The 57671-nt window shown below is 36.8% G+C and carries 54 protein-coding genes and 2 tRNA genes (1 of these 56 running past the window's edge); 29 read left to right on the plus strand and 27 right to left on the minus strand.

Annotated features, from left to right (window positions below):
- The first annotated feature begins 255 nt into the window (after nt 1-255).
- Complete coding sequence (locus H624_RS12605; protein WP_169515939.1) at nt 256-405, plus strand: hypothetical protein; 150 nt, start codon at nt 256-258, stop codon at nt 403-405.
- Nucleotides 406-537: 132 nt separating this feature from the next.
- Here the strand turns inward: H624_RS12605 and H624_RS0107660 are convergent, their stop codons facing one another.
- Together H624_RS0107660 and H624_RS11880 are read right to left on the minus strand one after the other, a co-directional pair.
- Nucleotides 538-1959, minus strand: a complete 1422-nt coding sequence (locus H624_RS0107660; protein ID WP_026867059.1) for a sodium:solute symporter family protein — start codon at nt 1957-1959, stop codon at nt 538-540.
- A gap of 235 nt (nt 1960-2194) precedes the next feature.
- The gene (locus H624_RS11880; protein WP_051220536.1) at nt 2195-2758 is read right to left on the minus strand and encodes a TetR family transcriptional regulator; all 564 of its coding nucleotides are present in this window, start codon (nt 2756-2758) and stop codon (nt 2195-2197) included.
- 117 nt (nt 2759-2875) lie between these two features.
- Here H624_RS11880 and H624_RS0107670 point away from each other — a divergent pair, with 117 nt between their 5' ends.
- The gene (locus tag H624_RS0107670) at nt 2876-3382 is read left to right on the plus strand and encodes a carboxymuconolactone decarboxylase family protein (RefSeq protein WP_051220537.1); all 507 of its coding nucleotides are present in this window, start codon (nt 2876-2878) and stop codon (nt 3380-3382) included.
- A 689-nt stretch (nt 3383-4071) separates the two neighbouring features.
- On the opposite strand, the gene H624_RS0107675 is transcribed toward H624_RS0107670, so the two are convergent.
- Nucleotides 4072-4365, minus strand: coding sequence for a SemiSWEET family sugar transporter (locus tag H624_RS0107675; RefSeq protein WP_026867061.1), 294 nt, complete (start codon nt 4363-4365; stop codon nt 4072-4074).
- Between the two features lie 291 nt (nt 4366-4656).
- Between H624_RS0107675 and H624_RS11885 the strand changes: the two genes are divergently transcribed.
- From H624_RS11885 to H624_RS0107715, 8 genes are all read left to right on the plus strand, one after another.
- The gene (locus H624_RS11885; protein ID WP_051220538.1) at nt 4657-5985 is read left to right on the plus strand and encodes an ABC transporter substrate-binding protein; all 1329 of its coding nucleotides are present in this window, start codon (nt 4657-4659) and stop codon (nt 5983-5985) included.
- 78 nt (nt 5986-6063) lie between these two features.
- A complete protein-coding gene (locus H624_RS0107685) occupies nt 6064-6954 on the plus strand; it encodes a carbohydrate ABC transporter permease (protein ID WP_026867062.1) in 891 nt (296 codons plus the stop codon).
- 45 nt (nt 6955-6999) lie between these two features.
- Nucleotides 7000-7836 carry a carbohydrate ABC transporter permease gene (locus H624_RS0107690; RefSeq protein ID WP_026867063.1) on the plus strand — a complete coding sequence of 279 codons (837 nt, stop codon included), beginning with the start codon at nt 7000-7002 and terminating at the stop codon, nt 7834-7836.
- A gap of 29 nt (nt 7837-7865) precedes the next feature.
- Complete coding sequence (locus H624_RS0107695; protein WP_026867064.1) at nt 7866-8978, plus strand: ABC transporter ATP-binding protein; 1113 nt, start codon at nt 7866-7868, stop codon at nt 8976-8978.
- The gene (locus H624_RS0107700) at nt 8968-10845 is read left to right on the plus strand and encodes a glycoside hydrolase family 97 protein (RefSeq protein WP_026867065.1); all 1878 of its coding nucleotides are present in this window, start codon (nt 8968-8970) and stop codon (nt 10843-10845) included. Before H624_RS0107695 ends, H624_RS0107700 begins: the two co-directional genes overlap by 11 nt.
- 23 nt (nt 10846-10868) lie before the next feature.
- Nucleotides 10869-11915, plus strand: coding sequence for a hypothetical protein (locus tag H624_RS0107705; RefSeq protein WP_051220539.1), 1047 nt, complete (start codon nt 10869-10871; stop codon nt 11913-11915).
- Nucleotides 11912-12865 carry a metallophosphoesterase family protein gene (locus H624_RS0107710; protein WP_026867067.1) on the plus strand — a complete coding sequence of 318 codons (954 nt, stop codon included), beginning with the start codon at nt 11912-11914 and terminating at the stop codon, nt 12863-12865. The genes H624_RS0107705 and H624_RS0107710 overlap by 4 nt, the downstream gene beginning before the upstream one ends.
- 51 nt (nt 12866-12916) lie before the next feature.
- On the plus strand, nt 12917-13909 hold the full coding sequence (locus tag H624_RS0107715) for a LacI family DNA-binding transcriptional regulator (protein WP_026867068.1): 993 nt from the start codon (nt 12917-12919) through the stop codon (nt 13907-13909).
- A gap of 192 nt (nt 13910-14101) precedes the next feature.
- Here H624_RS0107715 and rlmH read toward each other — a convergent pair whose 3' ends face one another.
- The 18 genes from rlmH to hutP all read right to left on the minus strand — a co-directional run bounded on the left by rlmH (nt 14102) and on the right by hutP (nt 33544).
- Nucleotides 14102-14581 (minus strand): 23S rRNA (pseudouridine(1915)-N(3))-methyltransferase RlmH, encoded by a 480-nt coding sequence (gene rlmH, locus H624_RS0107720; protein WP_026867069.1) that lies wholly within the window; start codon nt 14579-14581, stop codon nt 14102-14104.
- A gap of 305 nt (nt 14582-14886) precedes the next feature.
- Nucleotides 14887-15675 (minus strand): MBL fold metallo-hydrolase, encoded by a 789-nt coding sequence (locus H624_RS0107725; protein WP_156889168.1) that lies wholly within the window; start codon nt 15673-15675, stop codon nt 14887-14889.
- Nucleotides 15676-15680: 5 nt separating this feature from the next.
- Nucleotides 15681-16427, minus strand: a complete 747-nt coding sequence (yycI, locus tag H624_RS0107730; RefSeq protein ID WP_026867071.1) for a two-component system regulatory protein YycI — start codon at nt 16425-16427, stop codon at nt 15681-15683.
- Nucleotides 16427-17740 (minus strand): YycH family regulatory protein, encoded by a 1314-nt coding sequence (locus H624_RS0107735; RefSeq protein ID WP_026867072.1) that lies wholly within the window; start codon nt 17738-17740, stop codon nt 16427-16429. Before H624_RS0107735 ends, yycI begins: the two co-directional genes overlap by 1 nt.
- Entirely contained in the window at nt 17733-19583 is a 1851-nt protein-coding gene (gene walK / locus H624_RS0107740; protein ID WP_026867073.1) for a cell wall metabolism sensor histidine kinase WalK, read from the minus strand. The genes H624_RS0107735 and walK overlap by 8 nt, the downstream gene beginning before the upstream one ends.
- Nucleotides 19584-20285 (minus strand): response regulator YycF, encoded by a 702-nt coding sequence (gene yycF / locus H624_RS0107745; protein ID WP_026867074.1) that lies wholly within the window; start codon nt 20283-20285, stop codon nt 19584-19586.
- A 119-nt stretch (nt 20286-20404) separates the two neighbouring features.
- Nucleotides 20405-20477: transfer RNA gene (locus tag H624_RS0107750), tRNA-Asp, on the minus strand.
- A gap of 34 nt (nt 20478-20511) precedes the next feature.
- Nucleotides 20512-20583 (minus strand) — tRNA-Glu (locus H624_RS0107755).
- 217 nt (nt 20584-20800) lie between these two features.
- A complete protein-coding gene (locus H624_RS0107760) occupies nt 20801-22087 on the minus strand; it encodes an adenylosuccinate synthase (RefSeq protein ID WP_026867075.1) in 1287 nt (428 codons plus the stop codon).
- A 114-nt stretch (nt 22088-22201) separates the two neighbouring features.
- Nucleotides 22202-23590 (minus strand): replicative DNA helicase, encoded by a 1389-nt coding sequence (gene dnaB / locus H624_RS0107765; RefSeq protein WP_026867076.1) that lies wholly within the window; start codon nt 23588-23590, stop codon nt 22202-22204.
- A 23-nt stretch (nt 23591-23613) separates the two neighbouring features.
- The gene (gene rplI / locus H624_RS0107770) at nt 23614-24060 is read right to left on the minus strand and encodes a 50S ribosomal protein L9 (protein WP_026867077.1); all 447 of its coding nucleotides are present in this window, start codon (nt 24058-24060) and stop codon (nt 23614-23616) included.
- Complete coding sequence (locus H624_RS0107775) at nt 24057-26033, minus strand: DHH family phosphoesterase (protein ID WP_026867078.1); 1977 nt, start codon at nt 26031-26033, stop codon at nt 24057-24059. Before H624_RS0107775 ends, rplI begins: the two co-directional genes overlap by 4 nt.
- Nucleotides 26034-26035: 2 nt before the next feature.
- A complete protein-coding gene (locus tag H624_RS0107780) occupies nt 26036-26956 on the minus strand; it encodes a DUF2232 domain-containing protein (protein ID WP_026867079.1) in 921 nt (306 codons plus the stop codon).
- 66 nt (nt 26957-27022) lie between these two features.
- Nucleotides 27023-28300 (minus strand): serine--tRNA ligase, encoded by a 1278-nt coding sequence (gene serS, locus H624_RS0107785; protein ID WP_026867080.1) that lies wholly within the window; start codon nt 28298-28300, stop codon nt 27023-27025.
- 304 nt (nt 28301-28604) lie between these two features.
- Nucleotides 28605-29837: an imidazolonepropionase gene (gene hutI / locus H624_RS0107790; RefSeq protein WP_026867081.1), complete on the minus strand. Its 1233-nt coding sequence runs from the start codon at nt 29835-29837 to the stop codon at nt 28605-28607.
- Complete coding sequence (gene hutU, locus H624_RS0107795) at nt 29837-31495, minus strand: urocanate hydratase (protein ID WP_026867082.1); 1659 nt, start codon at nt 31493-31495, stop codon at nt 29837-29839. Before hutU ends, hutI begins: the two co-directional genes overlap by 1 nt.
- A 21-nt stretch (nt 31496-31516) precedes the next feature.
- On the minus strand, nt 31517-33007 hold the full coding sequence (gene hutH / locus H624_RS0107800) for a histidine ammonia-lyase (RefSeq protein ID WP_026867083.1): 1491 nt from the start codon (nt 33005-33007) through the stop codon (nt 31517-31519).
- 93 nt (nt 33008-33100) lie between these two features.
- Entirely contained in the window at nt 33101-33544 is a 444-nt protein-coding gene (hutP, locus tag H624_RS0107805) for a histidine utilization transcription antiterminator HutP (protein ID WP_026867084.1), read from the minus strand.
- A gap of 135 nt (nt 33545-33679) precedes the next feature.
- Between hutP and H624_RS0107810 the strand changes: the two genes are divergently transcribed.
- Complete coding sequence (locus H624_RS0107810) at nt 33680-34135, plus strand: DUF2975 domain-containing protein (RefSeq protein WP_026867085.1); 456 nt, start codon at nt 33680-33682, stop codon at nt 34133-34135.
- A 106-nt stretch (nt 34136-34241) separates the two neighbouring features.
- Here H624_RS0107810 and gyrA read toward each other — a convergent pair whose 3' ends face one another.
- The 6 genes from gyrA to dnaA form a co-directional block, all read right to left on the minus strand.
- Nucleotides 34242-36785: a DNA gyrase subunit A gene (gyrA, locus tag H624_RS0107815; RefSeq protein WP_026867086.1), complete on the minus strand. Its 2544-nt coding sequence runs from the start codon at nt 36783-36785 to the stop codon at nt 34242-34244.
- A gap of 16 nt (nt 36786-36801) precedes the next feature.
- Nucleotides 36802-38721, minus strand: a complete 1920-nt coding sequence (gene gyrB, locus H624_RS0107820; protein WP_026867087.1) for a DNA topoisomerase (ATP-hydrolyzing) subunit B — start codon at nt 38719-38721, stop codon at nt 36802-36804.
- Between the two features lie 14 nt (nt 38722-38735).
- Nucleotides 38736-39839, minus strand: coding sequence for a DNA replication/repair protein RecF (recF, locus tag H624_RS0107825; protein ID WP_026867088.1), 1104 nt, complete (start codon nt 39837-39839; stop codon nt 38736-38738).
- Entirely contained in the window at nt 39836-40054 is a 219-nt protein-coding gene (gene yaaA / locus H624_RS0107830) for a S4 domain-containing protein YaaA (RefSeq protein WP_370545354.1), read from the minus strand. Before yaaA ends, recF begins: the two co-directional genes overlap by 4 nt.
- Nucleotides 40055-40247: 193 nt before the next feature.
- Nucleotides 40248-41381 carry a DNA polymerase III subunit beta gene (dnaN, locus tag H624_RS0107835; RefSeq protein WP_026867090.1) on the minus strand — a complete coding sequence of 378 codons (1134 nt, stop codon included), beginning with the start codon at nt 41379-41381 and terminating at the stop codon, nt 40248-40250.
- A 167-nt stretch (nt 41382-41548) separates the two neighbouring features.
- Entirely contained in the window at nt 41549-42889 is a 1341-nt protein-coding gene (gene dnaA / locus H624_RS0107840; protein ID WP_026867091.1) for a chromosomal replication initiator protein DnaA, read from the minus strand.
- A gap of 435 nt (nt 42890-43324) precedes the next feature.
- Here dnaA and rpmH point away from each other — a divergent pair, with 435 nt between their 5' ends.
- The 18 genes from rpmH to H624_RS0107930 form a co-directional block, all read left to right on the plus strand.
- Complete coding sequence (gene rpmH / locus H624_RS0107845; protein ID WP_026867092.1) at nt 43325-43462, plus strand: 50S ribosomal protein L34; 138 nt, start codon at nt 43325-43327, stop codon at nt 43460-43462.
- Between the two features lie 115 nt (nt 43463-43577).
- Nucleotides 43578-43913, plus strand: coding sequence for a ribonuclease P protein component (gene rnpA / locus H624_RS0107850; protein WP_026867093.1), 336 nt, complete (start codon nt 43578-43580; stop codon nt 43911-43913).
- 15 nt (nt 43914-43928) lie between these two features.
- Nucleotides 43929-44783, plus strand: coding sequence for an RNA-binding cell elongation regulator Jag/EloR (gene jag / locus H624_RS0107855; protein ID WP_026867094.1), 855 nt, complete (start codon nt 43929-43931; stop codon nt 44781-44783).
- A gap of 13 nt (nt 44784-44796) precedes the next feature.
- On the plus strand, nt 44797-46173 hold the full coding sequence (gene mnmE, locus H624_RS0107860) for a tRNA uridine-5-carboxymethylaminomethyl(34) synthesis GTPase MnmE (protein ID WP_026867095.1): 1377 nt from the start codon (nt 44797-44799) through the stop codon (nt 46171-46173).
- Between the two features lie 21 nt (nt 46174-46194).
- Nucleotides 46195-48078 (plus strand): tRNA uridine-5-carboxymethylaminomethyl(34) synthesis enzyme MnmG, encoded by a 1884-nt coding sequence (gene mnmG / locus H624_RS0107865; protein WP_026867096.1) that lies wholly within the window; start codon nt 46195-46197, stop codon nt 48076-48078.
- Nucleotides 48075-48788, plus strand: coding sequence for a 16S rRNA (guanine(527)-N(7))-methyltransferase RsmG (gene rsmG / locus H624_RS0107870; RefSeq protein ID WP_026867097.1), 714 nt, complete (start codon nt 48075-48077; stop codon nt 48786-48788). Before mnmG ends, rsmG begins: the two co-directional genes overlap by 4 nt.
- A 15-nt stretch (nt 48789-48803) precedes the next feature.
- Entirely contained in the window at nt 48804-49616 is an 813-nt protein-coding gene (locus tag H624_RS0107875) for a ParB/RepB/Spo0J family partition protein (protein ID WP_026867098.1), read from the plus strand.
- Nucleotides 49617-49716: 100 nt separating this feature from the next.
- Nucleotides 49717-50490 carry a ParB/RepB/Spo0J family partition protein gene (locus H624_RS11890; RefSeq protein WP_051220540.1) on the plus strand — a complete coding sequence of 258 codons (774 nt, stop codon included), beginning with the start codon at nt 49717-49719 and terminating at the stop codon, nt 50488-50490.
- A gap of 21 nt (nt 50491-50511) precedes the next feature.
- Nucleotides 50512-51444, plus strand: a complete 933-nt coding sequence (locus H624_RS0107885; RefSeq protein ID WP_235678847.1) for a mechanosensitive ion channel family protein — start codon at nt 50512-50514, stop codon at nt 51442-51444.
- 3 nt (nt 51445-51447) lie between these two features.
- Nucleotides 51448-51627, plus strand: a complete 180-nt coding sequence (locus H624_RS0107890; protein WP_026867100.1) for a DUF951 domain-containing protein — start codon at nt 51448-51450, stop codon at nt 51625-51627.
- A gap of 18 nt (nt 51628-51645) precedes the next feature.
- On the plus strand, nt 51646-52746 hold the full coding sequence (ychF, locus tag H624_RS0107895) for a redox-regulated ATPase YchF (RefSeq protein WP_026867101.1): 1101 nt from the start codon (nt 51646-51648) through the stop codon (nt 52744-52746).
- Between the two features lie 168 nt (nt 52747-52914).
- Nucleotides 52915-53217 carry a 30S ribosomal protein S6 gene (rpsF, locus tag H624_RS0107900; RefSeq protein WP_026867102.1) on the plus strand — a complete coding sequence of 101 codons (303 nt, stop codon included), beginning with the start codon at nt 52915-52917 and terminating at the stop codon, nt 53215-53217.
- 26 nt (nt 53218-53243) lie between these two features.
- Complete coding sequence (ssb, locus tag H624_RS0107905) at nt 53244-53744, plus strand: single-stranded DNA-binding protein (RefSeq protein WP_026867103.1); 501 nt, start codon at nt 53244-53246, stop codon at nt 53742-53744.
- Between the two features lie 220 nt (nt 53745-53964).
- Complete coding sequence (modA, locus tag H624_RS0107910; RefSeq protein WP_026867104.1) at nt 53965-54894, plus strand: molybdate ABC transporter substrate-binding protein; 930 nt, start codon at nt 53965-53967, stop codon at nt 54892-54894.
- Between the two features lie 95 nt (nt 54895-54989).
- Entirely contained in the window at nt 54990-55784 is a 795-nt protein-coding gene (gene modA, locus H624_RS0107915; protein ID WP_051220541.1) for a molybdate ABC transporter substrate-binding protein, read from the plus strand.
- Nucleotides 55765-56454 carry a molybdate ABC transporter permease subunit gene (modB, locus tag H624_RS0107920; RefSeq protein WP_026867106.1) on the plus strand — a complete coding sequence of 230 codons (690 nt, stop codon included), beginning with the start codon at nt 55765-55767 and terminating at the stop codon, nt 56452-56454. Before modA (H624_RS0107915) ends, modB begins: the two co-directional genes overlap by 20 nt.
- Before the next feature lie 169 nt (nt 56455-56623).
- Nucleotides 56624-56950 (plus strand): PadR family transcriptional regulator, encoded by a 327-nt coding sequence (locus H624_RS0107925; RefSeq protein WP_026867107.1) that lies wholly within the window; start codon nt 56624-56626, stop codon nt 56948-56950.
- Nucleotide 56951: 1 nt separating this feature from the next.
- On the plus strand, nt 56952-57671 hold the 5' portion of the coding sequence (locus tag H624_RS0107930; RefSeq protein WP_026867108.1) for a hypothetical protein. Its footprint extends 54 nt past the window's final position; the window shows 720 of its 774 coding nt (coding positions 1-720); its start codon is at nt 56952-56954; the stop codon falls past the right edge of the window.

The following is a 57671-nucleotide window of genomic DNA, read 5'->3' on the forward strand; positions in this document are numbered from 1 at the left end:
ATCAACAGTATTTTCTAAACTCTTATATCCATCTTGATTTAGAATAGCTTCTTCATTTTCAAATAATTTTTCTACTGTAAGATCTTTATCCCAGTAGCCTTAGTTAGAACCAAAGAAGTTCTCAGCGACTCTTCCTGCTGCCACTTCGAAAATTTTACCATTATATTGATTATCTTTGTGAGATAACCACAAAACAGCATAAAATTTCATCTGGTCGTCATGAATATGGACGAACACGTGAAACGATTGGTCACTATGAACCGACCCAGAATGTTTTTCGCTAAAAAAGCAGCCCATCAGTCTATCTTTAACGACATCATCCTGGTTACAGCCTGGATGACGACGCTCGCAGCCATTTGGATTTCTTACGGTTACTGGCGAAGTAAACGTAAGGAGAGTAAATAACCATCTAAAAATTACAGCAAGGAACAGACACAGGTGATTAAAAACAGGGTTCAGTGTTCGAGATGATGATCTCAAACACTGAACCCTTTGTCTATCAATTAATGATATTGCTATTTTGATTGCATTTAATTTTTATGCTTTGGCTGTTTCTTTACCATTTGTGATGAATGTCACTGCAAGCAGTATAATCACAGACACCGGCAGCCCGATGAAGATGGGATGCAAACCGAAAGGATGTCCTGCAATCTGCCAGAGGACGGCGATAATCAGTCCGCTCCACATGGAAGCAAGACCAGCAGCCGTCGTCACCTTTTTCCAGAACATGCCTAAGATTACCGGTGCAAACAAACCTGAGACTGTCATCGCCGTGCCGGTCACCATCAGATTGACAATTCCAGGAATGGTAAGTGCCAGCACAAGCGCAATGACGGATATAATCAATACCGACAACCTGCTCCATAACAGCATCATTTTATCACCGTGGTGTGAAAAGTTCGGTCTGATGATATCATTGACGAGCGAAGACGACCCTGCCAGAAGGAAAGAGTCCGCACTGGATATGACGGCTGCGAGCAGCAGGACAATCATAAAGACGACCAGCGGAAAAGGGAATACTTCACCTACGACTCCGTAATAGACGAGAACTGGATCAATATTTCCAAGCTCGAGGCCGTAGCGGCTGAGTACGCCGATGGCGACAGCAACCGCACCGATCGTTACCGCGACGATCATGGAAATAATATATCCGCTGCCTGCTATTTTTATACTGTCGGCTGCCCAGACCCGCTGCCAGAGATCCTGCCTGACAAATTGGAAGACTGCAAGCGTGAGAAGATAAATCATTATCTCACCCGGTGTAATATTCATCACGCTGAGCATATCGCCTTCACCGGCAGATGCGGCCCGGTCCGCAATCGAACCCCAGCCTCCTGCAGCTATCAATACTGATGCAAACAGCAGGACAACACCGAGCACAAGAATAATTCCATGGAAAGTATCCTGCCATATGACGGTCTTCAGTCCGCCGAAATAAGTTTTAAGCGTGAGCAGTACCCAGCCGATGATAATTCCAAGCGTAACATCCAGGTCGAGAGTCACGTTCAATATCGTCGCGATGGCGACAAACTGCATACCGGTCATCGCACAATATGAAAATAGTATACTGATGACTGTCGGTATGCGCGTCTTCTCACCATAACGCAGTGCGGTATAGTCACCGATTGTGACCATCTTATAAGTCTCTCCAAGACTTCGGACACGATTGAGGACAAACAATGCAAAAATGATGACGCACATAAACATAGTAATATGTATCCACTGCTGGCCCATCCCGAGGCTGTAACCATTCTCCATGTAGCCGAGCAAGGTCGATCCCCCGACGCCGGTGCCGATAAATGTCAGGATTAAAGGGAAGAATGAAACAGTTCTGCCGGCAACATTATAATCCTCATATGTTTTCGTCTTTCGGTTGATATACAGAGCCAGCAAAATCAATAATATGAAGTACACAAAAACAATGACTGATAAGATGACTCTCTCATTTTCATCAAACAAATAACCACTCTCTTCCTTAATTTTGAATTGTCATGGGTGTGATGAATTATGCTGCTAAAGCATCTTTTTAATAATATCATATCTTAACCTGAATCATCCATACTGCCACAGGAAACATTAAATGACTGAAAAGTTTAAGCAAGTAAGAACTCACTAAAATCATTCAAATTGAGACTGATGAATAACAATTTCTCAGGAGTACCAGTCCCTGATATGGTTTTACTTATGATATCACTCAATCTGATATATTAAATCTACAAATTTCTAAGAAGCTTGCGACTAGTTCGTCAATAGATGCATCACAACCATCTTCAATCCACTTCATTAAAATATTTAAAAATCCTCCTGTATTGTAATATAAAGCATATACCATATGAGTATCTTCTATTCGAAAATTAAACTTTTCTTTAACTTCTAAATGTATATCAGGTAATAACTGATTGAATTGAAGTAATAAGAATGGGGTTAAGTTATGTAGGTTAATTAATTTCAGAAACTCAATTTCTTCTAAACAAATTGAAAAGAATTCCCTAGATAAATATTTCATATTTAACTTATTTGCATACTTCAATCTATTTACATACTTTGTTTTTATTAAATTTATTCCGTAATTGAGAATATCTAGTTTTGAATTATAATTTCTGTAGAATGTTGTTCTATCTAGATCTGCGTTTTTTGTTATTTCAGAAATTGTTATTTTCTCAAAAGATTGATCTTTCATAAGTTCAATTAAACTTTCATAAAGCCATAGCTGAGAGTTTTTAACTGATGGATTGTTAGAATACTTTATTTTATTCATCTCCTAGCAACAAAAATCAAATTATGTTGAACTTCAAGGCAAAGTATTGAAATACAATTAATTTAAATATACTCTATAGTCAAAAGTTCAACAAGTGTTGCAGTTAGGAGTGGGAGAATGGGGAAGATTTTATCCAAAGGTACTATAAAAGTCGGTAGTTTAATGAACTTAAAGAATAGAATTAATTACTTTAAGGTAGCCCCTGACGGTATGGAGAATGTCATCCAACAGGAAAGATATGTAAATAAAATTAAGTTAGATAGAAAATTTATACCATTAGTAAAACTGTATATTTCTCTTTTAAATGGTTGCTCATATTGTATTGAGATGCATTATAAAGAAGCTACTAAGAAGAAAATTGATCAGAATCGTATTGACTGTATTTTGAAACTAAATACGGATAATAAATTATTTAGTGAGAAAGAAAAAACACTTTTAAACTTTGCAAAAAAAGTAACTATAATTTCAGAAAATAGAATTTCTGATACAGAGTACCTAGATGTAAGAAAGTACTTGTCAGAAAAAGAATATATTGATTTTGTTTTGCTCATAAATCAAGTGAATACCTGGAATCGTATTTCGATTAGTTCAGGTAATACAGGCAAAGATATACCAACTGACTAAACTTAGTACTTATACAAATCTTTTTATTTATTATGATTGTTCAAGTAATGAATACTCACCTAAACTTTAAAAAATTACAGTGGATAATGTAGTCGAACAAGCAGAATTAATGGCTAATAAATTGTAAATATAAAAAAAGACCTAATATCAATCAGATATTAGGTCTATATTCATTAACCATAAATTATAATTAACACGCATCAACGGTGATAAGCTTCGGCGTATCGTTTTTCTATGCGGCCTTTTTGTAAATATTATTAATTTCTCACTTCATCCCTTCCTCAACTTATTATGGAAGATACAATCACTAGCAGTAGTTTATGTATTCAGTGAGTACATTAATTATTAAATAAGTCTAGAAACGAGACAAAATTAATAGGCATGTCCCCCTTTGAGCATTTCAGGAAACACACCTTAAAATCAGACTAAATCTAAAAGTTCACTTTTTGGTAGTGCATCACATTTTTTCGTGTTGCTTATCGCAATCTCAGATCGTCTCTTATTATTACACATACTCAGGTTATGGTATATTAAGATCTTCCCAGCCAAGTATGATATTATCTCTTTTTATTGTAGCTGTTTTCTTTATTTAAGGCATAATCGTTTAGTTATTTTTTGACGACTTTTTTGGATGAGCTTTTTTAACCAATAAGATGCAATACAAAAAGAATATCAAACAGTTTATATAACTATAAATTTTCTACAACTATCTTCTTCTCACTTTTTTCTACACGGTAATTTCTTATAGATACAATTAAAATGATAACTGCGGGAATAAAAGTAACAACATTTGTCAAGAATATCGCTAAATCACCTATTAATATTCCGTAAATAACCCATACAAGCACACCAGTCGTTGAAAGACTATACATAGGTATAGAGATATCCTGTGTTCTTTGGGTTTTAATAACTTTAAATGCTTGTGGGATAAATGCAGAGCTAGTTAAAACGCCCGCTAGTATACCCAAAAGTGTAATTGACATTTTTCCTCTCCTTTTTATTTTTATAATTATTCTATAATAAGATAATACAAATAAATATTTTAGTAAAGTTTTTACTATAAAAATCATAAATATATAGTTTTTTTACATTATATTGTTATTTTTCTATTTAAATTTATCTATTAACCGTTTAAATTGAGCTAAATTACTATTTAAAAATTATATTTTACTAATTTTTTTACTTATTTTTACTTGAAGTTAACTATTGCTTAATAAAAGGATTTTATAATGACACTGTCACATAAGAGTGATAAAAATTTCAGGAGGAATAAAATGAATAAAAAAAGCAGTAATTTATTATTATTTAGTTCATTGATGTTAATGATTTTTGTTCTCGTAGCCTGTAGTAATGATTCATCAACTGATGAAGAAACGGCAAGTGGTGACGGGGCAGGCTCAGAAAGTGATTTATCAGCGGACCTACAATATTGGTCTAGCTATAATGAAAGTGAGCCACAAGCTAGAGTATTGCTTGATGCAGCAGATGCGTTTATGGAAGAAAACCCAGGTGTTTCAATAGAATTTACTTTCAATGGTAGAGACAACTCTGAATTATTACCAACAGCCATTCAAAGTGGAAGAGACATACATATGTATGATGCCAATGCAGTTAATATTATCAATCGCTTTTCAAACTCGAACATGAACTTAAATGAATTTTTTGAAGAGTCATATCCAACTACAGAAGATACACCTCTAAAGGATTACATTTCACAGCCAATGATCGATCTCGCTAGAGATTTAGGAGAAGACGAATTATTCTATGTACCTATGAATCCACAAGCTTTTGTATTCATGTATAACAAGTCAATTTTTGATGAGGCTGGTGTTAATGAAGTTCCACAAACATGGGAAGAGTTTGTTGCAGCCGGCGAAAAAATTATTGAAGCAGGATATACGCCTTTAACAACAGACCCTAATTACTCTACAGGGATTTTCGGGTATTACCTATCAAGTCTCAAGGGAGAAGATTGGGTATTCGATTTAGTTGAGGACGAAACTTATGAAATGTGGAGCGATCCAGCGGTTTTAGAAGCAGCCAAAGCTATTGAAGAATTAGCAGATAAAGGTTTCTATGCGGATAATGTTTCAACAGTACAATTCCCACAAGCTCAACAAGAATTTGTTATTGATGAAAATATAGCTATGTATCTTAATGGAACATGGATGCCTGGGGAGGTACAAGATACAGTGAGCGAAGACTTCGAGTGGGGGCAATTCCAATTCCCTACAGTTGAAGGCGGAGTTAATGATAATACACATACTGCGTATAGTTCATATGGTATAGGTGTAAATCAAGATAATACAAATGAAGAAGCTGAAGCAGCCTTCAATTTTGCTGTTTTTGTCAACACAGGTGAATGGGACCAACAAATGGTAGATCAAGCTAAAGCATTACCAATTGATACAAATAACGAAAACCCAGAAGCTTTAACAGATATGGCTGAGATTTTTGAAAATACAGAAGGTAACTATGTTTCTCAAACAGCAATCGCAACTAACTCAGATAATTCACAAATAATTCGCTCAGCTTTCATCAACTTAATTTCAGGAGAATCAACTGCTGAAGAATTTATTGCAGAAATCCAGGATTCAAATTAGTTAATATACTTTTTGAAAATCACACAAGGGGTTGCCTAGATCAGGCAATCCCTTGATTAAAATTGAAGGTGTTAAATTATGGTAATGAAGAAGAAAACGATATTCATGTTTTTAGCCCCAGCATTAATATTGTTTGGTTTGTTTATACTTTATCCAGTAGTGAGAACTGTAATAATGAGCTTTTTCAATGTAAATACAATAACTTCTCCAACAAATGAATGGAGCTTTGTTGGTATGCAAAACTACATAGATTTATTTAGTAATCCAACATTTAGAATATCAATGGTAAATATAATAAAGATTTGGGCTATAACTGGTTTCTTTACACTAGGTATTGCGCTTGTTTTTGCAGCAATTTTAAGCACTAAAATTTTTGGACGTAAATTCTTCACTTCTATTATATATTTACCAGAAGTTATATCCGTAATTGCTATTGGATACGCTTGGTTACTTTATGTATTTAATAGTCAATTTGGTTTAATAAACTCATTCTTCTCGGTAATAGGATTAGAGAGTCTTTCTAATATTGAATGGACCTCACCTGATATGTTGTTAATTTCTATGATCATTGCTGCTGTATTTGGGGCTATAGGTCAGTACACATTAATGTACTTATCCGCAATGACTCGAATTCCTGAAGACTTTTATAATGTAGCAAGAATTGAAGGTCAAAATAGTATCTATCAGTTCTTTAAAATTACGTTACCTTTAATAAAGGATGTTATTCGAACTACTGCAGTATTATTTACGACATCAACAATTGGGTTCTTTGCTTTCGCACGTGTATTTAGTCATATTTCTACAATTACGCCGATGCTTTTTACTTACAATCAAATATTCGGTACAGAAATAAATCCTGAAACTAATGTTGGTATGGGTGCGGCTTCAGGTGTAATGATGTCACTAGTTGGAATATTCTTCTTTATTCTATCGAATTATATTATTAAAAAGTCAGATTACGAATATTAAATGCTGAGGGATTTTATGAAAAATATAAAAGCAAGATTATCAAGAATGTCGTTTAATAAAAACCAACTCAAATTGACTCCTGCTTATATTATACTGATTGCTTTTACAGTATTTATGGCATACATGTTGGGTTGGATACTATTCGCTTCCTTTTCTTCAACTCGTGGTATTTTCACAGGTAACCTATTTCAAGATGGACTTAATTTAGATAGTTATCGTCAAATATTCTTTAACAGTAATGGACTTTTAACAATCTTTAACACTTTAATTTATACAGTACCTAGTTCATTATTACTTATTATTATCTGCGCACCAGCAGCTTACGTTTTAGCAAGATTTGAATTTAAAGGTAATAAGTTGACTCAACAATTAATGGTCATAGCACTTTCAGTACCTGGAATAATGATTACGATGCCATTATTTTTCCATTTTAGTTCTCTAGGTGTTCATGACTCTAGACTGGTTATCATTCTATTGTTTACAGCAAACTCAATACCATTTGATGTATATTTCTTAACCGCATATTATAAAAATTTATCATATAGTTATGAAGAATCAGCAGCTATAGATGGTGCAGGTCCGCTAAGAACTTTTTGGGAAATCATGTTTCCCATGGCTAAGCCAGCAATAATTACAATTACAATTTTTAATTTAATAGGAAAATGGAATGCGTATTTTTTACCATTAATTTTTGCAAATACTCCAGGTATGCGACCGGTCGGGGTCTGGTTAGAAACGACTATTACTTCAATGATAACTACTGGAAATTACAGTGGAATGTTTGCGGCTGTTGTACTAGCAGCTTCACCAACTATTATTCTGTACTTCTTCTTAGCCAATAGGCTATTGCAAGGTGTAGAACAAAATGGCGTTAAAGGATAATTACTTGTATTTACTAAGGAGAAATAAGAATGACAAATATTAAATTAGAAAATATTTTTAAAACATATGGAGATGCTTATGCTGTACAGAAATTTAATTTAGATATAAACAGTGAAGAATTTATCGCTTTAGTTGGCCCCTCTGGGTGTGGTAAATCTACAACATTGAGAATGATTGCTGGATTAGAGGAAATAAGCAGTGGAGATTTACTTTTTAACGATAAAAAAGTCAATAAACTTGAACCTAAAGACAGAAACATTGCAATGGTATTTCAAAACTATGCACTTTATCCTCACCTGACTGTTGAAGAAAACATTAGTTATGGGTTAAAGGTAAGAAAAATACCTAAGAAAGATAGAGAGAGTAAAGTCACAGAAGCAGCGTCTATATTAGGATTATCTAATTATTTAGATAAAAAACCGGGTGAACTTTCCGGTGGACAAAGACAAAGAGTAGCCTTAGGTAGAGCCATTGTCAGGGATTCAGATATATTTCTTATGGATGAGCCACTATCTAATCTTGATGCCAAGTTAAGAGTAGTCATGCGAGCAGAAATCATAGAATTACATAAAAGACTAAAGACCACAACAATTTATGTTACTCATGACCAAGTAGAGGCAATGACTATGGCAGACAGAATTGTAATAATGAACAAAGGTGAGATTCAACAGATTGGATCGCCTAGGGAAGTGTATCACAAACCCGCTAACACATTTGTAGCAGATTTCATCGGTTCGCCTCCAATGAATATTGTTGATGCAGAGTATATCAGCGGTAAATTATTTATAGAGGATACAGAATTTGAAATAGTACTGAATGACAAACAACGAGAAATATTCAGTAATAGTAGAATTGAACATGTAAAAATCGGTGTCCGACCAGAAAAATTAAATATTATAACTAATAATGAAGATGAATATGAAACAGTTATAGACTCTAATATAAGATTAAATGAATTTCATGGCTCAGATCAAATCTTATACTGTAACTGTGGTGTAGAATTAATTGTTAAAGTATCAGAAAATGTAAAAATTAATATCGATGAAAAAATTTCTCTAGGATTGCAAGCTGATAACTTACACTTTTTTGATTATGAAAATGGTGAAAGATTGGAGAGTTTTGATTTCGGAGATGAAAAATAAAAAATACATTTTTGTCACTTTAATATTGATAACTGTGTTTACATTAATCTTAGCGATTTGGTTGTTTAATAAGAATCGAATAGATATGAGCTTAACTAGTCCAGAAGAAAAAATTCAAGTTAATATTTTTAAAAACAAAGATGACCAATTACAGTATTCAATTTCAATGAATGACAAAGAAGTAATACTACCTTCCGACCTAGGCGTGGATATCGAGGGAATTGGAGATATCGGTCATGGTGCTAGTTTAATTGAATACGATATTGAAGAAGTAAATGAGGAATATTTGAACCATGGAAACACAAATGTCGAACATAATCATCATAATCATTTGAAGTTGAAGCTTAAGAAAAATAACTATGAATATTTTCTACACTGGAAAATATGGGATAACGGTATAGCCTTTAAATATGAATATCCTAATACTCAGAATAAATCGATTAATGAAGAAAATTCAACATTTAAATTTGACCCTGAGACTTTAGCTTGGTATCAAATGAACAATAATACAATGCAAGACATCTATAATAGTAAAAAAGTGAAGGATCTAAATGGTAATGAGATTATGACAGCTTTATCGACTTTTGAATTACCAGATAATCAAGGTTATGTATCTTTATCAGAAGCGAACTTAAAAGATTATGCAGGAATTGCTTATAGAGTAACAGATGAGAAATCATTAAAGGCTCATTTTTGGAATGAAAGAAATGGGTTTGATACCAATTCAAAAGAATCACCATGGCGAATAGCAGTAATTTCAGATGATCTTAATGGTTTGGTTAACAATAACATTGCAGAAAATGTATCTGATCCTCCAAATAGAAAATTAAGTAAGTACGATTGGATTGAACCAGGAAAAGCGACATGGTTTCATGCAGTTGATGATAGTGGAAATTTAAATGAAGAAGACGGAAAAGAAGTACTTGAAAATGCTAGTGAACTTGGAATTAAATACATGGTTATAGGTAACGATTGGATTAACTGGGGAGAGACTCTAGATGATTCCTTACTAAAAGTAGAACAGATTGTAAATATGGCTAATCATTATGATATCGGTATATTTATCGGTAAGGATGTTCCAGATTTGGAATACAATTTATATGAAAAAGATACAAGGGATAAATTCTTAAAAAAAGTAAAAGAGACTGGGATTTCAGGGGTTAAATTTGGTCATATAGAGCAAGAACATGCAGAAGCAGTTAACATATATCATGAATTACTCCAAACAAGTATGGATTTAGAACTTTTAGCAATTTTCCATAATTCCAATAAACCTACAGGATTATCAAGAACATATCCAAATCTTTTGTCACAAGAAGCAGTTCGTGGAATGCAATATAATTTAAGTACGAATAATACTAATATCATACCATACACACGTTTAATCTCAGGTGGTGCAGATTTTACACCTATAAACTTTACCGATCCAGTCAGATTAGGTGATGGAACATGGACACATATGTTAGCTAACACGGTTATTATTCAATCTAATTTACTTACCTTCATGGATAGTCCAAATACTATAATGAAGAATGACGGAGCTGAGTTTGTGAAAAATGTACCGGCAATTTGGGATGAGACTATTGTACTACCGGAAAGTGGAATAGGAAAATTATCTGTGTTCGCTAAAAGAAAAGGTGATGACTGGTTCCTTGCAGTTCAAAACTCTTCCGACAATAAAGAATCGTTAAATCTTAGATTAGATTTTCTCGATGAAGATATCGAATATTCCTCATTAGAGTATTCAGACATTAAAAATGAAAATAATAAATATGAAATTAATGAAGAAAAACGTAATAATTCCAGTGAAATAAGTATTTCTCTTAATGAAGGTGGCGGCTTTGTTGCACACTTCAAAGCAAAATAAAACTTAGTGAGAAGGTGAGTATTTTGAGTTTTGACCGACAAATAAAGACCTGTATAAAAATAATTAAAAACCAAAAGAAAATTACAGGTATGCCAAGTATAAAAGTATTAGCGGATTTTCCTTGTGAAGTTATTGACAATAAACCTTACTTTTACGAGCTTGAATCAGAGTATGTGTTCTTCATTAGCCATCCACCATTAGATGACGCTAATCTTTTAGATATAGTCGTTAGTTTGAGCGAAGAAAATTTGATAGACAAGATAATCATAGATAATCAATATCTAGACTTTATCGAGTTTGGAAAGAAAGTTAAATTTTCACTAACTATTAGTGAATTATCAGAAAGGACACATACACTGGAAATACATTCACTTTTACGTGAAGGAGGCCAAATTATGAGGATAGAACATAATCAACCCGATAGATTAATCGGTGAGTATACTGAATACCCTGAAACTGAAGTAAAGGCAGCACTCCATTATATGTCTGCTTCAAGGGAAATATTAAGACTATCCGGTGCAGCTAAGACAGTAGAAGAAAATAAATTAGGGCACTTCCTTATTTTAGGTTTCGAGACAAATAATTTCATGCATAAAGACTTCCCTCCACATTGGCATTTAATTTTGAGATGGCCATATCGTGCTGGTTCTCAAGCTCCACATATATATTTAGACAAAGAAGGAAAAAATGTTTCTAATAGAGTATCAATCGATTGTATGCCGAAATTATCTGCTACTTATAATGTCGATGAATGGTTTGGGTTTGTGGATATGTATGGAAAAAAACAACTTTTTATAAAAGTTGATGATGATGGTGGCTATAGTTTAACAAATGATAAAGTCACAGTATACAAAGTGTCACCATATAAAAGTGGCAGTGGAGTGTCAATTTCCATGAATGGACATAAAATTAAATATATTTTTGTTGATGACAACTCATCAGATGGGAAAATGACGATTATTTCTCAGTCATCTATTGATGAAACATATTTAAAAGAATCACTTCATTATGATCCACATACAGGGAAAATTTTCGAAATTGAGACTGATTATGGTAAGGGGGAAATATGACTAAATTTATAGTTTTTTCAGACCTTCACTCAGAGATTATAGATAATTACAAGGAGAGAGTTGCTAATATTATTGGTGAATCGGTGATATCTCAACCTGATTTTATAATAAATCTAGGAGATATGGGATATTTCGGACAGACTTCTAATTCACTTTGTAAAGTCGAAAATCAGCCTGTTAATTATAATATTTTTTATGAAGAAGATACGCTGAAGTATAAAGATAGAACGAATGAAATTTTAGAAAGTTTCTCAATGCTACCAATACCTCTTATTAATGTTTTAGGAAATCACGATATGGATTTTAATACAAAAAGTGATGCGATTGCATCCTATGACATTCCCAATAATTTCTACTATAAAGATTTAAAAGAGGTAAGACTAGTAATTTTGGATACAAATTATTATATTTCTGATAGTTCGAAAGAAATAGATTATGAATGTGGTAATAATTTTAATGAAAAAAAACAAGCAGTATTAAGTGATGAACAGTTACGATGGCTTGAGAATGTTGCTTTAGTTACCGATAAAAGAATAATTATACTATCTCACAATCCTCTCAAAGATGAAAAGAGAGGTATTGCGAATGCTCATAAGTTCAAAAAAATAATAAATAAAATGAGTAGCAGAGTAATATGTTTATCCGGGCATAAGCATATTGATAAAATGGAAGTTGAAGATAATATAGTCTATGTAGAAATCAATAGTGCTTCTTATTTTTGGCAAGGTAGAGATAAACTTTTACAAAATGAAATAGACGAGGAAGATTTAAAAGATCATCCTGTTCTCCCTTATATAATAAGGTATAGAAAACCGCTTTTTGCTATAGTAGAATTAAAAGAAGATTTTTTAAGTATCTACGGGAGACAACCACTTAAAATGAAAGAGGATGAATATCTTGAAAAGAAAGGTATTTCTCAGAAGATAAGTGATTACCATATAAAATTATAATTATTTATATATAGTAATTTATTAAAAACATATGTTAGTGGGGAATCTAATTTGGCTACTATAAAAGACATATCGGAGAAAACAGGTTTTTCAATTGCAACGGTTTCACGTGTGCTTAATTACGATTTTACTTTATCTGTGGGTGAGGAGACTAGACAAACAATACTTGATGCTGCAGAAGAATTATCATATAAGAAGAAAAATCTACGCAATCATAATACTATCAAGTTAGGTGTCCTGATGTGGTACACAGAAAAGGAAGAGCTTAATGATCTTTATTATAGATCAATCAGGCACGGAATAGAAAATAGAAGTAAGCTACTTAATGTACATCTAGTAAAATTTTATAATAAAATAGAAAACTTAAAATCTGAAGAACTACAGGGGATTATTGCGGTTGGAAAATTCAGTGATAACCAAATCAAAACTTTATCGAGCATTTCTTCTAATATTGTTTTTGTAGATTCAAGTCCAAATGATGAAATTTATGATTCAGTTGTAATAGACTTTAAAACTGCTACAAAAAAAGTATTAAATCATTTTATTGAAAATGGACATGTCAATATTGGATACATTGGTGGAAGAGAATCATATACAGATAATTCAGCGAGTTTAAAAGATAGGAGAGAAATTGCTTTTAAAGAATATCTAGCTGAAAAAAAATTGATGCATGAAGATAGAATGTTCATAGGTGACTATTCTGTTGAGCATGGGTATAAACTGATGAAAGAAGCAATTGAAAAACTGGGAGATAATTTACCAACTGCCTTTTTTGCAGGAAATGATCTATTAGCAATCGGTGCTTTGAGATCATTACTTGAGAAAAAAATTGATGTACCTGATCGAGTAAGTGTTATTGGTTTTAATGATATTAGTGTAACAAAGTATGTATATCCAACATTGTCCACTGTTAAAGTTTATACAGAAGTAATGGGGGAGACATCGGTTGATTTACTATTAGAGCAAATATCAGGAAGAGAAGTATCGAAAAAAACGTATATATCTACAGAATTAGTAATCAGAGAGAGTAGTAAACAAATTTAGAGAGTAAGTTAATCTTACTCTCTATTTTTTCTTTTATGAAAAATTTGTGTATAAGAACTAAAATTGTTGAAAAAGAAACTATGGAACATAAGAGACATATATTCAGCATCTAGTAAACAAGTTTAATGTTTATTTTGCTAAAGTATTATTTAGATTAAATTGTATGTACGTAACTATTTTAATAAACACGCATCAACGGTGATAAGCTTCATTCCTCAATATCTTATTCACTCTAAATATCTGTTCCATCAACATCACCTTCATCATCTGGTGAGGGTAGGTGAGGGAACCGAAGCTGATTTCTTGGTTACTTCTTTTCTTCACTGATTCACCAATCCCATTACTGCCACCGATCACAAATACAACGTCACTTTTTCCTACATTCATCCATTTTTGATATTCTTCTGCGAATCCTTCACTCGTAAATTGTTTCCCTCTAATCTCCATCGTCACGACATGTTGATTGTCTTTTATTTTCGATAAAATTCTCTCTGCTTCTTTATCTTTAATCAGCTCTATATCTTTCTCACTCGCATTATTCGGTTCTTTTTCATCTGCGACTTCAATCACATCTATTTTTGCATATTTACTTATACGTTTTTTGTATTCTTTTACCGCTTCAACCCAATATTTTTCTTTTAATTTCCCAACCGTAATCAACGTAATCTTCACGTTTTCACCTATCTTTCATCATTATTTTCTATTATACAAAACTGTGGAAAATAACGCATATACACTGTAACTTTATGAGTTATCAAGCACTTATCCACAACCTGTGCATAACTTTTCTACCAAAAACCCTTTGTTTTCGCCATTTTTTTGGGGCGAAACCCTATTTTCTTATTCATTTTTTTGAATTCCACATCTTTTTCCACATTATAAACGCATTTACCCACAGTTTTTATTATCTCTGTGGATAACTTGTTTATTCGCTAAAATAATAGCCAGATTACAGTCTCCTATAATCTGGCTATCTTCTATACTTGATACAGTTCTGTCGGTACAGCTTTATCTGTATCGCATATCATTACACCGTTATGAGTATCGATGTCATACTGATTTAAAATCTGTTCAACACTCATACGTGCGAGTTCTTTAATGTTATTATCCAAGCTCAAATGTCCTAAATAAATGCGTTTTGTACTGTCAGTAATAACGTCTTTCATAGCATGGGCAGCGTCTTCGTTTGAAACGTGACCAACGTCTGACAGGATTCTTTGTTTAGTATTCCATGGATAACGCCCCATACGAAGCATATCAACGTCATGGTTGGACTCAAAGACAAAGATATCACTTTCTTTGATAATACCTTTCATTGTGTCTGATACGTAGCCTGTATCTGTAATCAATGAGATTTTCTTGTTCTCTTTAGAGAAGGTATAGAACTGTGGATCAATCGCATCATGTGACACGTTAAACGATTGAATATTCATTCCTAAGATATCTTTTTCTTCCATTGGATTAAACAAGAATTTCTTTTCGGGATTAACAATAATATCCTTACGTTCTATGGCCTGCCATGTTTTCTCATTGGCATAGATTGGAATATCGTACTTTTTAGCAATCACTTTTAAACCTTTAATATGATCTACATGCTCATGTGTAATAAATATAGCATCAACATCTTGGAGTGATTTGCCAATTTGATGGAGCGTTTCATCCGTTTTTTTACACGATAGTCCAACGTCAACGAGTACACTGCCTTCAGTTGATTCTATGAATGTACTGTTTCCAGTTGAGCCACTTGCTAATACGCTCATCTTCATGTGCTTCACTCTCTCTCAATAATATCTTCTGTCTGATTTAGTGCATCTACATATAATATGCGTTCAATATCACCATCTGTGATTTCGAACTGCCATTTTGGTCTCATCATCACCTGATTATTTTCTTCTAGTATGATGTAGTAACCCAGTTTTGCACTTTCTATTACTGCATTACCAGTAATATCTTCGTTCATATACAATTCTTCAATAATGACATTGGGATTTCTAACAGTTTGCCTAACAGAGAAGTCACTTGGCTCTATATTCTCTATATAACCTTGTGACATTGTCATTGGTTCTTCACTAAAGTATAACCGAGCAAGTTCGTTAGAGAAAATTGGATAATCCTCATACATTTGGTTGAAGACGACTGCGTCAGATTCACTCATTACTTCATCATAATGATACGCTTCGCCTTTGTAAACCGAATTGTTTTTAAATTTTTCAAGTCCATCGCGTGTAAATGCCACATCTTCATCTACTGGTACAGTGGTTTGATTATTTGTCGAATCATCTGCTGAATTAGCGGCTTCAGTCTTAATATCCTCAGGTTCCCCGACAATCATTTGCATCTCTCTACTCTCATAATCTTCGAGTACGGATGTATCTATATTCGTTTTCGATAAAACATCTGACTGCTCTGATAGACGGCTGACTTCTTCATTTGATTCATTATATATCATATAGATTAAAACGAGGTTGATGACGATAAAGGCGGCTAGGAAAATAGATTTTGTTAATTTCCAATCCATTAGGATAAGCCTCCTTCATTAAATTTCATCCATGTACCATCGTATTTAACATACCACTGTGGTGTATAATCAATAAATTCAAAATCAGTATCATCGTTTGCATAAGTCATATCATAACCTAGGACAATTTTGGAAACCTTTTGTAAATCTAAGTTGTCATCTAATGCAATTTGATAACGGACGTTCTCTATATCGTATAGTTCAACTTCTCCACCATCTGAAACTTTAGCAGCCGTACGAATCAATGGTATGGAATATTCGTACACTGAATTATTTCCGTATTTAACCGTAGTAGATGATGAGAGTGAATTACTAAAAATCACTCGTCCATGTAGGGTAAATCGATAGGTTGCTGAATTTTCTTCTGGATTATATTCAAATAAGAGATTATTTTGAGCTAAGCCGTTATGAGAGTTTAAGAAATAATATATATCTTGAATTGTTTTATGCTCGTTATCACTCGCAGTTGTCGCTTCGTTTAAGTTTGTATAGTTATACTCAAAGGTTTCTGGATTAAACGTTGCAATGCTATTCTCACTTTCATAAATCGAAGTCTCTCCTGAAGATGGACTTTCTACAGGTTGATCCATAAACATAACCCTGTTCATAACGTCCACATTGATCTGTGAAATCATAAATCTCTCTACATTTAAGCTACCAGTGGAAGAAGGTCCATATATCGCTGTCATGTTGTTTGACGTATTTTGATTGGTAATGATTGCAGTATAATCCTCAAAGTTTTCTTCATGGTCATCTACGAGACCTTGTAAGAAGTCTGCACTAATATCCGTTTCAACAACGGCAACTCTAGAGCGACTTTCGTCTAGTAAATTGAAAACAACATTTTCTTCTTTCATATCTACAACAATACGATCAAAGGAGAATTCAGCTATCGTCTCATCATGATTTAAACCCAGCATCTGAAATAGCGACTTAGAGGGTACATCTGAAAAATAATCAATGATTAAAAACTCTTCTTTCTGTGTCTCTTCACCACGAACGCTCAGGTTATTAATAGAGTTATAGATGTTCATACTCGTCACATTGGAGCCATCTAAATGTTCTCTAACCCCAATTAAAGTCTCAGGTTCTGTGGTTCCTTTAACTTCATCACCACTAACCTTGACCATCTGATAAGTACTCATGACTTGTTCAAATGTAACACGTTCACCTTGACCAATATTTGTAGTGCCTTCAAGTGTTGTATCTATTTCTGAAAACTCTGGTTCGTAACTCCATACCCTGTAGGTCAAAACGACACTAGTTAAGACAAGTACAATGAGGAGGACTGATTTGAATATGCCTTTATACATCCCACTCATCCTCCTCTATCACTTCACAAGGTAAGTTGATAAAGATTGTTGTCCCTTCATTTTCTACACTGTTCGCCCAAATTTTACCGTTGTGTGCTTCAACAATTTCCTTAGTGATTGCGAGTCCAAGACCCGTACCACCCATTTTACGCGCACGTGCTTTATCGACACGGTAGAACCTATCAAAGATACGTTCTACTTTATTTGATGGGATACCTAGACCGTAGTCTTTAATACGTACAGTCATGCGATTATATAGGGTATTCTGTTTTAAATGAATGTCGACACGTTTCGGACTTCCATGCTGATACTTAATTGCATTGGAAAGGACGTTATCTAATACCTGACCCATCTTATCGACAGCGATATCTGTAAATAACGGTGCGTCAGGGATGTGACGATTGAAAACAACTTCATCCTTATGTGTCATCTCAAAGCGGTCGATAATACGGTTAATGAATAACTTGAAGTCGACGACTTCTGTTGATATTTCTTCTGCATCATTATCCATTCTTGAAAGCTGTAAGAGATCTTCAACCAAGCGACTCATTCGGTCAGTCTCTTCTCTCGTTACACTCAAGAATTTCGGTGCGATATTTTCATCCTGCCATGCACCTTCTTGTAACGCTTCTAAGTAACTGCTCATAGATGTCAGCGGGGTACGTAATTCGTGCGATACGTTCGCAACAAATTCACGACGTTCTGCATCGATTCTTTCTTGTTCTGTAACGTCATGCAATACAGCAATATAACCATTGATAAATCCAGTATCTGTAACGATTGTAGAGAAGTTCACTCGAATCGTTGTAACGCCATCCGTTGTATCAATGAAGATCAGATGACTCTCGTTTGCTTCCTGAATGATGTTCTCTAAGTTTAAGTCTTCACCCAGTTTAAGAATATCGAGCATATCATCGCCTTGGAGCTCATGCGGTGATTTATTTAGATTCAACATACCAATGGCCATATCGTTAACGATTCTAATACGACCTTTTCTGTCGGTCGCAATGATGCCATCAGACATGTGTGTAATTACTGAATCGAGACGTTTCTTTTCACTTTCTGTATTCGCCTGGGCTTCTTGAACACGCTTAGAAAGGATGTTAAAACTACCTGCTAATTGTCCGATTTCATCATCACTATAAATTTGTACACGTGATGTATAATCCCCTTCGGACATTAAGAGGGCTTGGTTTCTCATATCTATAATTGGCTTAGTGATGGTTCTCGCAACAAAAATACCGAGTATACTTGTAATGACAAGAGAGAAGAATGTCGCAATAATAAAGGTATTATTGATTGCTTCTAACTGCTGATACACACTTTCCATATTTGATTCAACATAAATAACACCGACAACTTGATCGTCGATGATAAGCGGTTGATTTAAAATCCAGACGCGTTGGTCGTCCTTGTCTACATTGACGAAAATCTCATCGTTAGCGATACCTGAATTCAGGGCATCTTGAGAGAGGTCATCACTTATTCTTGAGCCAACCATTGATTCATTAGAGATACGGCTTGTACCTACAAGCAGATTATCCGCATTGATATAACGAATCTCTTCGATATCGGGTCTGTTCCCATAATCAGCTAAGAGCGTTTGAATCTGGCTAAACATTTCAGCCCGATCATCTCCAGTCTCTTCCGAGATTTCCTTGATTCTAGTATCGATAATCGATACTTGAGATTCTATGCTGTTTTTAAAGTTCCCAACCAAATCCCGCTCTAAGCTGTTAGTAAAATACAATCCTATAATTTGCATACCAATAATGATCAAGAGCATATAGATCATTACAAGTTTAAATTGTAAGGATTTTAGGTTTTTCAAAAACTGCCTCATCTAGTCATCACCTTTTATAAAGTAACCAACACCACGACGTGTCATAATGTACTCTGGGTGACTCGGGTCATCTTCTATTTTTTCGCGTAAGCGACGTACGGTAACATCGACTGTACGAACGTCACCGAAGTAATCATAACCCCATACAGTTTCAAGTAAGTGTTCACGTGTCATCACTTGTGCTTTATGTTTAGCTAAATACAAGAATAACTCAAATTCACGGTGTGTTAGATCAATATCTTCACCGAACTTTTTAATCGCATAAGAATCGGGAATTACTGTAATATCTCGAATATAAATATTCTTGTCTTCTGGCACTTCTTCCTTAGCAGTTGATACACTGTTTCTTCTCAAATTAACTTTCACTCTTGCAATGAGCTCTCGAGTAGAAAAGGGTTTTGTTACATAATCATCTGCACCGAGTTCTAAACCAAGTACCTTATCGATTTCAGAATCTTTGGCAGTGAGCATAATAATCGGCATGTCATGCTTTTTACGTACCTCGCGGCAGATTTCCATACCATCCATGCCTGGGAGCATAATATCTAAAAGTACTAAATCTGGGACTGTCTCCATAATTAATTCCAAAGCATCGTTACCGTCATAGGCTGAGTAGACCTCGTAACCTTCTTTTTCTAAGTTAAATTCCAATATATCTGCAATCGGTTTTTCATCATCCACAACAACAATTTTCTTGACCATTTTAATGCCCCTCCGTTTCGCGTACATAATAGTATACGTAAACTTATCCATCTTTAAATGTATCACTTTTCAAGCAAATAAAAAAGTCTGATAGCTTAATTGCTACAGACTCTTACAGACGGTCCCGACGGGAATCGAACCCGCGATCTCCTGCGTGACAGGCAGGCATGTTAACCGCTACACCACGGGACCAACTTACTTATGCAGTTTTAATAAAAATTAAAAGTGACCCGTACGGGACTCGAACCCGTGTTACCGCCGTGAAAGGGCGGTGTCTTAACCGCTTGACCAACGGGCCATATTCTTAATAGATAAATAACACAAAATATATTATACCATGAAGAGAAATTTGAATACAATAGTTTTTTGTAGTTTTAACTAGTGGAATTGATTAATTTCTTAATTGTGTCTTGTAGTTTTGATTTCGAAGCCGAGCTAACACCAGATCACGCCTTCATAACAACTAATCAAAAAAACACCTCGATTAAAAATCGAGGTGCTTCATGATATATAACTTATGCCCAGAAGTCTTTTAGTAAGTTTGTTTGGTTACGGTCTGGACCTACTGAGAAGATAGAGATAGATACACCACTTAGCTTCTCAATTTCACGCAAGTAGTTATAAGCATTCTCAGGTAGTTCGTCTAATGACTTCACGCCCGTAATGTCTTCTGACCAACCTGGCATTTCTTTGTAGATTGGTTTTGCACGTTTTAAGTCTTCTAATGTTGCTGGGTATTCTGTAATTTCAACACCATCGATTTCATAGGCTGTACAGATTTTAACCGTTTCTAATCCACTTAATACGTCGATCGAGTTAAGTGATAGGTCCGTAATACCACTCACACGGCGTGAGTGACGTAAAACAACTGAATCGAACCAACCAATACGACGTGGACGGCCTGTTGTTGTGCCGTACTCGCGTCCGATTTCACGGATGTGATCGCCGTCTTTATCAAATAGTTCTGTTGGGAATGGACCATCTCCAACACGTGATGTATAGGCTTTACACACACCGACAACATTTTTCACGTTTGCTGTACCAACACCACAACCAACTGTCACATTACCTGCAACTGGGTTACTTGATGTAACGAATGGATAAGTACCATGATCTACATCTAACATGATACCTTGTGCACCTTCGAATAGTACATTTTCATTACCTTGGAAAGCATCATCTAGTAGCTTAGAAGTATCACATACATACGGTGCTAAACGTTCTGCAGCTGCTTTATATGGTTCGTAAATTTCTTCGTATGTGAAGCCATCGTGATCATATAAAGCTTTTAATGTATGATTTTTGATCTTAAGGTTTTCCGATAAACGACGCTCGAAAACTTCAGCATCTATTAAATCTGCCATGCGAATACCGATACGCTGAACTTTATCGACATAAGAAGGGCCAATTCCTCGTTTAGTTGTACCAATTTTATTATCTCCACGAGCTTCTTCTTCCAACTCATCCTGGAGTAGGTGATACGGTAAGATGACTTGTGCACGGTTCGAAATTCGTAAGTTATCTACACTCACACCACGTTCGATTAATCCATCAAGCTCTTTGATTAAAGAGATTGGATCGATAACAACCCCGTTACCGACGACTGCAAGCTTGTCTTCGTAGAAAATTCCTGATGGTACCAAGTGAAGTTTATATGTTTCTCCGCCAAATTGAATCGTATGACCTGCATTATTTCCGCCTGAGAAACGTGCAATAACGTGTGCATCTTCAGATAGGAAATCTGTAATCTTTCCTTTACCTTCGTCTCCCCATTGTGTTCCAACAACTACTGTTCCAGACATATGATTGCCTCCAAATGATTGATTATTTACCGTTTATTATTCTACCAATCTTCATACTAAAAATCAAGAAAGTCCGAACGTTTTTCACAATGCTCATGAAAAACATTCGGACTTTTAAGCTGGCGGTATATAATTATCGTCATAATCTCTTCGATCTTGATCGAAAAAGCTGCTATACGATTTGTTGAATATCAGTTTAACTGTCCCTGTAGGACCGTTACGGTGCTTAGCTAATATAATTTCTATTTCATCTTGAACACTCTGAGCACCTTCTTCGTCATCCTCACCATCACCACGATTATAATAATCATCACGGTATAAGAAGGCAACGATATCTGCATCTTGCTCAATTGAGCCTGACTCACGTAAGTCACTCATCATCGGTCTTTTATCCTGTCTTGCTTCAACACTACGAGAGAGCTGACTCAGTGCAATGACAGGGCACTGCATTTCACGTGCTAAGCCTTTTAGCATACGTGAAATCTCTGAGACTTCCTGCTGACGGTTTTCACCTTGACGACTTCCCGAACCTTGAATGAGTTGGAGGTAGTCAATGATGACCATATCGAGGCCATGTTCTTGTTTGAGTCTTAAGCACTTCGCTCTAATCTCATTGACACGTATACCCGCTGAATCATCGATGAAGATCTTAGAGTTCGCCAGTGTACCGATTGCCGTTGTGAAGTTATCCCAGTCCTGATGGTCGAGTGAGCCTTGACGGAGTTTCGTCGCGTCGATCATACCCTGACTCGATATCATCCTACTTACCAATTGATCCGCACCCATCTCGAGTGAAAATACAGCAACAGTGTAGCCTGCAGGTGCAGTCCCAACATGGCTCGCAATGTTTAAAGCGAAAGCCGTTTTACCCATAGAGGGGCGGGCTGCAAGTATAATCAAATCGTTACGACCAAAACCCGACGTCATGAAGTCTAAATCACGGAACCCTGTCGGGATACCCGTAATACCATTATCATTACCAGCTAGCGCTTCAATTTGTTCATAAACTTCATGCACAACGTCTTTCATAGACTTAAAGCCGTCATTACGACGACCTTCAGAAACACCCATAATACGTGCTTCAGCTTCTGAAAGTAAGTCATTTATGTCGACTTCATTTTGAAAACCATCATTCGCAATTTCATCTGCGACTGCAATCAATTTACGTCTAAGCGACTGTCTTGCAATAATATCTGCATAGAACTGCCAGTTACGACTCGTCGGTGTGACATTTGCGAGTTCCGCTAAATAACGTGGGTTAACCGTGTTATTGAGTTCATCCATCGACCTTAACTTATCTGAAATCGTTACGACATCGAGCTCAGCATTTTCTTCAGATAATAGCATCATCGCCCGGAAAATATGTTGATGCTCATGCCTAAAGAAATCTTCAGGTTCAAGGACTTCTGTCACATTTAAAAAGATAGATGAATCGATAAAGATTGCCCCGAGCACCGATTGTTCTGCATCATTATCGTGTGGCATGCGGCGATTCATTTCCATTATCGATTCCTCCTAACTTAAATTTACTGTTCAACAACGTGTACTTTTAACTCTGCTTCCACTTCACTATGAAGTTTGATATTCACTTTATGGTAGCCCAAACTCTTAAACGGTTCTGGCATATCTAACTTACGCTTATCTAATTTTATGTCATGCTGACTTTGGTATGCTTCAATAACTTGCTTAGAACTAACGGATCCAAATAGACGACCGTCTTCTCCAGCTTTAGTTTTGATTTCAACTTCTTTACCTTCAAGTTCAACTTTTAAATCTTTAGCTGCTTGAAGTTCATCAGCTTCTTGTTGACGAACCTCTTCGTTATGCGCTTCTAATTTTTTTAAATTTGTTTGATTTGCTTCTTCTGCAAGTCCTTTTTTAAACAAGAAGTTATGTGCATAACCTGTTGCTACTTCTTTTACTTCGCCTTTTTTCCCTTTGTTCTTAACATTTTGTAAAAATATTACCTTCATTCTGTGTCACTCCTATTATTAATAAAAGTATCAATGACTTCTTTTAATTCATTATACGCTTCATCCATAGTTTTGCCTTCTATACGGGTTGCAGCATTCGTTAAGTGTCCGCCGCCGTTCATTTCTTCCATGATGATTTGGACATTGACCTGGCCTAGAGAACGCGCTGAAACACCAATCGTTTCATCTTCTCTAATCGCCATAACAAATGATGCCTGAACACCTTCAATTTGTAGTAGTTGGTCTGCAGCCTGAGCTACTGTCACTGGATGATATGTCATCGTATCATCTGCCTTAACGATTGCGATACCCTTGTCGCTTATTTCGGCTGACTTAATTAAGTCACTGCGGGCAATAAACGTATCAATATCATCTTTTAAGAAGGTTTGTGCAAGTACAGGATCCGCACCGTTACTACGCAAGTAACTTGCCGCATCAAAGGTACGTGACCCCGTACGTAGTGTATAGTTTCTCGTATCAACAATAATACCAGTCAACATAATCGTTGCCTCAATACGAGAGAGTTTCTTCTGTTTATTTTGATATTCTAATAACTCTGCAACAAGCTCACTCGCACTAGAAGCATAAGGCTCCATGTAGACGAGTAGGGGACTTGATATCATATCATCTGCACGTCTGTGGTGGTCGATAACCACTTTTCTCGTCGCTTTATTAAGAATATCTTCATCAAGCACCATGGACGGACGGTGTGTATCAACGATAACAACCGTTGTTTTCGGTGACATCATATCCCATGCATGTTCGCTATTTATAAAGATATTATATAAGTCTTCTTTAGCTTCGACTTCTTTCATCAAGCGGGATAAAGTATCATCGATATCCTCATCATTTAAGATGATATTTGCTTTAATTCCATTGGAAGAGGCAATCTTTGCAACTCCAATTGAAGAACCAATTGAGTCAACGTCAGGGTTCTTGTGCCCCATAATTATGACATTGTCACCCTCTAAGAGGATATCTCTTAAAGCATGAGCCATTACGCGTGCTTTAACACGTGTACGTTTTTCCATTGGATCTGTCTTACCACCATAGAATCTAGCACTTCCATTGATGGTTTTAATAGCAACTTGGTCGCCACCGCGCCCGAGTGCTAAATCTAGTGAAGATTGTGCCAGTTCGCCAACTTCAATATAGTCACTTGAACCTTCACCAATACCGATACTTAAAGTAATTTGAGCACCATGTGCATCTGAGCTCTCACGTACCTGGTCAAGTAAAACAAATTTAGTCTCTTCAATTTTAGATAGACTTTTAGCTGACATCACCATAATAAATCGGTCATTAGAAAAACGTCTTAAATAGACATGATTTTCTGTTGCCCAATCATTAATGATGTTAGTCAGACTATTGTTTAAATCACTCTTAAGAGCCTCTGTCATGTTCTGAGTCATGTCATCATAATTATCGAGGAATAAAATTCCGATGACAGGATCCTTATCTTCTAAGGCAACTTCCATATTTTTCTCATCTGTAATATCAAGGAGTAGAAGTGAATTATGTTCATCATAATAGTGAACCTGATAATTCCTATCTCCATATGATGCATCAATAGACTGTATGTTATTCGCTTTTAAGGTTGTCATGATATTCGGGAAGACTCTGTTGATTGGTTCATGGTGATAATCTTCAGGAATCTGCTCACACATATAGTGGTTCATCCATGCGATTTCCTCATCGTCATTTAACATGATAACGCCAAGTGGTAGATTATCTACAACATATTTTCTTGCACCGGCCATATCTTTAGAAAGCTCTATTAAGCGATTCTCACTTAAGACGAGCCAACGGTGTAAATAAATATAAACCAAGATTAATATCACAATACTAACCAAGATAGCGATAATTCCAAATACCGTATAGTTCAGCACCATAGCAATGCTAAGTATTCCAATATGAAATGCCAATACGATAAAAGGTATGAGCATCAATTTTTTATCTAATACTCGAAACATTGCTACTTCCTCCTCAATTCCATAATCAACCTGATTCTAAATATCATTTCGAAAAGACCAATAAGAATTGTAAGTGGTCTAAAGATGGCAAGCGGAATCAAAATGATAATAGATAATACCTTATTTACCTTCTTGTTAATCATAAAATAATAAGCAAATGCAAGTCCATGAATGAAAATTGCTGATTCAACGATGATTGAGACATTACTATATAGTGATATTGTACTTTCTTCCCAGTTACCACTAAAGAGTGTAATTAAAAAGATAATCATGTATACATAAAGTAACATGCGTGGCATCATCCACTTATCAAAGCTTCTATAGTGCCACATTTTTGTCGTATCGTTTGGCAATATCCTAACGATAAGAATGACGTAAACTGCCAAGAAAAAGCTCCCTATGATGAGGAAGGCTGGTAGATTTTGAAAATATAAATCTAATGACTGCAAGATTGTCTCTGGATCTAGTGCTTCTGGTGTCAGTGCGCTAACTGAATTTAATTGTTCTTTATACCAGTCCCTAAATGTTGAATATATTTCCGACAAAGGTCTCAAGAAGCCCATCATTTGCATGATTAAAACCATGGCCATCACACTTAGGCCAAGTGCAAATGTCGTATAAAATATCGTGATTTCTTGAGACAATTTTTTCTTAAGTGTGTAATCTAACAGACTACTTATGATGTATAGAATGATGAAACATGCCGCTGCAAGCGGTGATAAAAAGAGCAAGGCTGGAACTAGGAAACTGAAGAATAGAATCCAGTAATTCGTTGCCGATTGCTGTTTAATTTTTATAAGTAAGTATACCGCGAATGGCATCACAACAGCACCAAATACCAAGGTGATCTCTGTGAGCATTATATAAACTGTAACAGCGAGCAGTGTAAGGGCTAAGGTACCCGTAGATATTTTGTTATTCAATGTTACACTCCTCTTTTAAAAATAAATGCTCCTATTAATTGCGAATAGGAGCATCGAGTATTTATATTATAACCTTTCAAGCTTCTCCTGACCACCCATATATGGTCGTAAAACTTCCGGAATTGTGACAGTACCATCTTCATTTTGATAGTTCTCAAGTAGTGCAGCCATCGTTCTTCCAACAGCAAGTCCACTACCATTTAAAGTGTGTAAAAGTTCCGCTTTAGAATCTTTATCACGCTTGAATTTAATATTGCCGCGACGTGCTTGGAAATCTGTCATATTTGAAATTGAACTGATTTCCTTATAATCATTGTAGCTTGGTAACCAAACTTCAACATCGTATGTCTTAGAAGAACCAAAGCCTATATCACCCGTACATAATAGCACTGTGCGGTGAGGGATTTCTAAAAGATTTAAGATGTTTTCTGCATGATTCGTCATCTCTTCTAGTGCTTTCCATGAATCTTCTGGACGTTCTAGGCGAACCATCTCAACTTTGTTGAACTGGTGTAAGCGAATTAAACCACGTGTATCTCTACCTGCTGAACCCGCTTCACTTCTAAAGCAAGCTGTTTGAGCAGTGAATTTCACTGGCAGTTGATCGTTCTTTAATGTTTCATCTTTGTGGAAGTTTGTGAGTGTCACTTCCGAAGTTGGAATCGTGTACATCTCTTCATCTTCAATTTTGAATAAGTCTTCACCGAATTTTGGTAATTGACCAGTCGCATACATTGCTTCAGCTCTAACAATCTGCGGCGTCATCATTTCACGGTAGTTGTTTTTTGCATGGACATCTAACATGAAGTTCATCAGTGCACGCTCTAGACGCGCACCGTCACCTGTATGGTAGACAAAGCGCGCACCTGATACTTTAGCAGCACGGTCAAAGTCTGCAAGTTCTAGATCGTCTAGGATATCCCAGTGTGCTTTTGGCTCAAAGTCAAAGTTTCTCGGCTCTCCCGTACGTCTAATTTCTACATTTTCACTATCATCCTTCCCTTGAGGCACATCATCATGAATTAGGTTTGGAATACGGCTCATTTTATCATGAAACTCTTCTTCAATCGTATTTAAGCGCTCATCAATATCTTTGATTTCTTCTCCGACTTCACGCATTTCTTTAATGACATCATCAGCATCTTCTTTATTTTTCTTTTTAATTGCGATTTCTTGAGAGACTTTATTACGCTGACTTTTCAATTCTTCTGTTTTTTGAATTAGTTCACGGCGTTCTATATCAAGGCCTAAAATATCATCAATGACTACAGAATCTAATCCTCTTAATTCAACTTTTTTCTTCACATTGTCCGTATCTTTTCTAAGCAGTTTAATGTCTAACATAATATGACCTCCAATTTTTATATTTATGCTCATTCAGATGATTAAAACAAAAAGACCACATCCCTGGTAAGGGACGTGGTCTACGCGTTGCCACCCTAATTAGCATCAGTGTACTGATACCATCTCTATCTGATAACGGCATAAGCCGACTACTTCTTGAATGAAAGATAGAAATTCACAATTCCGACGGTTATTTTCACCAACCATAACCTCTCTTGAGTTGACGGTCTTGCTACTGCTTCTTTCGGAAGTAGTAATTATTAATTTGATGCTATCTTAGCTTATCATACTAAAAATTGCAAGCTTATAACTTGAGCCCTGGACGTTCAAAAATAACCTGCCCATTTGCAATAACAGTATGAGCATGATTGACGCCGTAGTGATATGGAATATATTCATGATTCGGTGCATCCCAAATGACTAGGTTGGCATCATCACCTTCATCAAGCGTGCCTCTGTCCACATCGATCGCCTGTGCTGCATTGACTGTGACTGCATTCCAAATTTCATTCGGTGTCATCTTCAATTTTAAGGCTGCAATAGCCATAATCATCTGTAGATTATCTGTCACACAACTACCAGGATTGTAGTCTGTAGCAAGTGCAACAGCACCACCTTGGTCAATCATGCCACGCGCATCAGCAAATTCATTTTTGCCTAAGTAAAATGTTGTTCCTGGTAATAAGACAGCGACAGTATTTGAGTCAGCTAGTTGTTTTTTACCCGCTTCACTTGCCGCAACGAGGTGATCCGCACTAATCGCATCTTGTTCAATCGCAAGTTCTAAACCACCAAGTGGATCTATTTCATCTGCGTGGATTTTGACTCTAAATCCTTTTTCTCTAGCAGCTTCCATATATTTTCTTGATTGCTCTACAGAGAAGACGCCTGTTTCTGTAAAGATATCTGCAAAATCTGCTAAACCTTTTACATCATCGAGTAAAGCAATCATTTCATCCAGAAATTCTTCTGAGTCTCGTCCTTTAGGAACTGCATGTGGGCCTAGGAAGGTATGACGCATTTCAATCGGAAATGCTGCTTCTAAACGTTTCGATACTTCGAGTTGTTTGAGTTCTGTTTCTTTGTCTAAGCCGTATCCGCTCTTACTTTCAACGGCCAGAACCCCATGTTGAATCATGCGAGTAATATTTTTAGCAGCCTTATTAAACAAGTCGTCGGCTGATGCTTCTCTCGTTCTTTCAACGGTATTTAAAATACCACCACCTTGTTCTAGTATGGTTAAGTAGTCCACACCTTGGCGTTTCAGTGACATCTCATGTTCTCTTGAACCACCGTGAACCACATGTGTATGAGGCTCAACTAGGGCAGGGGAGACAATCATTCCTTGTGCATCAATGAATTCTTTAGCTTGAAAATCACTGGTATCTTTTCCTGCATAGACGATTTTTTTACCATTGATGACAACGACCGCATCATCAATGATTTCAAGTTCATCCATCTCTTTGCCTTTCAAAGGTCCTTCTGTTTTCTTCGGTAAAATTAAAGATTTTATATTTTTAATCATTAAGTCGTTCATTAGTGATTCTCCTTTAGCATTGGAATATTAACGCCTTTTTCCTTGGCTGTTTCAATCGCGATATCATAACCAGCATCAGCATGTCTTACAACACCCATCCCCGGATCTGATGTTAATACACGTTCGAGACGGCGAGCTGCACGGTCGGTCCCATCAGCTACGACAACCATACCAGCGTGCAGCGAGTAGCCCATACCCACACCGCCACCGTGGTGAACACTAATCCATGATCCACCCGCAGCAGTGTTAACTAAGGCATTGAGGATTGCCCAGTCTCCGACTGCATCACTACCGTCTTTCATACTTTCAGTTTCACGGTTCGGACTGGCAACGGAGCCTGAGTCCAAGTGATCTCGTCCGATAACAACAGGTGCTGAAAGTTCACCTGATTTCACCATGTCATTTAAGGCTAGTCCCATTTTGGCGCGTTCGCCGTAGCCTAACCATGCAATTCTTGATGGTAGTCCCTGAAAAGCAATCTTCTCTTCTGCCATATCTAACCAGCGTAATAGTTTTTCATTGTCTGGGAACAGTTCACGCATCTTTTTATCAGCTGCTTCTATGTCTTTTGGATCTCCACTTAAGGCTGCAAACCTAAATGGTCCTTTACCTTCACAGAATAAAGGTCGAATATAAGCTGGTACAAAGCCAGGGAAATCAAAGGCATTGTCTACACCTGTATCATAGGCAACTTGGCGAATATTGTTACCATAATCAAAGACGACTGAGCCATTTTTTTGAAAAGCTAACATTGCTTGAACGTGTTTGGCCATTGATCCACTTGATAATTTCACATATTTAACTGGGTCAGCTTCTCTTAAGAGTTTTGCTTCTTCTAAAGAATACCCTTCAGGCACATAACCGTTTAAAGGATCATGAGCAGATGTTTGGTCAGTTACGACATCAATTTTAAAACCACGACTTAGAATTTCATGGTGGACTTCAGCTGCATTACCTATGAGACCAATGGATAGGGGACGTCCTTCATTTCTTGCCTTGTCCGCTAAGTCTAATGCCTCATCCAGTGATGCTGTTTTCACATCTAGATAACGTGTTTCGATGCGTTTATCGATTCTAGTTTCGTCAACATCCACACAAAGCGCGACCCCTTCATTCATAGTGACTGCAAGTGGTTGTGCCCCGCCCATACCGCCTAAACCAGCAGTTAAGGTTACCGTTCCACGTAAACTACCACCGTAGTTTTGATTGGCAAGTTCTGCAAAGGTTTCATAAGTACCTTGGACAATGCCTTGTGATCCGATGTAAATCCATGAACCTGCTGTCATTTGTCCGTACATCATGAGCCCTTTCTTATCTAGCTCATTAAAGTGTTCCCAGGTCGCCCATTTCGGTACCAGCACAGAGTTCGATAAGAGCACTCTCGGCGCTTCTTCATGTGTTTTAAATACTGCCACAGGTTTACCAGATTGGATCAGCATGGTTTCATTTACTTCTAGATTTCTTAAAGTGTTTTCGATTGCTTCAAAAGATTCCCAGTTTCTAGCTGCTTTACCGATGCCACCGTAAACCACTAAATCTTCCGGACGTTCTGCTACTTCTGGATCTAAATTGTTATAAAGCATACGTAATGCCGCTTCTTGCTCCCAACCTTTACACTCGATTTCTAAGCCTTTTTTAGCTTTGATTTCTCTAACCATATTGGTCATCCCCTTTGATTTTTATAACATTTCTCTTAAAGCTGTTGATAGGTCGTTAATTTCATATGAAAAATTACGGTCCTGGTCTATGAAATCTGCAATCAGACGATATTCTTTGAATTTCTCAAAAGTTTTTGGTGATAATTTATCAATCCCTTTAATTTCTACTGCCGTTAAAGCTATAAAAAGCTCAGTCGCTAAGACATTTCTTGTGTTATTAATAATGTCTCTGGCATGCCTTGAACCAATAGTACCCATAGAAACGTGGTCTTCTTGGTTAGCTGATGATGGAATAGAATCCACACTCGCAGGGTGGGCGAGTGTTTTATTTTCAGATACTAGACTTGCTGCAGCATATTGTAAGATCATCGCACCGGATTGAAGTCCTTCTTCTGGACTTAAAAAGGCAGGTAGATCACCATTTAAGGCCGGGTTGACTAGGCGTTCAATACGTCTCTCTGAAATATTAGCAATTTCAGCGACTCCAATTTTTAAGAGATCCATTGCTATAGCGATCGGTTGCCCGTGAAAGTTACCTCCAGAAAATACTTCATCCTCACTAAAGATAAGTGGGTTATCATTTGCCGCATTCATCTCAATTTCTAATTTTTCTTTAACGTATTTTAGGGTCTGTAACGATGCCCCGTGGACTTGTGGAATGCATCTGAGTGAATAGCCATCTTGAACTCTTAAGTCACCTTGTCTCGTTGTTAACTCAGACCCTTCAAGATAGTCAAGCATTTGTTGTGCAGCATAGATTTGTTCTGGATAACCACGCGACTCATGAATCTGATGATTATAAGCATCTGTAATCCCGTTTAGTCCCTGATGAGTCAGTGAAGCAATCCAAAAGCTGTCCTGCATCATTTTTTCGGCCTCAATGTAATTAATGACCCCCTGAGCCGTCATAGGTTGAGTACCATTAATGAGTGCCAGACCTTCTTTGGCCTGAAGGGTAATAGACTCGATACCTAGGGATTCTAGAACATTATGTGTCGGTTGACGTTCACCTAGATAAAAGACCTCTCCTTCACCAATTAAAGTGAGTGCCATATGAGACAGTGGTGCAAGGTCACCTGAGGCACCGAGTGAGCCTTGCTCAGGCACAACTGGAATAATCCGTTTGTTGATGAAGAGTTGTAGCTGATCAACAAGATCTCTTGTCACACCTGAATGTCCTTTAAGCATCGTGTTTAGTCTCAGTACCATCATGAGTAGAGCGACGGGTTCATCAAAGGGTTTACCCACACCACAAGCGTGCGAGCGGATTAGATTCACTTGTAAGTCTTTCACCTTCTCTTTTGAAATCAACACATCACAAAAGAGACCAAACCCTGTTGTGATGCCGTATATTGTTTTTTCTTGGTCGATAATTTTATCGACTACTTTTCTTGAATCATCAACTTTCTGATAAGCTTCCTCGGTAATTTCTACGGTACTCTCTGTATTTCCCAGGAAATCTTTGAGCGACTCAATATTTAAATTTTCACCATCGAGCTGTAAAACTGTCATGTAATCCCTCCTAAATTTACCTATTAAAAAAAGACATAAAAATCCCTTTGGATTCTCATGTCCCTATTAGCTAATGTCTATGACACTGAATATTTAAATGTGATTAATGCCTAAGCCTAACGCTTCGTGTTCCTTACCTTTAATTGGTGCACCAATGGTACCGTAAAAGCAAACAGCGAGCCATTCACCCTCATCATCACTATCGTACGGATTCCCTCTGACAATTGAAAAACTTAATCCAACTGTACGCATGATGTCTCCAACACTGAGATCTCCACGAGTTACACCTTGTAAAGCTTCTAGAATCGCATGGTAGAGTGAGTGTGTTTCTCGGTAAATATCACCATCAATAATATCACCACGTTTTGCAGCAGTTTCTACCGATGAGATGACCTTTTTTAAATCCATAGAGCCTACCTTACCCGTCATGATTTTAAATGATTTAAACTGAGGTAAGATGTCTAGGGCTGTTTTTTCATCTGTCAATGCAACAAGTGTAGTGAACTTTCCAAAATCACGATGCGTATTTTGATTCATATCTATTTATACCTACCTAATGTCTAATAACTGCATCCATTATAGCGCTTTCATTTTTAGAATACAAGAATGTTATATTTTTTAGATTGGGCGATAATGCTAAATTTATTTATATTATTGAAAGAGGGTATGACTATGTTTAAAAAGACGAATATCTTAAGACTCTCCTTAAGTTTTTTAGTCGTCATTCTATTATTTTTCGGATTTTTAATCGGTATACAATTCTTCACAGCAGAAGTTGATATTCTCTTCGTTCAATATTTACTCGCAGCTGTTCTTTGGATCGATATGATTTTAGGTCTCTTGATTATATTTTGCTTGTTCCAAATGCTATCACTTATAGACAAAGATGTGATATTTACATCACGTGCACTCTTGGTCATGACTCGTATTCAGAAGCTTATTCTTGCTATTGCCGTTATTTCTTTAGGCCTCATGCCATTCTTTGTCACAGTCGCTCACCTTGATGACGCACCAGGCTTTGTCCTATTTGGCGTCGGTATACTATTCATACCGTTCGCTATTTATTTCTTAGTATTGGTATTGAAAGATATACTGATTAAGGCGATTGATCTGCAGAAAATTCCGTAGGTATCCTTTCTACGCGAACTCATTTTATTTTCGTAGCTCAGCAAACACCCTAAAAACAAAAAATCCCCCTGTTTTCAAAAAACAGGGGGATTAATCAATCTATATCTTATTTTTCCTCGGAATCAGTAGCTGAATCAGATTCTTCTTCTGACTTGCCTTCAGGTTCCAAGGAATCCTCAGTTCCGTCAGTTTCTTCTTCTAATTCTTCTTCACCGATTTCGCTTTTCACTACTGCAACAGTTCCAACATCTTGATCGTCATCAAGACGAATGAGGCGAACACCTTGAGTGCTACGACTCATCACTGAAATAGTGTCGATAGTTAAACGGATGATCACACCTTTTTCTGTGACAATCATCATGTCTTCATCTCGGTCAACTGATGCGATAAAGACAAGTTTACCGTTTTTATCATTGAGCTGAGCTGTTTTAACACCGTAACCGCCACGATTGATGGAACGGTACTGATCTTCATGAGTGAGTTTACCGTAACCTTTGTCTGTAACGACTAAGACATGTTGACCGGATTCTAGGACGTCTACACCAATGACTTGGTCATCTCCACGGAGCTTAATACCTTTAACGCCTGCCGCAGTACGTCCCATTTCTCTCACTTGTGTTTCTTCAAAACGGACAAGGGAACCGTCTCTTGTTCCAAGAATAACTTCTTTAGAACCGTCAGTTAAACGGACACCAAGCAATTCATCATCTTCTTTGAAGCGAATCGCAATCTTACCGTTTTTATTTATGCTCTTGAACTCATCGAGTGCTGTACGTTTAACTTGACCATGTTTGGTTGCAAAGAGTAGGTTATACCCTTCTGTCTCTTCTTTGTCTTTCACACTGATCATCGTCGAAATAAATTCATCTTTTTCGATTTCAATCATATTTACAATCGGAATACCCTTAGACTGACGTGATAACTCAGGAATTTCGTATCCTTTCAGTCGATATACTCTACCTTTATTTGTAAAGAACATGATGTAATCATGCGTACTCATCGTCACAATCTGGCTCACAAAGTCGTCATCTACTGTATTCATACCTTGAATACCACGACCACCTCTATGCTGTGCGCGATATGTCGACACTGGAAGACGTTTAATGTAGCTGTTATGACTAAGTGTGACAACGATATTTTCTCTTGGAATAAGATCTTCATCTTCAATATCAGAGATGTTACCGATTGTAATTTCTGTACGACGATCGTCACCGAATTTGTCACGAATCTCTGTTAATTCCTCTTTGATAACTTCAAGTAACTTATTGTCATCATCTAAAATTGCTTTTAGATATTCAATCGTTTTTAGCAATTCGTCGTATTCAGACTGGATTTTATCCCTTTCTAAACCTGTTAAACGACGTAATCTCATATCGAGAATCGCTTGTGCTTGACGCTCAGAGAATTCGAATTGACTCATCAAACTCGTCTTCGCTTCTTCATCAGTCGCTGAGGCACGAATCGTCTTGATGATTTCGTCGATGTAATCAAGCGCCTTTAATAGACCTTCTAGAATGTGCGCACGATCTTGCGCACGTTTTAATTCATACTTCGTACGACGTGTCACAACATCTTTCTGGTGCTCTAAGTAGTAATATAATACTTCTTTAAGACTGAGTACTTTCGGTTCACCATTCACAAGGGCAAGCATATTAATACCAAATGATGTCTGAAGGGGCGTCTGTTTATATAAATTATTCAATATAACATTCGCATTCTTATCTTTACGGATTTCAATAATGATTCTTACGCCTTCTTTAAGGCTGGTTTCATCACGTAAATCTGTAATACCTTCGATTTTCTTATCTCTTACGAGCTCAGCAATTTTTTCTACTAGACGTGCCTTGTTTACCTGATATGGAATTTCAGAGACAACGATACGTTCTTTACCATTCTTCATCTCTTCAATTTCACAACGTGCACGCATCATAATAGAACCGCGTCCTGTTTCATAGGCACGCTTAATGCCACTCTTACCAATAATCAAACCTGCTGTCGGAAAGTCTGGTCCTGAGACAAATTCCATCAATTCTGAAGCCGTTACATTTGGGTTATCAGCAAGTGCTAAGACTGCATTTGTCACTTCACGTAGGTTATGCGGTGGAATGTTCGTTGCCATCCCAACTGCAATACCACTTGAACCGTTGACGAGTAGGTTAGGGAAACGAGCTGGTAAAACAGACGGTTCGCGTTCATTCTCATCATAGTTCAATTGGAAGTCCACGGTATCCTTGTTGATATCACGCATGAGTTCCATGGAAATCTTACTCATTTTTGCTTCAGTGTAACGCATTGCTGCTGCCCCGTCACCATCCATAGAACCGAAGTTCCCTTGACCGTGAACGAGTGGGTAACGGTAAGAAAAAACTTGAGCCATACGTACCATAGCATCATAGATGGAAGAGTCGCCGTGTGGGTGATATTTACCCATAACGTCTCCGACGATACGAGCAGATTTTTTAAATGGTTTGTCAGAAGTCATGCCATTGTCATGCATGCCGTAAAGAATTCTACGATGTACGGGTTTCATTCCATCTCGAACGTCTGGTAAAGCACGTGAGACGATGACACTCATGGCATAGCTTAAAAACGAGCTTCGCATCGTTTTCGTTATATTAATCTGTTGAAATTTTTCTTCTTGGTCTGCCATAATTCAAGTCTCCTTTTTAAACGTCGAGATTTTCTACGTATCTCGCATTTTCTTCAATAAAGTTTCTGCGATGCTCAACGATATCACCCATCAACATTTCAAATGTCTGATCAGCTGCAATCGCATCATCCAGTTCTACTTGAAGTAACGTTCTATTTTCCGGATCCATTGTCGTTTCCCAAAGCTGATCGGCATTCATCTCACCGAGACCTTTGTATCTTGATATTGAGATCTTAGGTGTTTCCGGTAAAGTGCTGCGGAGGACATCGAGTGCCTCATCATCATACACATAGTGTTTTTTCTTCCCTTGCTCAACTTTGTAAAGTGGTGGCTGAGCAACATAGATATAACCGTGTTCAATCAACGGTCTCATAAATCTAAAGAAGAAGGTTAACAATAAGGTTCTAATGTGTGCGCCGTCGACGTCAGCATCTGTCATAATGACAACTTTGTGGTAACGTACTTTAGAAATATCAAATTCATCTCCAATACCACTACCTAGTGCTGTTACCATAGAACGGATTTCATTATTGCCTAAAATACGATCTAGACGTGATTTTTCAACGTTTAAAATCTTACCTCTTAACGGTAAAATAGCTTGATGCTTAGAGTCGCGACCAGATTTCGCTGAACCACCAGCAGAGTCACCCTCTACGATGAATAACTCACTTTTCGCAGGGTCTTTACTTGAGCAGTCTGCAAGCTTACCAGGAAGACTTGAAACCTCAAGCGCAGATTTACGACGTGTCATTTCACGTGCTTTTTTAGCTGCAACTCTAGCATGCTGAGCATTAATTCCTTTATCGACAATTATTTTAGCAGTTTGAGGATTTTCTAATAAGAAACGCTCAAAGCCAGCAGTAAACAATTGATCTGTGATTAATCTCGCTTCACTGTTACCAAGTTTGGTCTTCGTCTGACCTTCAAACTGAGGGTCAGTGTGCTTGATTGAAACCACTGCAGTTAGTCCTTCTCTAACATCTTCACCAGACAGTCTTTCATCAGTAGACTTAATTAGATTTTGTTTGGTTGCATAGTTATTAATGACCTTAGTTAAAGCACGTTTAAAGCCATCTTCATGCGTTCCGCCTTCATGCGTATAAATGTTGTTCGCATAAGTGAGGAGGGTTGTCGTATACCCATGATTATATTGCATGGCAATTTCAACTTCGATTTCATCTTTCTCATCGTCCATGTAGATAATTTCTTCATGTAAGGCATCTTTTGTCTTATTTAATTCCTCAACAAATGATTTAATTCCACCCTCGTACAAGTATTCAAAATGTACAGCTTCCTCATCTCGCTCATCTGTTAAGTTAATCTTCAGACCCTTGTTTAAGAAGGCGAGTTCTTTAATACGTTTTTGCAGAATTTCTAAATCGTATTCTGTCGTTTCTGTAAAGATTTCATCATCTGCTTTAAAGCGGATGACTGTACCTGTCTTATCAGTTTCACCAATCACTTTTAAATCAAAATCAGGAATACCAAGTGAATATGATTGATGATGAATTTTCCCATCAAGGTGAACGTACACTTCAAGTTTTGAACTCAGTGCATTAACAACCGATGAACCGACACCATGCAGTCCACCGGACACTTTATAACTGGAGCCATCAAATTTACCACCAGCATGTAGGACAGTTAAGATAACCTCAACCGCCGGACGTCCCATCTTCTCTTGAATATCGACTGGAATTCCACGACCGTTATCCGTCACTTTAACCCAGTTATCTTTTTCAATTGTGACATTGATTTCAGATGCATAACCTGCAAGGGCCTCATCGATACTGTTATCGACAATTTCCCATACTAAGTGATGTAATCCTCTGGATGACGTTGAACCAATATACATACCAGGTCTTTTTCTAACCGCTTCAAGTCCCTCAAGAACCTGAATCTGACTTGCACCATATTGATCTATATTTTCCTCTGCCATGTTCTCACCTTCCGCTATTCATCGATCTTAATTTGACCGTTTTCTATTTCGTACAGCTGCATATCATCCATAATCGCATGGTTGATATCGCTTATTGATGTCGTCGTAACAAAGGTTTGAACTCTGTTTCGAATCGACGTTAACAGATGTGCCTGACGTACTTCATCCAGTTCACTTAGTACATCGTCGAGTAACAAGACCGGATATTCTCCGACTTCCTCGTTAATCAACTCAAGTTCAGCAAGTTTCACAGACAAAGCTGTTGAACGTTGTTGTCCTTGGGAACCATAAGTTTGAACATCGAACTCATTGATTGTAAAACCGATATCATCTCTATGTGGTCCGACGAGCGATGTGCCACGTTCAATTTCCTTATCTAAGTTTTCACTGAGAAGCTTTGTAATCTCTTGTTGTAAATCGTCTGCATCCTCATTGTCATATTTAATATTCGGTTTATAAATGACTTTTAAGTCTTCTTTATTATTTGAAATATCTCTATGGATTTTTGATGCGTGTTTTTCAATCGTATCGATAAACTGCTTGCGCTTTATAATAATTCTCGTCGCATGCTCCGCCATCTGTTCATTCAGTACTTCAATCATGAGCTCATCGACCTTACGAGATTTTAAATACTGGTTCTTTTGAGCTAAGACCTTGTTGTAACTGGATAGATGACTGAGATACACTTTTGAAATTTGTCCGCACTCCATGTTAAGAAACTTACGTCTAACCTGAGGCGAACCTTTAACGATATTGAGGTCTTCCGGGGCGAAGAGCACAGTATTTAAATGGCCAATATACATAGACAACTTAGCAGACTCGAGGTGATTTACCTTAGCTCGTTTGCCGCCCTTACCGATACTGATCGATAGGGGAATGCTGGATGATTCTGTTGTCACTTGCCCATTAATGTAAGCTTCTTCTTGATTGAATTGAATTAATTCCTTATCTTTTGATGTCCGATGACTCTTCGCAAGTGATAAAAAGTATATCGCTTCTAAAAGATTCGTCTTCCCTTGGGCATTTGGCCCAATAAAAATATTTAACTTAGGATGAAAATCTAAAGATAAGGAATCATAATTACGAAAGTGAGTTATGGAAATACTGTTTAATATCATTGATCTGTATACTTAATTTTGTATTCGCCAATACCTTCGATGACGAGTTCATCTCCGTCATGAAGCTTCTTGCCACGACGATTTTCTTCTTCCCCGTTTAAAAACACTATATTTTCACTTAAAAACCATTTAGCTTGGCCACCCGTACCAATGATGTTTTGGTGTTTCAAAAATTGGCCTAACGTAATCAAACCGTTTAAATGAATTGTTTCCATAGACATAACCTCCTAGAACATACTCATTCATTATACTACATTTTTGATACTTTTTCACTTTTACAGGCCAAATGATGCCCACAGAGCGTTTTAAAGTCAAAAAGGTATTTACCTACCTAGTAAAAATAAAAAGTGACCAGAGGCCTTTTATTTAAAATAAAAGGCATGGTCAAAAAATTAATTAACTATTTTTCTAGTAAGTTCTTATAGGTAAGATTAATTGCACAACTTCAGTCGAATCACTTGGCGTAATCGTAAATGGTCTCATCGTACCGAAAAATTCGACGGTTACTTCTTCAGATTGAATTGCACGTAGGGCATCCATCATATATTTCGAGTTAAATGAAATCTTAATGTCCTCACCTTCAATGCTAGATGCAGTAACTTCTTCGTTTACTGTCCCAACTTCAGGTGAATTAGATGTCAATTCCACATTTCCATTTTCTACTGACATGCGAATAACATTGTTGCCACCTTCTCTTGCAAGTAATGAAACACGGTCTATAGCGTGATAGAACTCAGCATTATTTACATTGACTTTAGTTTCGTAATTCTCTGGGAAAAGACGTGTTGTATCTGGGTAATTTCCTTCGAGTAATCGAGAAATGAATCTCATATTGCCGTAAGTAAAGAGTACTTGGTTTTGTGATAGGTTTATTTCGACATCTTCATCAGAGTCTGACAAAATTTTACTTAATTCAGATAGAGACTTACCTGGAATAATTGCATTTGATGCATCAGTGTTGAATGTTTTATCCAGTAATTTTCTAAGTGCAAGACGGTGAGAGTCTGTTGCTGTAAATGAAATATGATCATCTTTAAATAACCAGTTCACACCAGTTAAGACAGGTCTTGTTTCAGATAGGGATACTGCAAAGTTTGTCTGGTTAATAATCGTTTTTAAGACAGTTGAAGACATTACTAGGCTATCCGCTTCGTTAACTTCTGGTAAGAGAGGATATTGGTTTGCATCTTGACCACTTAAATTAAACTCTGATTTACCTGCGGTAATTTTAGTAGAGAACTGTTCATTGGTTTCTAGTTCAACAAAATCACCGGAAAGTTTTTTAATAATATCAACAAAGAAACGTCCTGTTAAAACGACAGAACCTGGTGATTCTATTTCTAGAATTTCTTCGTTATCTATTTCTGTTGGTATTGTAATTTCTATAGAGATTTCGGAATCACTACCTGTGAGTACCATTTGATCATCTGAGACATCGATTTTTATTCCACTTAAAATAGGTAAAGTTGTTCTAGGTGAAATAGCTTTTAAGCAATGATTAAGTTGTTCGATGAAGTATTGTCTATTGATACTAATTTTCATAAGTATGTACTCCTTATTTATTAAATATATAGTAATAAAATAACAGTAATAATAGTAGGCCCTGTGAATTTGTGGAAAACTAAGTTAAAGCTTTAAGTATTAACTTATCCACATGTGCATAAAGTGTTGGTTCAAGTGTAACATTTATCCACAGTATTCACATTATTTTAATTGAGCTTACTTTCTATTTCTTTTAGTTCACTGTTGAAAAGTTCATCTTCAGCAACGAGCTTTGAAATTTTTTCATGTGCATGTATAACGGTTGTGTGATCTCGACCTCCAAAGACTTCGCCGATTTTTGGTAATGAATTATCGGTAAGTTCTCTCGATAAATACATGGCGACATGTCTAGGAAAGGCGATGGACTTCGTCCGTTTTTTAGATGATAGTTCATCAATATGAATGCCGTAATATTCACTGACAGCAAGCTGAATATCTTGAACAGTAATGCGCTTGGTTTGAGTCGTTGTCACGAGATCTTTTAAAGCTTCGGAAACAACTTCTGGCGTCATCGGTTGATTGGAAATCTTAGCATAGGCAGCAACGCGAGTTAAGGCACCTTCTAGCTCACGTATATTTGTGTGAATATGGTTTGCAATATATATCATGGCCTCGTTTGGAATCTCAACATTTTCTTCTTCACATTTCTTTCGTAAAATCGCAATTCTTGTCTCGAGGTCAGGTGGGGTGACATCGGTCATTAATCCCCATTCAAAGCGTGAACGTAAACGATCCTCCAAAGTAGGAATTTCTTTAGGGGTACGGTCACTTGATATGACAATTTGCTTATTATTTTCATGCAGGGAATTAAAAGTATGGAAGAATTCCTCTTGGGTAGATTCTTTTCCTGCTAAAAATTGAATATCGTCGATTAAAAGGACATCTACATTACGGTATTTATTACGGAATTCTTCTGTTTTGTTATCACGTATTGAGTTGATGAATTCATTAGTGAATTTTTCACTTGATAGATAGACCACCTTGGCATTTGGACGATTTTCTAAAACGAAATTACCGATCGCATGCATGAGGTGTGTTTTACCAAGTCCAACTCCACCATATATAAACAATGGGTTATATGCTTTAGCTGGTGCTTCAGCAACTGCGAGAGATGCTGCATGTGAGAAGCGGTTACCATTACCGATGACAAAAGTATCGAAGGTATGCTGCTCATTTAGAGCATGGTGTATTGGTGTAGTCTTAATACTCTCCTGCTGTGTATTTTTCTCTTCTGAAACCATTGGCGTAGTTTCGTCACCTTTGATGACAATTTGAACGGTGACCTTTTCTCCTATAGAGCTATAAATGCTATCTTCGATAATGCTTTTGTACTGCGTATTCAACCATTCTCTCTGAAAATCACTATCTGCTTTAATGACAGCATAGCTTGTATTCAAATCGACAAGTTCAGTATTTTTAAACCAAGTTTGAAATGTCACATTTTGAATATTATGGTTGCTTTTAATTTCTTCGAGTACTTTTTCCCAAATACTATTTAAACTACTCATAAAAAAATTCCTCTCTTATTCACAAATCACATGCTGTGGATAATACATTTACACAGGTGTAGAAAACTTTACACAGGTTATTCACAATCTGTGGATAACTATAGAAAACCATCTTCTTTTCCACAAGGATACGGGTAAAATTATAGCTTATTTAATTTGTGTTATCAATATTTTTCAGAGTTATTCACAATTTTCACAGCTTCCCACAAAATTTCTGACACAGCCTGTGCAAAAGTGGGAAACTCATTAAAAAAACTGTGTATAAGTGATATAATACTTAAAAGTTATCCACAGAATCTCTTGAAAAGATTAATTACTTCTAAATAAATATCAAATAAAAAGTTGAAAAAGCACCGTGTTTTTGGTATTCTTTAGTAGTTGCAATTCTAAGAGAAGATAAAAACAGAGAAAAAATAAATGACGGAGGTGTCATATATGGTAAAACGTACGTATCAACCTAATAAACGTAAACGTGCTAAAGTACACGGTTTCCGTGAGAGAATGAGTTCTAAAAACGGACGCAAAGTTCTTGCGCGTCGTAGAAGAAAAGGAAGAAAAGTTCTTTCTGCATAACCATTAGATCATCTGACTAGGATGATCTTTTTTTTTGCGCAATGTCGAAAGTTTTATATAATAGAAGCTTTTTAGTATAATAATTAATCATAGATATGAAAGAGCGTAGTTAATGATGAAAAAGCGATTCAGAATTAAGAAAGAGAAGGACTTTAAGCTGATTTTCAAACGAGGTAAATCCTTTGCGAACAGGCAGTTTGTAGTGTACTTAAAAGACAATCAGGAAGTGCCACATTTAAGGCTCGGCATCAGCGTGTCAAAAAGACTTGGCAATGCTGTAAAAAGAAATCAGATTAAGCGTCGCATTCGTGCATTTTATCAGACTCATAAACATGAACTTATGCCATTAGAGTATGTAGTGATCGCTCGTAATCCTGTTAAGGATATGAACTATCATGAAATGGAAAAATCACTCTTACATGTCCTAAAAATAGCCAGGTGTATGAAATAATACGGGGGTTAGTATATGTACAGAATTTATACTGAAAAGACGGTCAATGATGCTGTAACAAAAGGATTAGAGGAACTCGGTGTTAGCGAAGATGACATTAAAATAGAAGTGTTGGATAGTGGTTCGGCTGGCTTTTTAGGTTTTGGTAAGCGTGAGGCTGAAGTGAAACTAACGATTATCAACCCTGAACTAAAATCCTATGAATCTATTGAAGCAATGATTTCAGCACGCGAAAACGAACATGTTGAAGCAGATAGCGCTTTAGAGCGGACAACAGATGACGTAGTCGAGCCGCATGAAGAAAATCAGCCTGAAGAGACTGAAGCAGTTAAAGAATTAGCAGATGATGAGCAGCATGAACGACCTAAAATTGAGCCAATTATTGAAGAATCAAAACCGAAAAATAAAGAGCACCAGGCACTCACTGAAGCTGGTGAGAAAACATCGCTTTATATTTCGGAAATAGTTTCAGGTATGGGCGTCGAGAACACGGTTCAAATGAAGGTGAAGAAGTCGACGATTCACTTAAATTTTGATGCGGATATCCCTGCAAAGATTATTGGTAAGCGTGGGCAGACTTTAAATTCACTTCAAGAACTTGCACAAAATTATTTAAATATAGTCTATCCAAGTTATAACAGAGTAGAACTGGATGTCGGTGATTACCGAAGTAAACGTAAGGAAACTTTAGAAGCATTGGCCTTGAACATGGCGGATAAGGTAAGGCGTACTCATGAAAAAGTAAGACTTGAACCGATGCCAGCGAATGAAAGAAAAATTATGCACCATGCCTTAAGTCGTGAAAAGGGAATAGATACCTATTCAGAAGGAAAAGAGCCAAGACGCGCCATCGTGATTATTAAGAAATAAAGGAGTTTTTAAAATGCAATTTGAAACGATCTCAAGCATCTCCACCCCAGTCGGTGAAGGGGCGATTGCTATCGTTCGTTTGTCAGGTGTAGATGCGATTGAAATTGCAGATCGTCTGTACAGCGGCGTAAAAAAACTAAGTGAAGTCGATTCACACACTATAAATTATGGTCATATTGTTGATCCTACTACCAATGAAACAGTTGAAGAGGTCATGTGTGCAGTCATGCGTGCACCGAAAACTTATACGCGTGAGGACATCGTTGAGATTAACTGTCATGGTGGGATTCACACGGTTAATCGTGTGCTTCAACTGACTTTAAACCACGGTGCAAGAATGGCTGAACCAGGTGAATTCACAAAGCGCGCCTTTTTAAATGGACGAGTTGATTTGTCTCAAGCTGAAGCGGTCATGGATTTCATTCGATCTAAAACTGACCAAGCATCAAAAGTAGCCAACCAACAAGTTCAAGGACGTTTGAAAACATATATTGAATCCTTACGTCAAAGTATATTAAATATATTGGCTCAAGTCGAAGTGAACATAGATTATCCTGAATACGATGATGTAGAAGAAGCGACAACGTCCTTCCTCCTATCTGAAGCCAAAAAGGTAGAGTCAGAGATTGGTAAGTTGTTAAAATCTAGTGCGGAAGGCCGTATCTTAAGAGAAGGTTTGAGCACGGTCATCATTGGTAAACCTAACGTCGGTAAAAGCTCTTTACTTAACTATCTCATTCAAGATAACAAGGCAATTGTGACGGATGTTGCGGGAACGACGCGTGATATTTTAGAAGAGTACGTAAACGTTAACGGTATTCCATTAAAACTCGTCGATACTGCAGGGATTCGTGAAACGGATGACATTGTTGAAAAAATAGGTGTGGAACGATCTCGTGAAGCGTTAAAAGATGCAGAGTTAATCTTGTATGTCATGAATAATAATGATGAGCTTACACCAGAAGATATAGAGCTCCTAGAAACAGTGGATGATAAAAAAGTTATCGGTATCATCAATAAACTAGACTTAGAACAAAATCTAGATACTGACTACTTAGAAAGTCATTTCGATATTCCACTCATCAAAACGTCTATTATAAATGGCCAAGGTGTGGATGATCTTGAGAATGAAATTCAAAGAATGTTCTTTGATGGTAGTATTTCATCTGCAGATTCAACATATGTATCTAACAATCGTCACATTAACTTATTAGAACAAGCGAAAACTTCAATTGGTGACGCAATTTCTTCTGCAGAAATTGACGTGCCCGTGGATATTATTCAGATTGACCTGATTAAAACTTGGGAACTCCTTGGAGAGGTCATCGGAGAAGATGTTTCAGAACAATTGATAGATAAGCTATTTAGTCAGTTCTGTCTAGGAAAATAAAATTAAACAGGAGGTAAAATAATGACCGGAAATATGAAATATGATGTGATTGTTATCGGAGCTGGCCATGCAGGTGTCGAAGCGGGACTCGCAGCAAGCCGTAAAGGTCTTAAAACATTAATGTTGACCATCAATCTCGATAACATCGCATTCATGCCATGTAACCCATCAGTCGGTGGACCCGCTAAAGGTATCGTCGTACGTGAAGTTGATGCTCTCGGGGGGCAAATGGCTAAAGTAATCGATAAAACACACATCCAAATGCGTATGTTAAACACTGGTAAAGGACCAGCAGTCAGAGCACTTCGTGCACAGGCAGATAAGGTACTTTATCAGCAAGAAATGAAATCAGTTCTAGAAGATGAACCAAACTTAGATATTCTTCAAGGGCTAGTTGACGAATTGATTATTGAAGACAATGAGATTCGTGGCGTGAAAACGAATATTGGTACTGTTTATGAAGGTGATGCTGTCATCATCACAACAGGTACATTTTTACGTGGAGAAATTATTCTAGGTGATCTTAAATATTCAAGTGGTCCAAATCACCAAATTCCTTCCTTGGCTTTAGCAGACCAACTCAAGGATTTAGGTTTCGAAATTATTCGCTTTAAAACAGGAACACCACCGAGAGTCAATGCAGACTCTATTGACTACAGTAAAACTGAGATTCAGCCAGGTGATGATGTTCCGAGAGCGTTCAGCTTTGATAAGACTGAATTTATTTTAGATCAACTCCCATGCTGGTTAACATATACGTCAGCAACAACACATGAAATTATTACAGCAAATCTTCACTTATCAGCAATGTACTCAGGTGTCATTCAAGGTACAGGTCCAAGATATTGCCCATCAATCGAAGACAAGGTCGTTAGATTCAACGATAAACCACGTCACCAAATCTTTTTAGAACCAGAAGGTCGTAATACTAAAGAGGTTTACGTTCAAGGCTTATCAACGAGTATGCCTGAAAATGTTCAACGTGATATGGTGAAAAGTATCCCAGGTTTAGAAAATGCACGTATGATGCGTGCAGGTTATGCCATTGAGTACGATGCACTTGTACCGACGCAATTATGGCCAACTTTAGAAACAAAGAAAATTAAAAACCTATATACTGCTGGTCAAATTAATGGAACAAGTGGTTATGAGGAAGCTGCTGGCCAAGGACTGATTGCAGGAATCAATGCTGCGAACAAATTACTTGGTCAAGAAGAATTAATCTTAAGCCGTACTGATGCTTATATTGGTGTCTTAATTGATGACTTAGTCACTAAAGGTACGAATGAGCCATATCGTTTGTTAACGTCTCGTGCCGAGCACCGTTTACTACTGCGTCATGATAATGCTGATATGCGTCTAACTGAAATTGGTTATGACCATAAGTTAATTTCAGAAGAAAGATTTGCTAGATTCAATCAAAAAAAAGCAAATATTGAAGCTGAATTAGACCGTCTGAAAAAAGTGCGTATCAAACCAAATGCGCATACTCAAAGTATTATTGAACAACGCGGCGGTACAGCACTTAAAGATGGTATTCTAGCTGCTGATTTACTACGTCGACCAGAGATGGACTATGAGTCAATCATGGAGATACTCTCTGAAGACATCACTCTTAAACAAGAAGAGTATGAACAAGTTGAGGTCCAAATAAAATATGATGGTTATATTAAGAAATCCTTGCAACAAGTCGATAAGATGAAACGTATGGAAGATAAGAAAATTCCTGAAAATATTGATTACGATGCAGTGAACTCATTGGCAACAGAAGCACGAATGAAACTCAAAGAAGTTAAGCCTTTAAACATTGCCCAAGCATCTAGAATTTCAGGTGTAAATCCAGCTGATATTTCAATCTTACTTGTCTACATTGAACAAGGAAATGTGAAGAGGACTGGCTCATGAATGAAACAGAATTCATTAATAAATTAAAAGATCAAGGTATTGAACTTTCAACCGTACAAATTGGACAGTTTAAAACGTACTTTGAATTGCTCGTAGAGTGGAACAAAAAAATTAATTTAACAGCTGTCACTGAGCTAAAAGAAGTGTATTTAAAACATTTCTATGATTCAATTACACCGCTGTTTTATGCGGATATAGAAGAAGGTGCGAGTATTTGTGACGTCGGAGCAGGTGCAGGATTTCCAAGCATTCCGATGAAGATTATTCGTCCAGACCTAAAAGTGACAATCGTTGATTCGTTAAATAAAAGAATTACGTTTTTAAATGAATTGACTGCCGTACTTGGTCTCGATAAAATGCATTTAGTTCACGACCGAGCAGAGACTTTTGGCCAACACGGACCAAGACACATGTTTGATGTTGTAACTGCCCGTGCGGTTGCAGAACTCAATGTTTTAGCAGAGTTATGTTTACCACTAGTGAGAACAGGTGGGCAGTTTATAGTGATGAAAGGTAAGAAGGCCAAAGAAGAACTCCTTGATGCAGAGTTTGCACTTGACCTCTTAGGTGGTTCATTAAAAGAAACTCATCAACTTACCTTGCCAGAAGAAGAGAGTCAGCGTTATATTCTGGTCATTGATAAGATCAGAAAGACACCTAAGAAATATCCGAGAAAACCGGGAACTCCAAATAAATCCCCATTAAAATAAAGGGTGGTGGAATGTGTGAAGAAACCTTTTTCAAAGCTATTCAACTTAATAGATAAAAGTGAAACTGCTGAAGATGATGATTCATTAGTTGAAGTACCTCTAGAGAACATTGTTCCGAACCAATATCAGCCAAGAACAGTATTTGATGAGCAACGTATTAATGAACTCGCACATTCCATTAAGAAACATGGACTCTTACAGCCGATTACGCTCAGACCTATTGAAGAAGGTATGTATGAAATCATTGCTGGAGAGAGACGGTTTAGAGCCTTAAAGCGACTAGATTTTAAGGATACCAAGGCGATAGTTAAGTATCTCACTGATCAAGAGTCTGCTGCTATCGCGCTAATAGAAAATATTCAACGTGAAAATTTATCTAGTATTGAAGAAGCGAGAGCCTATAAGCAACTGCTAGCAATGGATGATATCACTCAAAAAGACTTAGCTGAAAGCATTGGTAAAAGTCAGTCATTCATTGCAAATAAATTGAGATTGTTAAAGTTATCTAACGACGTTATAACGGCATTAGAAAATGATGAAATCACGGAAAGACACGCGAGAGCATTACTTATATTGGATAACGATATGCAGTATGATGTATTGAAAAATATCGTGAATGATCATCTGACAGTTAAGGAAACAGAACTCGCTGTTAAGAACCGTCAAAAGGTGCGCGTTGAACAAATCAATTTCAATGACGATGTTGCTTTCGTATTAAATGATGTTGAAAGAGATATTAAGAAGCTTCGTGAAAAAGGTGTCGATGTCAAAATTGAATCGACCGAAACAGATGAGCTACACGAGCTTACAATTAAAATTTATAAGTAGGGTGCCTGCATTGATGTAGGTACTCTTTTTCACTTACAAACATGGCTTGTACTGTTATAATGAGTAATGTATTTTATCTTTGGGAAGTCGGTGACGTGTTATGGAAATTATTGAGCTAGCAGTTTCTGAAATTCGAAAAAATCCATATCAACCGAGACAAACCTTTGATGAAGAAAAACTAAAAGACTTAGCTGCGAGCATTAAAGTTCATGGTGTTATGCAACCTGTTACAGTGAGAAAAGCGGTAAAAGGGTATACCCTTGTTGCGGGTGAGCGTCGTTTAAGAGCGACTGAGCTTGCGGAATTAAAGACTATACCTGCTATTATTACTGACATGACCGACCGTGAGATGATGGAACTTGCCATCATTGAGAATCTTCAAAGGGAAGACTTAGGTCCTTTAGAAGAAGCGGAAAGTTATAAGCAATTGATGCACTCTGCTAAGCTCACACAAGATGACTTATCGAAACGACTTGGCAAGTCGAGGTCTTATATTGCTAATATGCTTAGACTTTTAACCTTACCTGCTAAGGTTAAAAAATTGATTAATAATGGCAAGTTAACAGGTGCTCACGGTCGAACTTTATTAGCCTTAAAAGATCCACTCTTAATGGAAGAAGTAGCAGAACAAGCAGTTAAAGACAGCATGAGTGTTAGAAAGTTAGAAGCTCATGTAAAGACCTTTAAGAGTAAAAAGAGAATTAAGAAGTCTACAAAAAAATTAAGGTTTCTTGAGAGTTACGAAAATCAATTGAAAGATCACTTTGGAACAAATGTTGAAATTAAAAAGGTAAAACAAAGAGGTTTAATTCAATTGGAGTTTACATCAAAGGAAGAATTTAAAAGAATTCTTTCCATGTTGCAGCAAAAATAATCAAATAGAAAGGGTATGACTATGAAATTTTTAACGCTATTTAATGCGTCGAATACTGAAGGGCTGGATGAACAACTGTCGATTATTGAAACACTTTTAGAACGAGTTAGAGATCCACAATTTTGGATAGATATATCTAAACCAATCATATTCGCAATCATTCTACTTATTGCTGGTTATATTCTTACTAAGGTTGCGAATCGTTTAATAGAAAATTTCTTTAAATATAAATCAAAGTCACGCTTAAAAGGATCAGACAAGAGAAACAATACATTGATTAATATGCTCCAAAATACAGCAGCAATCTTTATTTGGTTCTTTGTTGTTGTAGCGATACTAGAGGCATTTAACATTCCAGTTTCAACGCTACTCGCTGGTGCCGGTGTTGTTGGTTTAGCAATTGGTTTTGGTGCACAAAGTCTAGTAAAAGATATGATAACTGGTTTCTTTATTATTTTAGAAAACCAATTCGATAAAGGTGATTTCGTTAGAGTGAATACATCGGGTACAACTGTTGCAGAAGGTGAAGTAATGTCATTAGGCTTACGCTCTTCTCGTATTCAAGGTTATGAAGGTGAGTTGTACATGATTCCTAATGGTACAATTAACGAAGTAATAAACTTCTCTCGTTATAATTCAGTATCATTCTTAGATATGAATTTCTCCATACAAGAAGATTTAGATAAGATTGAAACTACGCTTGAAACTTATCTGAATGAAAACTGGAGACAAGAAGATGTCCTTGTTGAAGCTCCAATTGTACAAGGTGTACAGAGCATTCAAAATGGTGAAGCAACTATTCGTGTCATGCTTACGTCTAGACCGATGGAACACTTCGGTTCAACTCGACGCATGAGAAAACGCATCAAGCAGTATTTAGAAACACAGGGTATTTATATTTCTGTACCAATGATGGATATTACCGATTTCGATGGTAACGATATGGAGGCGTAAGTCATGGATGCTAAGTACGATCTTCATAGTCTTGTTGAAATGAAGAAAGATCACCCTTGTGGGAACAATAAATTTGAAATTGTCCGCATGGGTGCAGATATTAAAATTAAATGCACAAATTGCGACCGCACAATTATGATGCCGCGTCGAGACTTTAACAAACGTCTAAAAAAAGTATTATAAATTAAAGGAGACCCTATTATGTCTTTAACAGCTGGAATCGTTGGTTTACCAAACGTCGGAAAATCAACATTATTTAATGCAATTACTAAAGCAGGTGCGCTTGCTGCTAACTATCCATTCGCCACAATTGACCCCAACGTTGGTATTGTTGAAGTACCGGATCATCGCTTAGATGTTTTAACGGAAATTGTTGTACCAAAGAAAACTGTACCGACAGCATTCGAATTTACTGATATTGCTGGTATTGTTAAAGGTGCTTCTAAAGGTGAAGGACTCGGTAATAAGTTCCTTGCGAACATTAGAGAAGTCGATGCAATCTGTCAGGTTGTTCGTGCCTTTGATGATGAGAATGTGACGCACGTATCTGGTAAGGTTGACCCTGTAGAAGATATTGAAGTCATCAACATGGAATTGATTTTAGCAGACTTAGAAAGTGTCGATAAACGCTTACCTAAGGCAGAAAAAATGGCGAAACAAAAAGATAAGGACGCCATGGCTGAAGTTAAAATTCTAACGAAGATTAAAGAATGTTTAGAGGAAGGTCGTCCAGTACGTGCTCTTGATTTTACGGAAGAAGAAGCAAAATCTGTTAAGCACTTCCACCTGTTAACACAAAAGCCAATGCTTTATGTTGCCAATGTGAGTGAAGACGATTTAGGTTCCTTAGAAGGTAATGCATACCTTGATGCAATTAATGAGTATGCAGCTAATGAAAATTCTCAGGTTATTGTCATTTCGGCTAAGGTTGAAGAAGAAATCGCAGTCTTAGAAGATGACGAGCGTGAAATGTTCTTAGATGAACTCGGTTTAGAAGAGTCAGGTCTAGATAAATTAATAAAAGCTTCATATGACTTACTTGGCTTAGCCACTTATTTTACTGCCGGTGTACAAGAAGTCAGAGCGTGGACCTTTAAAAAAGGTATGACTGCACCAGAATGTGCGGGTATTATTCACACAGACTTCCAAAAAGGATTCATCCGTGCTGAGACTGTAAGTTACGATGATTTAGTTGAAGCGGGTAATGAGGCTAAAGCTAAAGAAGCTGGTAAGGTTCGTTTAGAAGGAAAAGAGTACATTATGAAAGATGGAGATGTTGTTCACTTTAGATTCAACGTTTAGATCTCTCCAAACGATGAAATCCTGTGATGGGGTCTTATCGTTTTTTTCTTTAGTTTTATTGTAAATTGTTAGGATTACTGATATAATAACTGATTGTGAGTAATGAAAATTATTCCTTGCTGAAAACGAATGGTTTTCAGCCGCAAAGACCATAAGGAGGTGCAAAAGATGAGAGCATATGAAATTTTATATGTAATCCGCCCAAACATTGAAGAAGAAGCTAAATCGACGTTAGTTAAGCGTTTTGATGAGGTTCTTACAAACAATGGTGCGGAAATCGTCGAGTCTAAAGAGTGGGGTAAACGTCGTCTTGCCTACGAAATTGAAGATTTCAAAGATGGAATTTACCACATCATCAAAGTTAACGCGACAAGCGAAGCTACTGATGAGTTTGACCGCTTAGCTAAGATCAACAATGACATTATTCGTCATATCGTTGTTCGCGACGAACAAGCAGAAGCAAAAAAATAAGTTAAATATTTAGTGGAGTTGATTACATGCTAAACCGTGTGGTTTTAGTTGGTCGTTTAACAAAAGACCCAGAACTAAGAGTCAGTCAAAATAATATCGCTGTCGCTAATTTCAACTTAGCTGTCAATCGTCCTTTTACTAACCAAAATGGTGAAAGAGGTGCGGACTTTATCAACTGTGTTGTTTTCAGAAAACAAGCTGAGAACGTTAACCAGTATGTTAAGAAAGGCAGTCTTGTTGGTATCGACGGAAGAATACAAACTCGTAATTACGAGAACAAAGACGGACAAAGAGTATATGTAACTGAAGTTGTGTGTGAAAGTGTTCAGTTCTTAGAGCCTAAGAATAGCGGTAATCAATCTCAAAGCAATTATGGAAATAACTCAACGGACGCATATGCAGATGCATATGGATCTGGCAATCAGTCGACTGGTCAAAGCCAGGGACGTCAACAGCCAAAAGAGGATAATCCATTTGCGAACTCTAAAGGTCCGGTAGACATCAGCGATGATGATTTACCATTCTAAAATAAAAAAATTACAATCCAAATTTTGTTATCGTGTGTTTTAAAATTGTGTGTGTAAAATGTGTGAAAGACCCGGGATATACTATCTCGGGTTTTTATTTTACTTTTGAAGATACATAAGTTAATTTTATTGTTTTTATTATTAGTTTATAGTGTAGTTTTGACTTTACAGTGTTTATAATGAAACATGTAGACAATTTTTTAGGTGGGAGCGAACCGCAATGATTAGAAAAAATGTCCTGCAATGGGCACTTTTACTATCGCTGTGTGTGTTTTTGGCAGCTTGTAGTAATAATGACAGTGACGATTCCTCTGGTGAAGAAGAATCTGGTGATACTCAGAATACTGAGGAGACAACAGAAGAAGGAACAGAGTCGACCGAATCTGAAACTGCAGAAGAGACTGAAGAGGATTCATCTTCAGAGGAAACTGCTACAGAAGAAGATGGAAGTCAAGAAAGTGAAGTCGTTCATATTACTGCCGAGCAAAGCCTTGAAGATGTGATGAACGAATTGATTTCTGCATATGAAGAAGAAAACGAAGGACAGAAAATTGATGTTCAATATGGTCATACAGAAACGTTAACAGAAGACTTAATTAACGGTGAAGATCAAGATATGGATATATATTTTTCTAGTTCTGATGAGGGTTATGATTCTTTAGTTGAAGCTGGGATATTAGACCAACTTGCAACGAAATATTTACTCATTAATGAAATAGTACTTGTGACTCATGAAGATAATGAGGATATTACTTCATACGACACTATTTTCAATAATGAGGATGTTACCCTATCTATAGTAAACCCAGAAGAATCACTATCTGGCAGTCATGCTAAGACGTTACTTGATGCAGAAAATGAGAGCAATAATAAAGTGAATAATGTTGAAGAGAGCGAAGATGTAGATGCTGCTCTAGAATCACTTTCTGAAGGTGAAACAGATGCTGCCCTTCTCTTAAGAACAGATATTTCTGATGAAGAAGGTCTTCGTATCGTAGCGAGAGCACCACGATCACTTGCTGAACCATTTGTTTATGGACTAGGACTTTCACAAAGTGTGGAAGACAATAGTGCAGCGAGAGATTTTTATAATTTCCTACAATCCGAAGAAGCACTGGATATCTTTTCAGAGTATGGTTATATCGTTTAATATATACTGCAGAACTATGAAACACGTAGTTCTGCTTTTTTAATTTTTAAATTGTTGTATGATAAAGATAATATCCTCGGGAAGAAGGCAAAAAGATGTGTAAGATAAAGCAACTGGGCTTAGTATTTGTTTCTTTAATGTTCACACTCGTTTTGGCAGCATGCAGTTCTAGTACGGACAATGAAGAGTCAGAAACAAGCGAAGCATCGGGTACAATAACAGTTTCAGCAGCAGCGAGTTTGACAGACGCACTTCAAGAAGTTGCAGAACTTTATAATGAAGAAAACCAAGATGTACAAGTGGATTTTAACTTTGGGGGTTCAGGTGCACTGCAACAACAGATTTCTCAAGGTGCACCAGCAGATATGTTTTTCTCTGCATCACAAAGCGATTTTGATACCTTAGTAGAAGGTGACTTTATCGATGAAAGTGATTCAACTCAACTATTAAAAAATGAATTAGTACTGGTTGTACCAGAAGGGGATACAACAGTGACATCATTCGATGATATTACAGAGGCTAAACAAATTGCTGTTGGCACACCGGAATCAGTACCTGCTGGGGAATATGCTATGGAGACTTTTGAATCTATGGGTATTACTGAAGATTTAGAAGAAAGGTTAGTATATGCAGAGGACGTGAGAGCAGTGCTCACTTATGTTGAACGTGGTGAGGTAAGTGCTGGGTTAGTGTACCGTACCGATGCGATGACAAGTGATTCAGTGGATATCATCGACGCCGCACCAGCTGATGCACATGATCCAATAGAGTATCCAGTTGGTTTAATTGAGGATTCAGAGAATACTGAAGCTGCAAGGTCGTTCTATGATTTTATTCAGACTGATGAAGCTTTAGAAGTATTTGGTGAATATGGATTCGTTACTGAGTAATTTTGGTGTGACATCGTCGCAGTTTCTTCCCCCTATACTGCTCTCCTTGCAAGTTGCGACCATTGCACTGATTTTTTCATTTATCTTTGGAACTTTAATAGCAAAATTTATGACATCTGTGAACTTTAAAGGCAAGGTTGTTTTAGAAACGATTATAATGCTACCGATTGTTTTACCCCCGACAGTAGTAGGATTTATACTGATTGTTATTTTTGGTAACAATAGCATTATTGGAAACTTGATTGAGTGGATCTTTAATCAATCCATTATCTTTACTTGGTATGCAGCTGTATTAGCCAGTACAGTGGTTGCCTTTCCACTGATGTATCAATCTGCAAAAACAGGCTTTTTAAGTGTAGATAAAGATATCAAAGATGCGGCAAAAGTTGATGGGGCGAGTAATTTTCGTATCTTTATGAAAATCACCATGCCACTCGCTTCAGTATCACTTGTGACAGGTGCTGTGTTAAGTTTTGCTAGGGCACTTGGTGAATTCGGTGCAACTTTAATGATTGCAGGGAATATTCCAGGTCGCACACAGACCTTACCAACAGCTATATATGTTGCCTTACAATCAGGAAATATGAGTCTTGCATGGTTATGGGTGATCACAATTGTTGCGATTTCATTTGTTATGTTATTGTTTGTAAGAACAAAAGTGAAAGAGTAGCGCATTGCTTTTAAGTAAAGCGCTACTTTTTAAATTAACTACCTTTTTATAAAAGATAGTTGACATTTAAAATCATGTATAGTATCTTTCTATGTAAGATAGTTGTTTATGGCGCTGTCTTTTTTAATAGGTCACTACCTTTTAATAACAGATAGTCAGGAGGGAAACCATGTCTGTCAGTGATCAAATAATGAAGGGTTTACTCGACGGTGCAATATTAGGATTGATTTCACAGGGCGAAACTTATGGGTATGAAATTACTAAAAAATTAGAAGCACATAAGTTCCCAGGTATCAGCGAAGGTAGTATTTACCCAGTATTACTAAGGTTAAGTAAAAAGGGATATGTAAATACCCGCATGGTGAAATCCGATAGTGGTGGTCCGAAACGTAAATATTATTCAATTAGTGAAAGTGGAAAAGAAGAACTAAAAATTTTTAAAGAAAAATGGGAAAAATTAAATTCTGGAATGAATAATTTGGTAAGAGGTGAGTAAAATGTTGAGTAAAGAAGCAGAGAAATTTTTAACAGAATTTCGATTAGAGATGATGGCACATGGAAAAAAAGATGAAGCGATCGATGATATGGAAGCGGAGTTAGAAGATCATTTAATTCAAGCAGAAAAAGACGGTAAAAGTTTAGAAGATGTGACAGGCAGATCAGCGAAGGAATATATTAAGAATATTTCCGGGGAAATGCCGCGTATTAACAATATTCAAAAGTATATCGCCTTATTTATAGTCTACTTAGCTGGAATTCTTACAGTCCCGAATCTAATTAGTGGTGATTTTGATTGGACCTTGAGTAATCTCTTATATTATCTTGGAATTATTGTCTTAGGCCCAGTACTGATTTACTATGGCTTTAAATATATATTAGTCAATTATGCAAGCTTTAAATCAGAGAAGATTGAAGTGAAAGGTACAGTATTAATTTTTGTATTTAGTTTCTTGTATATGGGACTTTTAGTCGGATCGATATTCTTAGTGAGAAGTTATCCAATCGTGACGTTCTTTGAACCAGGTAGAGATATCAATATTACTATTGGATTTATACTGTTAGCGATTCTAGTTATCGGGTCACTTTTGATGAAACAATGGTTCTATGCCATTCTAGCTTTAGTACTGGCAGCACCTGAGATGATTGCACAAGTATTTGCAAGTGGTGGTCCGAACTCAGAAAGTTATATTATAATTTCATCAGTGGGCTTATTAGCT

The sequence above is a fragment of the Jeotgalicoccus marinus DSM 19772 genome (genome assembly GCF_000425825.1).
GTDB classification, from domain to species: domain Bacteria; phylum Bacillota; class Bacilli; order Staphylococcales; family Salinicoccaceae; genus Jeotgalicoccus; species Jeotgalicoccus marinus.

Bases quoted from the DNA above. Each gene is read 5' to 3' on its own strand.
- yaaA (WP_370545354.1), bottom strand. From the start codon at position 40,054: ATGGAAACAATTCATTTAAACGGTTTGATTACGTTAGGCCAATTTTTG.
- H624_RS0107710 (WP_026867067.1), top strand. From the start codon at position 11,912: ATGACTAAATTTATAGTTTTTTCAGACCTTCACTCAGAGATTATAGAT.
- H624_RS0107925 (WP_026867107.1), top strand. From the start codon at position 56,624: ATGTCTGTCAGTGATCAAATAATGAAGGGTTTACTCGACGGTGCAATA.
- modA (WP_026867104.1), top strand. From the start codon at position 53,965: ATGATTAGAAAAAATGTCCTGCAATGGGCACTTTTACTATCGCTGTGT.
- dnaN (WP_026867090.1), bottom strand. From the start codon at position 41,381: ATGAAAATTAGTATCAATAGACAATACTTCATCGAACAACTTAATCAT.
- H624_RS0107735 (WP_026867072.1), bottom strand. From the start codon at position 17,740: ATGTATAAAGGCATATTCAAATCAGTCCTCCTCATTGTACTTGTCTTA.
- H624_RS12605 (WP_169515939.1), top strand. From the start codon at position 256: ATGAACCGACCCAGAATGTTTTTCGCTAAAAAAGCAGCCCATCAGTCT.
- H624_RS0107675 (WP_026867061.1), bottom strand. From the start codon at position 4,365: ATGTCAATTACACTTTTGGGTATACTAGCGGGCGTTTTAACTAGCTCT.
- H624_RS0107775 (WP_026867078.1), bottom strand. From the start codon at position 26,033: ATGTTTCGAGTATTAGATAAAAAATTGATGCTCATACCTTTTATCGTA.
- gyrB (WP_026867087.1), bottom strand. From the start codon at position 38,721: ATGGCAGAGGAAAATATAGATCAATATGGTGCAAGTCAGATTCAGGTT.
- mnmE (WP_026867095.1), top strand. From the start codon at position 44,797: ATGCAATTTGAAACGATCTCAAGCATCTCCACCCCAGTCGGTGAAGGG.
- hutP (WP_026867084.1), bottom strand. From the start codon at position 33,544: ATGAATCAAAATACGCATCGTGATTTTGGAAAGTTCACTACACTTGTT.
- jag (WP_026867094.1), top strand. From the start codon at position 43,929: ATGTACAGAATTTATACTGAAAAGACGGTCAATGATGCTGTAACAAAA.
- hutU (WP_026867082.1), bottom strand. From the start codon at position 31,495: ATGGTTAGAGAAATCAAAGCTAAAAAAGGCTTAGAAATCGAGTGTAAA.
- H624_RS0107670 (WP_051220537.1), top strand. From the start codon at position 2,876: ATGGGGAAGATTTTATCCAAAGGTACTATAAAAGTCGGTAGTTTAATG.
- H624_RS11890 (WP_051220540.1), top strand. From the start codon at position 49,717: ATGGAAATTATTGAGCTAGCAGTTTCTGAAATTCGAAAAAATCCATAT.
- walK (WP_026867073.1), bottom strand. From the start codon at position 19,583: ATGAGGCAGTTTTTGAAAAACCTAAAATCCTTACAATTTAAACTTGTA.
- H624_RS0107890 (WP_026867100.1), top strand. From the start codon at position 51,448: ATGGATGCTAAGTACGATCTTCATAGTCTTGTTGAAATGAAGAAAGAT.
- H624_RS0107690 (WP_026867063.1), top strand. From the start codon at position 7,000: ATGTCGTTTAATAAAAACCAACTCAAATTGACTCCTGCTTATATTATA.
- H624_RS0107685 (WP_026867062.1), top strand. From the start codon at position 6,064: ATGGTAATGAAGAAGAAAACGATATTCATGTTTTTAGCCCCAGCATTA.
- ssb (WP_026867103.1), top strand. From the start codon at position 53,244: ATGCTAAACCGTGTGGTTTTAGTTGGTCGTTTAACAAAAGACCCAGAA.
- yycI (WP_026867071.1), bottom strand. From the start codon at position 16,427: ATGGATTGGAAATTAACAAAATCTATTTTCCTAGCCGCCTTTATCGTC.
- H624_RS0107885 (WP_235678847.1), top strand. From the start codon at position 50,512: ATGAAATTTTTAACGCTATTTAATGCGTCGAATACTGAAGGGCTGGAT.
- rsmG (WP_026867097.1), top strand. From the start codon at position 48,075: ATGAATGAAACAGAATTCATTAATAAATTAAAAGATCAAGGTATTGAA.
- rplI (WP_026867077.1), bottom strand. From the start codon at position 24,060: ATGAAGGTAATATTTTTACAAAATGTTAAGAACAAAGGGAAAAAAGGC.
- H624_RS0107725 (WP_156889168.1), bottom strand. From the start codon at position 15,675: ATGAAGATGAGCGTATTAGCAAGTGGCTCAACTGGAAACAGTACATTC.
- serS (WP_026867080.1), bottom strand. From the start codon at position 28,300: ATGTTAGACATTAAACTGCTTAGAAAAGATACGGACAATGTGAAGAAA.
- H624_RS0107695 (WP_026867064.1), top strand. From the start codon at position 7,866: ATGACAAATATTAAATTAGAAAATATTTTTAAAACATATGGAGATGCT.
- ychF (WP_026867101.1), top strand. From the start codon at position 51,646: ATGTCTTTAACAGCTGGAATCGTTGGTTTACCAAACGTCGGAAAATCA.
- dnaB (WP_026867076.1), bottom strand. From the start codon at position 23,590: ATGGAAATGAATCGCCGCATGCCACACGATAATGATGCAGAACAATCG.
- H624_RS0107700 (WP_026867065.1), top strand. From the start codon at position 8,968: ATGAAAAATAAAAAATACATTTTTGTCACTTTAATATTGATAACTGTG.
- hutH (WP_026867083.1), bottom strand. From the start codon at position 33,007: ATGACAGTTTTACAGCTCGATGGTGAAAATTTAAATATTGAGTCGCTC.
- modA (WP_051220541.1), top strand. From the start codon at position 54,990: ATGTGTAAGATAAAGCAACTGGGCTTAGTATTTGTTTCTTTAATGTTC.
- rpmH (WP_026867092.1), top strand. From the start codon at position 43,325: ATGGTAAAACGTACGTATCAACCTAATAAACGTAAACGTGCTAAAGTA.
- rpsF (WP_026867102.1), top strand. From the start codon at position 52,915: ATGAGAGCATATGAAATTTTATATGTAATCCGCCCAAACATTGAAGAA.
- H624_RS11885 (WP_051220538.1), top strand. From the start codon at position 4,657: ATGAATAAAAAAAGCAGTAATTTATTATTATTTAGTTCATTGATGTTA.
- H624_RS0107760 (WP_026867075.1), bottom strand. From the start codon at position 22,087: ATGTCTGGAACAGTAGTTGTTGGAACACAATGGGGAGACGAAGGTAAA.
- H624_RS11880 (WP_051220536.1), bottom strand. From the start codon at position 2,758: ATGAATAAAATAAAGTATTCTAACAATCCATCAGTTAAAAACTCTCAG.
- hutI (WP_026867081.1), bottom strand. From the start codon at position 29,837: ATGAACGACTTAATGATTAAAAATATAAAATCTTTAATTTTACCGAAG.
- mnmG (WP_026867096.1), top strand. From the start codon at position 46,195: ATGACCGGAAATATGAAATATGATGTGATTGTTATCGGAGCTGGCCAT.
- recF (WP_026867088.1), bottom strand. From the start codon at position 39,839: ATGATATTAAACAGTATTTCCATAACTCACTTTCGTAATTATGATTCC.
- rnpA (WP_026867093.1), top strand. From the start codon at position 43,578: ATGAAAAAGCGATTCAGAATTAAGAAAGAGAAGGACTTTAAGCTGATT.
- gyrA (WP_026867086.1), bottom strand. From the start codon at position 36,785: ATGGCAGACCAAGAAGAAAAATTTCAACAGATTAATATAACGAAAACG.
- yycF (WP_026867074.1), bottom strand. From the start codon at position 20,285: ATGGTCAAGAAAATTGTTGTTGTGGATGATGAAAAACCGATTGCAGAT.
- modB (WP_026867106.1), top strand. From the start codon at position 55,765: ATGGATTCGTTACTGAGTAATTTTGGTGTGACATCGTCGCAGTTTCTT.
- H624_RS0107810 (WP_026867085.1), top strand. From the start codon at position 33,680: ATGTTTAAAAAGACGAATATCTTAAGACTCTCCTTAAGTTTTTTAGTC.
- dnaA (WP_026867091.1), bottom strand. From the start codon at position 42,889: ATGAGTAGTTTAAATAGTATTTGGGAAAAAGTACTCGAAGAAATTAAA.